This is a genomic window from Pseudomonas sp. IT-P100 (assembly GCF_949767185.1).
Lineage (GTDB): Bacteria > Pseudomonadota > Gammaproteobacteria > Pseudomonadales > Pseudomonadaceae > Aquipseudomonas > Aquipseudomonas fluorescens_B.
Genome location: NZ_CATKQK010000057.1, coordinates 169,372 through 226,108 on the forward strand (window position 1 = coordinate 169,372; position 56,737 = coordinate 226,108).

General features: G+C 60.1%; 50 protein-coding genes (2 of these 50 running past the window's edge). 28 read left to right on the plus strand and 22 right to left on the minus strand.

All coding sequences use genetic code 11. The features are described 5' to 3' along the window. The 5 genes from ACM6IQ_RS27615 to ACM6IQ_RS27635 form a co-directional block, all read left to right on the plus strand. Positions 1 to 823 carry the 3' portion of a hypothetical protein gene (locus tag ACM6IQ_RS27615; RefSeq protein WP_414880328.1) on the plus strand. Its footprint begins 407 nt before the window's first position, so the window shows 823 of its 1,230 coding nt (coding positions 408-1,230); its start codon lies beyond the left edge, outside the window; it ends in the stop codon at positions 821 to 823. 80 nt (positions 824 to 903) lie between these two features. Beyond that, entirely contained in the window at positions 904 to 1,932 is a 1,029-nt protein-coding gene (locus tag ACM6IQ_RS27620; protein ID WP_414880329.1) for a radical SAM protein, read from the plus strand. Further along, positions 1,929 to 2,783, plus strand: a complete 855-nt coding sequence (locus ACM6IQ_RS27625) for a histidinol-phosphatase (RefSeq protein ID WP_414880330.1) — start codon at positions 1,929 to 1,931, stop codon at positions 2,781 to 2,783. Before ACM6IQ_RS27620 ends, ACM6IQ_RS27625 begins: the two co-directional genes overlap by 4 nt. After that, positions 2,780 to 3,913: a hypothetical protein gene (locus ACM6IQ_RS27630; protein ID WP_414880331.1), complete on the plus strand. Its 1,134-nt coding sequence runs from the start codon at positions 2,780 to 2,782 to the stop codon at positions 3,911 to 3,913. Before ACM6IQ_RS27625 ends, ACM6IQ_RS27630 begins: the two co-directional genes overlap by 4 nt. Before the next feature lie 5 nt (positions 3,914 to 3,918). Next, positions 3,919 to 4,686, plus strand: coding sequence for a glycosyltransferase (locus ACM6IQ_RS27635; protein ID WP_414880332.1), 768 nt, complete (start codon positions 3,919 to 3,921; stop codon positions 4,684 to 4,686). A 6-nt stretch (positions 4,687 to 4,692) separates the two neighbouring features. Here ACM6IQ_RS27635 and ACM6IQ_RS27640 read toward each other — a convergent pair whose 3' ends face one another. Both ACM6IQ_RS27640 and ppk2 read right to left on the minus strand, forming a co-directional pair. Beyond that, the gene (locus ACM6IQ_RS27640; protein WP_414880333.1) at positions 4,693 to 6,159 is read right to left on the minus strand and encodes a glycosyltransferase family 9 protein; all 1,467 of its coding nucleotides are present in this window, start codon (positions 6,157 to 6,159) and stop codon (positions 4,693 to 4,695) included. 326 nt (positions 6,160 to 6,485) lie between these two features. Further along, positions 6,486 to 7,307, minus strand: a complete 822-nt coding sequence (gene ppk2, locus ACM6IQ_RS27645) for a polyphosphate kinase 2 (protein ID WP_017341624.1) — start codon at positions 7,305 to 7,307, stop codon at positions 6,486 to 6,488. Between the two features lie 111 nt (positions 7,308 to 7,418). Here ppk2 and ACM6IQ_RS27650 point away from each other — a divergent pair, with 111 nt between their 5' ends. The 5 genes from ACM6IQ_RS27650 to ACM6IQ_RS27670 all read left to right on the plus strand — a co-directional run bounded on the left by ACM6IQ_RS27650 (position 7,419) and on the right by ACM6IQ_RS27670 (position 14,519). After that, positions 7,419 to 8,321, plus strand: coding sequence for a LysR family transcriptional regulator (locus ACM6IQ_RS27650; protein ID WP_017341623.1), 903 nt, complete (start codon positions 7,419 to 7,421; stop codon positions 8,319 to 8,321). A gap of 131 nt (positions 8,322 to 8,452) precedes the next feature. Continuing rightward, complete coding sequence (locus ACM6IQ_RS27655; RefSeq protein ID WP_017341622.1) at positions 8,453 to 9,079, plus strand: glutathione S-transferase family protein; 627 nt, start codon at positions 8,453 to 8,455, stop codon at positions 9,077 to 9,079. Between the two features lie 60 nt (positions 9,080 to 9,139). Next, positions 9,140 to 11,170: a pyridoxamine 5'-phosphate oxidase family protein gene (locus ACM6IQ_RS27660; protein ID WP_414880334.1), complete on the plus strand. Its 2,031-nt coding sequence runs from the start codon at positions 9,140 to 9,142 to the stop codon at positions 11,168 to 11,170. 42 nt (positions 11,171 to 11,212) lie between these two features. After that, complete coding sequence (locus ACM6IQ_RS27665) at positions 11,213 to 12,409, plus strand: DUF3142 domain-containing protein (protein ID WP_414880335.1); 1,197 nt, start codon at positions 11,213 to 11,215, stop codon at positions 12,407 to 12,409. After that, entirely contained in the window at positions 12,396 to 14,519 is a 2,124-nt protein-coding gene (locus ACM6IQ_RS27670) for a hypothetical protein (RefSeq protein ID WP_414880336.1), read from the plus strand. The genes ACM6IQ_RS27665 and ACM6IQ_RS27670 overlap by 14 nt, the downstream gene beginning before the upstream one ends. On the opposite strand, the gene ACM6IQ_RS27675 is transcribed toward ACM6IQ_RS27670, so the two are convergent. After that, entirely contained in the window at positions 14,520 to 15,149 is a 630-nt protein-coding gene (locus ACM6IQ_RS27675) for a LysE family translocator (protein ID WP_031319186.1), read from the minus strand. A 143-nt stretch (positions 15,150 to 15,292) separates the two neighbouring features. On the opposite strand from ACM6IQ_RS27675, the gene ACM6IQ_RS27680 reads away from it, so the two are divergent. Then, complete coding sequence (locus tag ACM6IQ_RS27680; RefSeq protein WP_017341617.1) at positions 15,293 to 15,766, plus strand: Lrp/AsnC family transcriptional regulator; 474 nt, start codon at positions 15,293 to 15,295, stop codon at positions 15,764 to 15,766. Between the two features lie 88 nt (positions 15,767 to 15,854). Here the strand turns inward: ACM6IQ_RS27680 and lpdA are convergent, their stop codons facing one another. After that, positions 15,855 to 17,255: a dihydrolipoyl dehydrogenase gene (gene lpdA / locus ACM6IQ_RS27685; RefSeq protein ID WP_414880337.1), complete on the minus strand. Its 1,401-nt coding sequence runs from the start codon at positions 17,253 to 17,255 to the stop codon at positions 15,855 to 15,857. A 215-nt stretch (positions 17,256 to 17,470) separates the two neighbouring features. Between lpdA and hflK (ACM6IQ_RS27690) the strand changes: the two genes are divergently transcribed. The 5 genes from hflK (ACM6IQ_RS27690) to cfaB all read left to right on the plus strand — a co-directional run bounded on the left by hflK (ACM6IQ_RS27690) (position 17,471) and on the right by cfaB (position 24,809). Then, positions 17,471 to 19,429 (plus strand): protease modulator HflK, encoded by a 1,959-nt coding sequence (gene hflK / locus ACM6IQ_RS27690; protein ID WP_414880338.1) that lies wholly within the window; start codon positions 17,471 to 17,473, stop codon positions 19,427 to 19,429. Further along, entirely contained in the window at positions 19,426 to 20,466 is a 1,041-nt protein-coding gene (gene hflC, locus ACM6IQ_RS27695) for a protease modulator HflC (protein WP_017341614.1), read from the plus strand. Before hflK (ACM6IQ_RS27690) ends, hflC begins: the two co-directional genes overlap by 4 nt. Further along, positions 20,463 to 21,521, plus strand: coding sequence for a protease modulator HflK (hflK, locus tag ACM6IQ_RS27700; protein ID WP_414880339.1), 1,059 nt, complete (start codon positions 20,463 to 20,465; stop codon positions 21,519 to 21,521). Before hflC ends, hflK (ACM6IQ_RS27700) begins: the two co-directional genes overlap by 4 nt. After that, positions 21,518 to 23,428, plus strand: coding sequence for a cation-translocating P-type ATPase (locus tag ACM6IQ_RS27705; protein ID WP_414880340.1), 1,911 nt, complete (start codon positions 21,518 to 21,520; stop codon positions 23,426 to 23,428). The genes hflK (ACM6IQ_RS27700) and ACM6IQ_RS27705 overlap by 4 nt, the downstream gene beginning before the upstream one ends. Positions 23,429 to 23,621: 193 nt before the next feature. After that, positions 23,622 to 24,809 (plus strand): C17 cyclopropane fatty acid synthase CfaB, encoded by a 1,188-nt coding sequence (gene cfaB / locus ACM6IQ_RS27710; protein WP_414880341.1) that lies wholly within the window; start codon positions 23,622 to 23,624, stop codon positions 24,807 to 24,809. Here the strand turns inward: cfaB and cls are convergent. Then, the gene (cls, locus tag ACM6IQ_RS27715) at positions 24,806 to 26,245 is read right to left on the minus strand and encodes a cardiolipin synthase (RefSeq protein ID WP_017341610.1); all 1,440 of its coding nucleotides are present in this window, start codon (positions 26,243 to 26,245) and stop codon (positions 24,806 to 24,808) included. The two genes, cfaB and cls, sit on opposite strands and share 4 nt — an antisense overlap. A 131-nt stretch (positions 26,246 to 26,376) precedes the next feature. Here cls and ACM6IQ_RS27720 point away from each other — a divergent pair, with 131 nt between their 5' ends. Next, positions 26,377 to 26,898 carry a DUF3617 domain-containing protein gene (locus tag ACM6IQ_RS27720; protein ID WP_017341609.1) on the plus strand — a complete coding sequence of 174 codons (522 nt, stop codon included), beginning with the start codon at positions 26,377 to 26,379 and terminating at the stop codon, positions 26,896 to 26,898. Positions 26,899 to 26,962: 64 nt separating this feature from the next. Here ACM6IQ_RS27720 and ACM6IQ_RS27725 read toward each other — a convergent pair whose 3' ends face one another. Genes ACM6IQ_RS27725 through folE2 form a run of 7 tightly spaced genes read right to left on the minus strand, consistent with a single transcriptional unit; the run spans position 26,963 to position 33,083 of the window. Further along, the gene (locus ACM6IQ_RS27725; protein WP_414880342.1) at positions 26,963 to 27,853 is read right to left on the minus strand and encodes a His/Gly/Thr/Pro-type tRNA ligase C-terminal domain-containing protein; all 891 of its coding nucleotides are present in this window, start codon (positions 27,851 to 27,853) and stop codon (positions 26,963 to 26,965) included. A gap of 17 nt (positions 27,854 to 27,870) precedes the next feature. Then, positions 27,871 to 29,208: a dihydroorotase gene (locus ACM6IQ_RS27730; RefSeq protein ID WP_017341607.1), complete on the minus strand. Its 1,338-nt coding sequence runs from the start codon at positions 29,206 to 29,208 to the stop codon at positions 27,871 to 27,873. Between the two features lie 3 nt (positions 29,209 to 29,211). Beyond that, positions 29,212 to 29,772, minus strand: a complete 561-nt coding sequence (locus ACM6IQ_RS27735) for a DapH/DapD/GlmU-related protein (protein ID WP_017341606.1) — start codon at positions 29,770 to 29,772, stop codon at positions 29,212 to 29,214. Beyond that, positions 29,769 to 30,644, minus strand: coding sequence for a metal ABC transporter substrate-binding protein (locus ACM6IQ_RS27740; protein WP_414880343.1), 876 nt, complete (start codon positions 30,642 to 30,644; stop codon positions 29,769 to 29,771). The genes ACM6IQ_RS27735 and ACM6IQ_RS27740 overlap by 4 nt, the downstream gene beginning before the upstream one ends. A gap of 11 nt (positions 30,645 to 30,655) precedes the next feature. Continuing rightward, positions 30,656 to 31,522 carry a metal ABC transporter permease gene (locus ACM6IQ_RS27745; protein WP_017341604.1) on the minus strand — a complete coding sequence of 289 codons (867 nt, stop codon included), beginning with the start codon at positions 31,520 to 31,522 and terminating at the stop codon, positions 30,656 to 30,658. After that, complete coding sequence (locus ACM6IQ_RS27750) at positions 31,522 to 32,190, minus strand: metal ABC transporter ATP-binding protein (RefSeq protein ID WP_414880344.1); 669 nt, start codon at positions 32,188 to 32,190, stop codon at positions 31,522 to 31,524. The genes ACM6IQ_RS27745 and ACM6IQ_RS27750 overlap by 1 nt, the downstream gene beginning before the upstream one ends. Then, entirely contained in the window at positions 32,187 to 33,083 is an 897-nt protein-coding gene (folE2, locus tag ACM6IQ_RS27755) for a GTP cyclohydrolase FolE2 (RefSeq protein WP_414880372.1), read from the minus strand. The genes ACM6IQ_RS27750 and folE2 overlap by 4 nt, the downstream gene beginning before the upstream one ends. A gap of 86 nt (positions 33,084 to 33,169) precedes the next feature. On the opposite strand from folE2, the gene ACM6IQ_RS27760 reads away from it, so the two are divergent. Further along, positions 33,170 to 34,363: an N-acetylmuramoyl-L-alanine amidase gene (locus ACM6IQ_RS27760; RefSeq protein WP_414880345.1), complete on the plus strand. Its 1,194-nt coding sequence runs from the start codon at positions 33,170 to 33,172 to the stop codon at positions 34,361 to 34,363. Here ACM6IQ_RS27760 and ACM6IQ_RS27765 read toward each other — a convergent pair. Further along, positions 34,360 to 34,737, minus strand: a complete 378-nt coding sequence (locus ACM6IQ_RS27765) for a glutamine synthetase (protein WP_414880346.1) — start codon at positions 34,735 to 34,737, stop codon at positions 34,360 to 34,362. The genes ACM6IQ_RS27760 and ACM6IQ_RS27765 overlap by 4 nt on opposite strands. Positions 34,738 to 34,881: 144 nt before the next feature. Here ACM6IQ_RS27765 and zigA point away from each other — a divergent pair, with 144 nt between their 5' ends. Both zigA and ACM6IQ_RS27775 read left to right on the plus strand, forming a co-directional pair. Next, positions 34,882 to 36,090 carry a zinc metallochaperone GTPase ZigA gene (gene zigA, locus ACM6IQ_RS27770; protein WP_017341599.1) on the plus strand — a complete coding sequence of 403 codons (1,209 nt, stop codon included), beginning with the start codon at positions 34,882 to 34,884 and terminating at the stop codon, positions 36,088 to 36,090. Continuing rightward, on the plus strand, positions 36,090 to 36,740 hold the full coding sequence (locus ACM6IQ_RS27775) for a DUF1826 domain-containing protein (protein WP_017341598.1): 651 nt from the start codon (positions 36,090 to 36,092) through the stop codon (positions 36,738 to 36,740). Before zigA ends, ACM6IQ_RS27775 begins: the two co-directional genes overlap by 1 nt. A 4-nt stretch (positions 36,741 to 36,744) precedes the next feature. Here ACM6IQ_RS27775 and ACM6IQ_RS27780 read toward each other — a convergent pair whose 3' ends face one another. Further along, positions 36,745 to 37,101, minus strand: coding sequence for an NADH:ubiquinone oxidoreductase (locus tag ACM6IQ_RS27780; RefSeq protein WP_414880347.1), 357 nt, complete (start codon positions 37,099 to 37,101; stop codon positions 36,745 to 36,747). A gap of 27 nt (positions 37,102 to 37,128) precedes the next feature. On the opposite strand from ACM6IQ_RS27780, the gene ACM6IQ_RS27785 reads away from it, so the two are divergent. Further along, entirely contained in the window at positions 37,129 to 38,094 is a 966-nt protein-coding gene (locus tag ACM6IQ_RS27785) for a CobW family GTP-binding protein (RefSeq protein WP_414880348.1), read from the plus strand. Positions 38,095 to 38,127: 33 nt separating this feature from the next. Here ACM6IQ_RS27785 and ACM6IQ_RS27790 read toward each other — a convergent pair whose 3' ends face one another. Further along, positions 38,128 to 38,541 carry a DUF3301 domain-containing protein gene (locus tag ACM6IQ_RS27790; RefSeq protein ID WP_017341595.1) on the minus strand — a complete coding sequence of 138 codons (414 nt, stop codon included), beginning with the start codon at positions 38,539 to 38,541 and terminating at the stop codon, positions 38,128 to 38,130. A gap of 118 nt (positions 38,542 to 38,659) precedes the next feature. Here ACM6IQ_RS27790 and pdxY point away from each other — a divergent pair, with 118 nt between their 5' ends. Then, the gene (gene pdxY, locus ACM6IQ_RS27795) at positions 38,660 to 39,532 is read left to right on the plus strand and encodes a pyridoxal kinase PdxY (RefSeq protein ID WP_414880349.1); all 873 of its coding nucleotides are present in this window, start codon (positions 38,660 to 38,662) and stop codon (positions 39,530 to 39,532) included. Between the two features lie 148 nt (positions 39,533 to 39,680). On the opposite strand, the gene ACM6IQ_RS27800 is transcribed toward pdxY, so the two are convergent. Next, a complete protein-coding gene (locus ACM6IQ_RS27800) occupies positions 39,681 to 40,163 on the minus strand; it encodes an acyl-CoA thioesterase (protein WP_010465381.1) in 483 nt (160 codons plus the stop codon). Positions 40,164 to 40,448: 285 nt separating this feature from the next. On the opposite strand from ACM6IQ_RS27800, the gene ACM6IQ_RS27805 reads away from it, so the two are divergent. Beyond that, entirely contained in the window at positions 40,449 to 42,212 is a 1,764-nt protein-coding gene (locus tag ACM6IQ_RS27805; protein WP_414880350.1) for a cation:proton antiporter, read from the plus strand. A 21-nt stretch (positions 42,213 to 42,233) separates the two neighbouring features. Here ACM6IQ_RS27805 and ACM6IQ_RS27810 read toward each other — a convergent pair whose 3' ends face one another. The 3 genes from ACM6IQ_RS27810 to uvrD form a co-directional block, all read right to left on the minus strand. Beyond that, entirely contained in the window at positions 42,234 to 42,641 is a 408-nt protein-coding gene (locus ACM6IQ_RS27810) for an SMI1/KNR4 family protein (protein ID WP_017341592.1), read from the minus strand. Positions 42,642 to 42,776: 135 nt separating this feature from the next. Further along, a complete protein-coding gene (locus ACM6IQ_RS27815) occupies positions 42,777 to 43,649 on the minus strand; it encodes a Tim44 domain-containing protein (protein WP_017341591.1) in 873 nt (290 codons plus the stop codon). Positions 43,650 to 43,871: 222 nt separating this feature from the next. Continuing rightward, the gene (gene uvrD / locus ACM6IQ_RS27820) at positions 43,872 to 46,055 is read right to left on the minus strand and encodes a DNA helicase II (RefSeq protein ID WP_017341590.1); all 2,184 of its coding nucleotides are present in this window, start codon (positions 46,053 to 46,055) and stop codon (positions 43,872 to 43,874) included. Between the two features lie 258 nt (positions 46,056 to 46,313). Here uvrD and ACM6IQ_RS27825 point away from each other — a divergent pair, with 258 nt between their 5' ends. After that, positions 46,314 to 49,181 (plus strand): EAL domain-containing protein, encoded by a 2,868-nt coding sequence (locus tag ACM6IQ_RS27825; protein ID WP_031319185.1) that lies wholly within the window; start codon positions 46,314 to 46,316, stop codon positions 49,179 to 49,181. Positions 49,182 to 49,241: 60 nt separating this feature from the next. On the opposite strand, the gene ACM6IQ_RS27830 is transcribed toward ACM6IQ_RS27825, so the two are convergent. After that, positions 49,242 to 49,556, minus strand: coding sequence for a hypothetical protein (locus ACM6IQ_RS27830; protein ID WP_017341589.1), 315 nt, complete (start codon positions 49,554 to 49,556; stop codon positions 49,242 to 49,244). A gap of 355 nt (positions 49,557 to 49,911) precedes the next feature. On the opposite strand from ACM6IQ_RS27830, the gene hexR reads away from it, so the two are divergent. Both hexR and ACM6IQ_RS27840 read left to right on the plus strand, forming a co-directional pair. Further along, on the plus strand, positions 49,912 to 50,778 hold the full coding sequence (hexR, locus tag ACM6IQ_RS27835; RefSeq protein WP_008027445.1) for a transcriptional regulator HexR: 867 nt from the start codon (positions 49,912 to 49,914) through the stop codon (positions 50,776 to 50,778). Between the two features lie 258 nt (positions 50,779 to 51,036). Further along, positions 51,037 to 51,246, plus strand: a complete 210-nt coding sequence (locus ACM6IQ_RS27840) for a PA3496 family putative envelope integrity protein (RefSeq protein WP_017341588.1) — start codon at positions 51,037 to 51,039, stop codon at positions 51,244 to 51,246. Here ACM6IQ_RS27840 and ACM6IQ_RS27845 read toward each other — a convergent pair. Next, positions 51,188 to 52,150 carry a LysR family transcriptional regulator gene (locus ACM6IQ_RS27845; protein ID WP_017341587.1) on the minus strand — a complete coding sequence of 321 codons (963 nt, stop codon included), beginning with the start codon at positions 52,148 to 52,150 and terminating at the stop codon, positions 51,188 to 51,190. The genes ACM6IQ_RS27840 and ACM6IQ_RS27845 overlap by 59 nt on opposite strands. Positions 52,151 to 52,340: 190 nt before the next feature. On the opposite strand from ACM6IQ_RS27845, the gene ACM6IQ_RS27850 reads away from it, so the two are divergent. Both ACM6IQ_RS27850 and oadA read left to right on the plus strand, forming a co-directional pair. Next, on the plus strand, positions 52,341 to 53,756 hold the full coding sequence (locus ACM6IQ_RS27850; RefSeq protein WP_017341586.1) for an acetyl-CoA carboxylase biotin carboxylase subunit: 1,416 nt from the start codon (positions 52,341 to 52,343) through the stop codon (positions 53,754 to 53,756). Between the two features lie 11 nt (positions 53,757 to 53,767). Beyond that, positions 53,768 to 55,576: a sodium-extruding oxaloacetate decarboxylase subunit alpha gene (oadA, locus tag ACM6IQ_RS27855; RefSeq protein ID WP_017341585.1), complete on the plus strand. Its 1,809-nt coding sequence runs from the start codon at positions 53,768 to 53,770 to the stop codon at positions 55,574 to 55,576. Positions 55,577 to 55,653: 77 nt separating this feature from the next. Here oadA and ACM6IQ_RS27860 read toward each other — a convergent pair whose 3' ends face one another. Further along, a protein-coding gene (locus ACM6IQ_RS27860; RefSeq protein WP_414880373.1) for an autotransporter domain-containing protein crosses the window boundary here: on the minus strand, positions 55,654 to 56,737 show its 3' portion. It continues 965 nt past the right edge of the window; only the last 1,084 of its 2,049 coding nucleotides appear in the window; its start codon lies off the right edge, out of view; it ends in the stop codon at positions 55,654 to 55,656.

Consider the following 56,737-nt stretch of genomic DNA (forward strand, 5'->3'; position numbering starts at 1 on the left):
TTCGCGGCGATACCAGGGCTTCGATTCATTGCAGGCCAAGGCCACCATCACGCAACTGGACAATGACGGGCAACGCCTGCAGGGCGTCGCCGACGAAGTCAGAAAGGCCAGCGCCCACTGGGAGGCGGTGGCCGGAGAGGTGTATCGCAATTGGAAAACTACTCATGACCAGTTGCGAGCGACGGAGCGGGACATCATCGATGCCGAATGCTTCATCAACCAGTTGGACAATGCGCAAAGCTCATTCGATAAAAGGATGGCCCATGACGAATGTGAAAACCGCTTTGGTGTCGGCCAACGCAGTCCGGATAGGGTGTTGAAGGATCGGCAATTCCACCAGCGCAAACTGGAACGGGACGAGGAAAAACGCAAGCGCCGCCTGCGAGACACCATTCGCCTACTGGAAAACGAAATCCGCAACTTGGTGGTAGATGGCAATAATCTTTGCTACCTGAACGAAGCGGGTGGAAAACGGCGCTTCATCGGTCTGGAGGTGCTCAAGACACTTGTGCCTCACCTGGCCACGACTTATGGCGTGACCTTGGTCTTCGATCCGGGCATCCGCCGCCAGCTCGATATGAGCGACAACGCACTCCAAGCGATGTTTCCGCAGGCCCGGGTACTGGTTATGCCGCCCACCCTCACCGCCGACCATCCGGTGCTGGCCGCCGCGGAGTTCGATGTCGAGACCTATGTGATCAGCAACGACCACTACAGCGATTACCCGGATATGGCTGCGGTCCGAGAGGATCGGGTACTGCATACAGTGGTCCATCGCGACTCCGTGCAGATCCCGCAACTGCAGGTATTGCAGCCTTACTGATGCCCCACGCGACCGGTGACTACCGGTCATGTGCAACCCACGCCTGTGCGCTGGTGCAGGCTAGCAACGAGTCAAGAAAGATGGATCTGAAAGGCCACCTGCTGTACATCGATATCACCCAAATCTGCGGCATCGGTTGCGCGTTCTGCATGTACGCCGACAAGCACAAGACGGGGATGAGCATGGAGTTATCGAGCCTCGCCCGGGAGAACCTAGCGGCGTTGATCAATGCCCCCGACGTCAAGCGCATCTCCATCAGCGGAGAGGGCGAACCCCTCAACAACGCCAGAGTCTTCCACGAGGTTCTTGAGCTTTCCCAGGGCGGCAAGCGTTTCGAGTTCATCACAAGCGGCTTCTTTCCCCACGAGAAGATGGCGGAGTTCTATGACACCACCAATCGCATCGTGGTCAGCCGGGGCGACACCTGCAATATCAGACTGAGCTCGGACAGCCACCATATCGAGAAGGTGAAATGGCGGGCTCATGGCTTCAGCCTGGATTACCTGCGACGAAACAAACCGGCCGGGCTGAGCTTTTCGTTTCGCTCGATCGACACTGATCGGGAGTTCACCCGCGACTACCTCCGGGAGGAACTGGCGCGCTGGGGCCTCGACGCCGGGATCGTCGCGGGCAATGCCCTGGAAGATACGCTGGTGGTCGGCGAGGAACGGTTCGGTATCGACTACAAGAACCTCGTCCACCCGGCGGCCGACACGCCACCGGGTTACCTGGATCTGCATGGCTACATCGACGCGATCGAAGCCCGGGTCAACAAGCGCTTCACCCTCGGCAGCCTCAACCCGCCTCCCCACGCCAACGGCATGGACCTGACGGTGAAACCTAATGGTGACGTCTACCTGTACGGCATCGAGCACCAGCGCCTGGGCAATATCCACTTTGACCGGATTGGCTGGGAGCGACTGGCCAGCCATGTACGCGACACGCCCCTGGTCCGCGCCCTTTACAGCCAACCGCTGAGGGACCTGCTGGCGCGTCTCGACGATCTCGAACTGGTGCACAAGATCCTGCGCAAGGCGAATAACCCCTACTGGCTGGTCAAGGAACTGGCTAATCACGATGGTCTGCTAGAACGAATGGTGCCGGCATGATCGACTCCCACAGCCATACCTTTTATTCCAAGCATGCCGTCGGTACGGTGGATGAGTTGGTGCGGGCGTCAATCGCCGCCGGAGTGCAGATCCTCACCATCACCGACCACGCGCCGTTCCCGGTGGACAGCGACAATCGCCTGTTGGAGGCGGAACTGGAGCGCTATTTCGCCGATATTGAGCGGGCACGACAGGAGCACCAGGGGCAGATCAAGATCCTGCGCGGACTGGAGTTCGACTACATGCCGGGTGCGGATGCCTACAACCGCGAGATGCTGGCCCGGTACGAGCTGGATTTCGCCATCGGCTCGATCCACTACGTCGAGTTGCCGGGCGAGACTATGGCTAAGGTTTGGGAGTTGGCCCGGCTGTCCACCCCGGCCTTTCTCGACCGTTATTTCGCCCATCTGCAAGCCTTGCTGGAGTGCGGGCTGTTCGACGCCGTCGGGCACGCCGACACGCTACTGCGCGGGGTGGCGGAAGACGTAGTGCTGCGCCGGATGGAACCGCTGCTGCCGCTGTTCGCCCGCAATGATGTGGCCTACGAACTGAATGCCTCGGGCATTCGCAAGTCGAGCCTATTGCCCGGTTCGACTCTTGAAGTTCAGGGCGTCTGGAGCTATCCATCACGCACCCTGCTGCCCCAACTGATCGCCCACGGTGCGGCCTTCACCATAGGTTCCGACGCCCACGATCCGCTGGACGCGGGGGCAGGCATCCGCACTTTGGTCGATGAATTGCAACCGCTGGGCCTGGACCGGATCAGCTACTTCGAAGGGCGTCGACGCATCGACATGCCCCTAGACTTCTTCAGCCTGTCGTCTGGCACCGATACAAGGATTGTCCCGTGAACTCCCGATCGAATGACTGGAAACTACTCGCCAAGGCGCCTGTCGACGAACAGCTGGCGCGCTTTCGCGAGGCCGTGGCCCGGCCGCAGGCCGAGGACGTGAATGGAGGTCTGCGCGCGTTCGCTGGCGGCTTGCTTGCGCAAGACCTGATCGATATGGACAGCTATGTCGCGGTGCTCGGTGGTCATGCCCTGAACTGTCTGACGCCCGACGGCACCAACGGATTCCGCGACATGAGCAGTGGCGCAAGCGCCTCCGCGCTGACAGCCATCTACAGCCGTGCCAAGTATGGCAGCCAGAAGGACATCCGTTTTCTCGCCGGCCTGGTGATCAACTATCTGGAGCGGCAGCTGGATGACCCGGCATCGCACTGGGCACAGCTGTTCACCAGAGCGCGGGAGCTCAACGACAATGTGGTGCTGATGACCACCGGCTGGCGCAACGTGCCTTCGACGGCCAACGTGCTCTATGACATCGTGGTGGAAGAGATAAACGTCAAGCTCGCCCATATGGGCCTGCCCACACTGATCAATGTCAAGCTGCCGCGCATCGCCCCTCCTTGCGAGAACTACGCGAGCCTGAGTACTGAAGAGCGCGAGCGGGTCAATCTTGTCCAGGACCATGTGATACCCGCGGAGAACTTCTATCGCTGGAGCGGCGTGCACGTCATCTTCGGCGACGATGTGCTGGTGACGGGATCGACCGCCGACAAGGTGTTGCGTGAGTCCCTGCTAGCCGGTGCCCGCTCGTTCCAGGCGATCTACCCGGTTGCCATCGATCCGCGGGTCGCCCTGGCGGATGCCACCGTCGAGGAGCGCCTGAACATGGTGGAAATCAGCCATCAGCTGGACGACACATTAGCCGAACTGCTTGGGGCCGTGGATTACCAACCCATCCTGCGCACGTTGCGTCTACTGTTTTCGACGGACAACTACCAAGCCTTGCCGGCATTCTTTGCGCGGGTGCCGGCGGCCAATTGGTTGCGGCTGTACAAGGCGGCTCTGGGAAACGAGTTCCTGCGCCAGGCCGGATGCATACCCTCGCTGACGCTGCTGCGGCATTACCTGGAGGACCACGGGTTGCTTGTCAGTAGCGGCGTGAAGGCAGAGAGGGCCCCGTTGTGCGTGTGAACTACGTGAGCTACTGGGAAACGGCGGCGGGGCAGAACATGCCGCCGTGGATCGCCTTGGCCCTGGTCTCCATGCAGCGGGCGCTGGGGGACCATTTCACCCTGCTAACCCCGGACAGCCTGGAGCATTGCTTAGATGCTTCTATCCTCGGCAAGGTTTGGCGCTTCGAGCCGCTGACCTTCAACATGGACAAGGGAATAGAGGCAATCGTCGCCAGGAGCGACTTCATCCGCATGGCCTACGTGCATCGCCATGGCGGCGCATGGATCGACGCGGACAGCATCCTACTGCGCGACCCGACCTCGCTGCTGTTCCCGACGGGACTCGACGAGCGGCTGCACTGGCACAGCGAATGCCTATTCGCCTCACTGCCGGGAAATGTCCATCTCGCCGAGGCACTGGCGACGGGGCTGACCGCCGAGGCACATGCCTGGGGCAACCCCGGAGGGATCAAGGAGATTGTCGCTAGGTCGCCGCAGCAGCAGGTGCCAATTTCGCCCTCGGTATGCGACCCGGGTTATCGACCGCTGTACAACTTCGACAGTTGCGCGGTGATGAGGCGCACGGACATTGGCGTGAGCGATTTCCTGCTGCGCGACGTGAGCCTGCTCAAGCTGTACAACACCTGGTTCAAGCGGACAGCGACACGCTATGAGTCGGTGGCCGAGTTCCTCGACGAGGGAACTCTGCTGTCACGCATCTTCCTGCATATCGAACCCGACCGTAGCTACTGGCTGGGGGAGTGTGAGCGCTTGATCGACCGCTGCGGCTAAGGGTGTTCAGGCCAGTTCCACTGTATGCGCCGGCACGTGCACTCGGCAATGTTTAGCCCCGTTTAGCTCCAGGCGAGTCGCGATCACCTCGTGCACCATCGGGGTCTGCCGGTGTGGCGAGCCATGGGCGACGTACAGCCAGGCCGGCACGCGCCGGGTAAGGTGGTCGAATTCCAGCTCGATGCGCAGCAAGTCGAACACCTCCCTGGTACGTCCGCTCGGTGTCCACGCCAACGGCGCGCTGCGGTGATGAGGATGGATCAAACGCAGCGGTCTTGACAGTTGCAGGTTCAGCGTGCCCGGATGGCACTCGGCGACTTCAGGAAAGGACCGGCTGATCAAGGGCAACTGGCGGGCCAGGGTTCCAGTGGCCACGCCCAGGCCGGGCACGATATGCGCATCCACTGCGAGAGTCGCAGCGATCGACTCTTGCAGCAGTTCGGCGACGGGTTGTATCACGTCGACATCAGAGAATTCGTTCATGTTTTTCCTGCCGGTGTGCGGGTACTGACGTGGTCCCTGGCGACTAAACACAACCCGGGTATGGGGGGAAAGCGGCGGCAGCCAGGGATTGGAAGAGTTGCTGGCCGGATAGATCGCGACCAATGCCGCCTTCAGTCCGACGGCCATGTGCACGATGGCAGTATCGACACTGACAACCACTCTGGCCCGCTGGATGGCACCCGCGACCGCGCGGGGCGTATCCAGTTCGACCAGTGTCCGGACGTTGCTGCGGGCGATGGCGTGCTCGAGTTGCAGTGCCTCGGCACGGCTGGCGGGACTGCACAGAATGCCAATATGGTGCTGCGGCCAGGCATCCGCCAGGGCACGGACCAGCGAGAGCGCTCTGGGGAACCCAAGGCTTTTATCAGGTCGGCTGGCATAGGGGTTGACCAGGATGTGCGCGACGTTGTTGCCGTCCTGTCGTTCGGGAAGCGGGACGATATAGTCGCGGTTGATCCGGGTCGCACCGAGGTCGAGCAGGACCCGGGTGTAGCGCTCGACCACGTTGAGCTGCGCGGTTGCTTCACCAAGCTTGCCGCTGACGCAGTGCAAGGCATCATCCAGCGAGTAGACCCGGGCGGGCTTAAGTAAGCGGATGAACAGCATCTCGATGGGTTGGATACGGCCAACTAGGTGGACAAACACATCGACCGATCCCAATTCCCGTACCAGTGGGCCCAGCCCGGTCAGCGTGGGTGCGCAAGCGACAGGGATGACCCGGTCGACGCCGAAATCGAGCCGATGCAGGTCGACCAGCTCCGGTACGGTGAGCACGGTGACCCGGGCACCGAGCTTGTGCGCTTCGCGAAAGAAGAATGAAGAAACGATCGCGTCGCCCAGTTTGGCGTCCCAGCGGGGAAGCACGATATGCAGGGGTTGGGCAAGGTCCCGAGGCGCCAGCTGGCGGTCCACCAGGCAGCGCATCAACAGGTGCGCCATAGCCTTCCGATGGTTTTGCAAAATCGACATCAGCTCGCACTTTCGAGAATAGCTGGCGATGATATCTATGGCACGGGGCCATTACCAGTAATGGCCTAAGGAGGGTTAGTCCGTACGAGCTTGGAGACTGTCTACAAAACCAAGGACGATTCAAGTCTTGTGACAATCCTTATTGTTTGCATCGGAGCCGTTTTTTTGAGGATTTGGAGTTTTGTGACAAACTTTATTTTCAAAGAGCTAGCTCTGTAGTGCCCTACAGCCCGCGGAATACGAGTGATACTGTGACAACCTTTATTGTTTCGTCACAGGGGCGAGGTCGCTGTCATTGACAGGATCTTGCCCCTTTTACATTCAGCTCAGAATTTTTCCGCAATCAACCGCAGTGGGTAATCCGGTTCTCGATAGCCGCCCGGCTTCTGGCGTTTGGGCAACTTCACGGTTTCCCTCGGAACATCCTCATAGGGAATGCGACTGAGCAGGTCGGTGATGATGTTCAGGCGCGCCCGTCGCTTGTCGTTCGAGTTGGCCACCAACCACGGTGCATGGTCGGTGTCGGTCATCTTGAACATGTCGTCACGTGCGCGTGAATAGTCATACCAGCGGCTGTAGGACTTGAGGTCCATGCCGGTGAGCTTCCAGATTTTGCGTCCGTCCTTGATGCGAGCCTGAAGCCGTCGTGTCTGCTCCTCCGGACTCACTTCCAGCCAGTACTTGATCAGAATGACACCTGAATCGACGATCGCGCGCTCGACTAGAGGGATGGCCTTCAGGAAGCTATCCACTTGTTCCTGGGTGCAGAACCCCATCACCCGCTCCACGCCGGCGCGGTTGTACCAACTGCGATCAAAGATCACCACTTCGCCAGCCGCTGGCAGATGCGGCAGGTAGCGCTGCACATACATCTGACTTTTCTCGCGTTCGGTAGGTGCGGTTAGCGCTATCACCCGGAAGACACGCGGGCTCACCCGCTCGGTCAACGCCTTGATGGTGCCGCCCTTGCCAGCCCCGTCGCGACCCTCAAAAACGATGCACACCTTGATGCCTTTGTGTCGCACCCACTCCTGCAGCTTGACGGTTTCGACGTGCAGTTCGCGCAGTGCTTTCAGGTAGTCTTTGTTGTTCATTTTCGAGCTGTCAGCCATTGGCTGCTTTTGTGCCCGCTTCTTGTTCTTCGCCATGACCAAGCCCTCACTCTTTTCCCGGTGATGTCAGACTAGGTCGTTTTCGACGTCGCGCTCAAAATCGCAGCCTGACGGTTGCGATTTTTATCTGAATGGAGGACATGCCCAGTGGACCGATTCCAGGAAATGCAGGTTTTCGCCGCTGTAGCCCAAGACCAAGGTTTCTCGGCGGCGGCGCGGCGTTTGGGTATGTCGGCGGCCAGTGTCACCCGTGCAGTGGCCGCGCTGGAAAAACGCATTGGCACGTTGCTGCTGACGCGCACCACCCGCAGTGTGCATTTGAGCGAGGCAGGTCAGCGGTATCTGGAGGACTGTCGGAGAATTCTCGCTGAGGTGCAGGAAGCGGAGGACTCGGCGGCGGGCAGTCACGCAGAGCCTCGCGGGCAACTGACGATTACGGCGCCAGTATTGTTTGGCGATTTGTTTGTCACGCCGGTGATGGTGAGTTATCTGACACAGTTTCCTGAGGTCTGCATCAATGGGTTGCTGGTCGATCGAGTGGTGAGCATGGTCGAAGAGGGGATCGATGTGGCGGTGCGTATCGGTGAGCTGCCCGATAGTAATCAGCATGCGATTCGCGTCGGTGAAGTGCGCCGGGTGATTTGTGCTTCTCCGCAATTTCTTGAGGCGCATGGCAGGCCGACCCATCCTCAGGATCTGACCCGCGCAGCGGTTATTGCGACGTCCGCTATCGGTCAAATGAAAAGCTGGCCCTTTCTTGAAGCCGGAGCGCCACTGAATGTTCGACCGGAACCACGCCTGGTGGTGACGGCGAATCAGGCCGCCATTACGGCGGCGTGCCTGGGGTTGGGATTCACCCGCGTCCTGTCTTATCAGGTCGCCAGCAAAGTCGCGTCCGCAGAACTGGAAATCGTTTTGGCTGACTTCGAACTGCCGCCGCTGCCCATCCATGTCGTTTACCAGGGCGGGCGTAACGCCCCCGCGCGGATTCGCAGTTTTGTGGACTTCACCGTGAAGGCCTTGCGGGAACACCCGGACTTGCAGGGCTGATGGTTTATTTCACTGGGTGAAATAATGGATTGCACTTGCTGGCTATTCTGTTGTTTTGGTTGCGGGTGGAAGATAGTGGCCATCGGTGCTGATCTGTCCTGGACGGCACCATCACCCCAGTGGAGTCGACCATGCAAGCGATCAAACTCTATAACTTCCCGCGCTCCGGCCATGCTCACCGTGTGGAACTGATGCTGTCCCTGCTGCAACTGCCGACCGAGCTTATCCTGGTTGATCTGGCCAAAGGTGCGCACAAACAGCCGGATTACCTGGCGATTAATCCTTTCGGGCAGGTTCCGGCCATTGATGATCAAGGCGTGGTGCTGGCCGACTCCAACGCAATCCTGGTTTATCTGGCGCAAAAATATGGCAACGGTCGCTGGTTGCCGGCCGACCCGGTTGGCGCGGCGAAGGTGCAACGCTGGTTGTCTGTGGCGGCCGGCCCGATTGCCTTTGGTCCGGCCAGGGCAAGGCTGATCACTGTGTTTGGTGCGGCATATAACGCTGAAGAGGTGATTGCCTACTCTCACATCTGGCTCAAACAGATCGATCAGGAACTGGCGGCTTCGCCTTATCTGGTTGGCACCGAACCGACCATTGCCGACGTCGCGGCCTACAGCTACATCGCCCATGCGCCCGAAGGCAATGTGTCGCTCGAAAACTACGCCAATGTACGAGCCTGGCTCGCGCGTATCGAAGCCTTGCCTGGTTTTGTCGGTATGCCGCGCACCGTCGTCGGCCTGCAAAAAACTGCCTGATGCTGCGGCCCGACCTTGTCGGGCCGTCCACACTGCGCTCATGCGCGGGGAGAAGCCGTTATGGACCGTTCACCTTGGCACGCTGGCGAGAAACAGATGCAGGCACACGTCGGTGTTGCCGAGCGAATGGAGACGTTGGGGCGTAGGGTGGTTCGCACCGAGATGCCGGACCAGCACCGTACATTCTATGAGCAACTGCCGTTCATGCTGTACGGCGCGGTGGACGCCGACGGTAATCCTTGGGCCAGCATTCTCGAAGGGCCACCAGGTTTCGCCCACTCGCCCGAGCCGGGTGCGTTGCAATTCAACAGCCTGCCGGGGGCGGATGACCCTGCGCAATTGCGCGATGGCGCGGCGATCGGATTGCTGGGAATCGAATTGCATACGCGGCGGCGCAACCGCCTCAATGGTCGCGTCGGCGCAGTAACGGCGGAGGGTTTTGCTGTCACGGTCGAACAGTCCTTCGGCAACTGTCCGCAATACATTCAATTGCGCCAGTTTCGCTCGGTGCCGCTGGCGGATCCGGCGACGCGCATTGCGCAACACCTGAATGGCCTGGATGACGCGGCCAAAGCCATGATCGCCGACGCCGACACGTTGTTCGTCGCGAGTTATGTGGATATTGATGGCCAGCGCTCAGTGGACGTTTCCCACCGTGGCGGCCAATCCGGTTTCGTACGGGTGGAAGGTAATCGCCTCACCATCCCGGACTTCGCCGGCAACCTGTTCTTCAATACCTTGGGCAATCTGCTGATCAATCCCCGGGCAGGTTTGCTGTTTATCGATTTCAACTCGGGCGACTTGCTGCACCTCAGTGGTCGTACCGAAGTCATCCTTGAAGGCCCGCAGGTCGAAGCCTTTCAAGGCGCCGAGCGCCTGTGGACATTCGAGGTGGAGCAGGTGGTGCGCCGGCCGGCCGCGTTGGCTTTGCGTTGGCGCTTCGATGGCGTTTCACCCACCAGTCTGCTGACCGGCACCTGGGAACAGGCCAGCGCCCGTCTGCAAGCCCAGGCCCTGGGTGATCGTTGGCGGCCGCTGCGAGTGGCGCGGATCGAAGCGGAAAGCCACAACATCCGCTCAATCTATCTGGAGCCCGCCGATGACGCAGGGTTGCCGGTATTTCAGGCGGGGCAGCATTTGCCACTGCGGTTCAACATTGGCGATGAGGTGCATATTCGCACTTACAGCTTGTCGAGCGCGCCGTCCGATGACTTTTTCCGCATCAGCGTAAAACGTGAAGGGCTGGTGTCGTCGTACCTGCATGAGCAGGTTCGAGTCGGTGATCTGCTGGAAGCCCGTGCACCGCAGGGGCATTTCACCGTGGCAGCCCATGAACGTCGGCCGCTGGTGCTGTTGGCTGCCGGGGTAGGCATTACGCCGCTGCTGTCGATGGTGCGGGAGGTGGTGTATCAAGGCCTGCGCACCCGGCACATTCGTCCGACATGGTTTTTCCAGAGTTCGCGCACGTTGGCCGATCAACCGTTTCGACCCGAGCTCGATCGCCTGCTCGAGAGTGCGGATGGCGCGGTGCGGGTGCTGCGTCTGCTCAGTCAGCCGGAGGCCGATGCTCACGAGGGCGAAGACTTTGATTTGACCGGACGGATCGACACGGCTTTGCTCCAGTCCGTCCTTGAAGAGGAGGACTACGATCAGCTGGACTTTGTCCTCTGCGGCCCGGGCAGTTTTACCCAAGGGCTGTACGACAGCCTTCGGGGACTGGACATCCGTGACAGCAGGATTCACGCCGAAACCTTCGGCCCGTCGACCTTGCGTCGCCAGCCGGACCCCGACGCGGTGGTCATCGAGCAACCGCCCGGCGCAACCACCTCGGTGCCGGTGGTGTTCCAGCGCTCGGCCAAAGAAGCCCGCTGGCAACCCGATGGCGGCAGTTTGCTGGAGTTGGCGGAAAGCCGTGGCTTGCGTCCGGAATTCAGTTGCCGCGGCGGCTCCTGTGGGACCTGCAAGACCCGCCTGATCAGCGGCCAGGTGAATTATCCACAGCCGCCAGCGGAAGTGCCGGATGAAGGAAGCGTCCTGATTTGTTGTGCGATTCCGGCGCAGGGCTCGCAGCCTTTGGTGCTCGACCTGTAGCATCTCACGGACGCTGCCTTCAGCAGATACAAAGGATGCTTTATGGTTTTTCTCGCTCGCCTGTCGGGCTTGCTGGTGATGGTGGCGTTGCTTGCCGGTTGCGAACGACAGGACGCGCCGCCGCTTGATCAACAACTCTACGTTTGGCAACGGCAATGGACGCCCGGCCACGAAGCCGCACTCAAAGACAGTCGTGCGGACTTTTCCACGCTGCGAGTGTTGGCGTTGCAGGCCTTCCCCCGGGCGGGTTGGAGTCGGGCGCGAATCGATGCGGCGCTGCTCAAACAGGATGGCCGGCCGCTGATTGCGGTGATTCGCCTCGATGGCCAGCTCAAGTCGCTGGACCAGGACGAAGTGACCGCGCAGATCCGCCAGGTGCTTGATGATTGGCAAGCGCAAGGGCTGATCGTCACCGGTGTGGAAATCGACCACGATGCTGGCAACGCCCGGCTAACGGCGTATCGGGAATTTCTCACAGCGTTGCGCGGAAGTCTTCCGGCCTCCATGCCGCTTAGTATTACGGCATTACCCGCCTGGCTCGGCAGCCGCGAACTGCCGGCATTGTTATCCACAGTCGATAGCAGCGTGTTGCAGGTGCATGCGGTGAGCGATCCGCGCAGGGGCTTGTTTGACCCGGAACAGGCGCAAACATGGGCGAAGGCGTGGGGCCACATCACGTCGAAACCTTTTTACCTGGCGCTGCCGGCTTATGGCGTGGCGTTGTTACCGCAGACCGACGGCGCACCGCTGGTGGAGAGCGAAGTGCCGGTGGAACGTGGCGGCGAGCGTCGGGAATTGCTGGCCGATCCACAGCAACTGCGCACACTGGCCACTGAATTACGCAACGATCCGCCGGTGCATCTGGCCGGCCTGATCTGGTTTCGCTTGCCCCTGGCCCAGGATCGTCGGGCCTGGAGCCTGACCACCTTGGGCGCCGTGGCCCGCGGCGACATCCTCGACAGTCGCCTGATGCTGAAACTCGCGGCGCAGGATGGCCTCTATGACGTCAGCATCAGCAATCAAGGCAACCTCGACGGTGTCTGGCCCGAGCGTCTGACGCTCGCGGTGCGAGGTTGTGAGGGCGCCGACGCCCTGGCCGGTTATGCGTTGCAACAGAGCCCGGATCTGCTTACCTTCACCCGCCTGCGCGACGGGCGAATACCTGCCGGCGGGGAGCGCGCCATCGGTTGGGCGCGTTGCACCCACATTGATCAAGGAGGTTCAAATGTTCACCCGTAACTGGCCCCGCCATTTGCTCTGCCTGAGCCTCAGCTTGCCGCTGGGTTCGGCATTGGCCTGCGGGCCGGATTTCCCCATGCGTCTGCTCGACAACCGGGGCCAGTCGCTGGCGGAGTTGCCGGAAGGCAACTTCCGGTTCGAGATCAATCGTCTCGGGCATGCGATTGCGGGTCTGAAGAACGTCACCGAAGTCGTCTACAACAGCATGGACGCAACCGACTATGCCGAGCAGCGGGACAAGGCCGAGCAGGCTGGTTTGACCGTGGAACAGCAAGCGCAGGTCAAACAGTTGCGCAGTTTGACCGATGCTCATCAGGTAGAAGCACAGGGCGCGAGTCTGCCGACTGAACTCGTGCTCTATCTCGCGGGCGCCGTGGCGTTCAACGCGGGTGACCCTGGATTGGCCGCCGAGTACTTCCAGAAAGTGCTGGCGCTACCTGCGGATCAGCGCGCGTTACGCAGCACCTGGGCCGCGTATTCGCTGGGCCGCGCGCTGTTTGCCATGAGCGCCGAAGCGGACGCGAAGCCCGACCTGCTGACGCCATCGCGCAAAGCGTTCGAGCAGACTCGGCAACTGAGCATTGACGGTTTCAGCGACCCGTTGGAACTGGGCGTTGCCAGCCTCGGCGAAGAAGCACGCGTGGCGCGCACGGCGGGTGACTGGAACCGAGCCATTGAGCTCTATGCCACGCAAAACCTCCACGGTTCGGCGGTGGGTTACACCTCGCTGAAACTGTTGGTGGCGGATCTGGCGGCGATGCCTGACGAGCAACTGGCCGCATTGCTTAAAGGCAAACCGGTACAGCAACTGATCACGGCGTCTCTGATCAGCCGGTTGGGTTGGTCATTTGGTGATCAACCGCCGAACGAACAAAAACTGATCAAGCTGCTGCAAGCCAGCACCCGCGGCAGCCTGGATAACGCCGATCGACTGGCGGCGGTGAATTATCAACAGGGCGACTACGCCAGCGCCAAAGCTTTTCTGGAACACGCCGGCGACGGTGGCCTGGCGTGGTGGCTGCGGGCGAAACTGGCGATGCGCGAGGGCGATAAAACCGCCGCCGCCGCGGCATACGCCAAAGCGGCCCAGGCCTTTGCGCAGAATGAATCCTGGGGTGAGCGGCGAACGCCTGACTGGGACTTTGAAACGCTTCAGCCCAAGTGCCGGGTCGAAGGCGAAAGCGCAATCCTGGCGTTGCAACGCGGGGATTATCTGCAAGCGTTCGATCAGCTTTATCGCAGCAACGACATTTACTGGTTCGACGCCGCGACCGTCGCCGAGCGTGTGTTGACTGTCGATGAGCTCAAGCATTACGTCGACACTCAGGTGCCCGCACCACCGGCGCTGACTCAGCAGGATCGCGACAACTATGTGCCGTTGCCGGTGGCAGCGAAGTTGCGCAACTTGCTGGGGCGGCGATTGCTGCGTGAAGAGCGTTACGATGAAGCGCCGGCGTACTTCGGCGATGCTGAACTGCAAAACAAGGCAAAGGCTTATGGTCAATTGCGCCAGGAAGCCGAGTCCGCTTGGTGGCCAACCCGTCGTGCCGAGGCTTTGTTCAACGCTGCGAAGATCGCTCGCGAGTGGGGGATGGATATCCTGGGATACGAAATGGCGCCGGACTATGCCACGTTCGGTGGTAACTACAGCCTTGAAAGCACCGAACTCAAGGTCGGTCCCCTGGTGGCTGAAGAGGAGGTCAAGCGTCAGCACGCCAGCGCTGCTCAGCCCGATCAGCGTTACCACTACCGTTATGTCGCCAATGCTTTGGCCAGCCGCGCTGCCGATCACCTGCCTCATACCAGTCAGGCCTTTGCGGCGGTGTTGTGTGCGGCGACAGGGTGGAACACTGATCAGGAGCAGAAAAGTGCCTTCTATCAACGCTACGTCAAAGAAGGCCCCTACGTGGATTGGGCACTATTCTTCGGCGAGCGATGCCCTTATCCGGACTTCCAGAACGCAGACAAACGTTACGTCACCCAGGCGTTGAGTCCGATCCGGGCGACGCTACGGCCGTACAAAAAGTGGCTGGAAGTGGGCGGTGTATTGGTGTTTACCGCGCTCGCGCTGTTGCTGGTCAATCGTCACAAGCGTAAGGCGCGCCAGTAATCAGGCCTGTTGAACAAAAGTCAGTCGCACCGCAAAACCGATCAACAGGCTGCCAAACAGCCATTGCTGGAAGCGCTGGGCCGAAGGACTGCGTTGCAGCCAGCGGCCAAGCGCGGCGCCAGCCAAGGCGTAGGCGCTGTCGAACAACAAACCGACGCCGACCAGCACAACACCCAGGGTCGCGAATTGTGCGAGCACCGACCCTGCGTGCGGATTGATGAACTGCGGCAACAGCACCGAGCAGAACAACAGCGCCTTGGGGTTAAGCAGGTTAGTCAGTAGACCGCGCTGGATCGCTTCGCGCCAACGTGGTTTTCCACAGGCTGCACCCGCGTCGTCCAAGTTGGGCAGCATCGTGGTTCGCAAGCACTGAATGCCGATCCATAACAGGTACGCGGCCCCCGCCAGGCGCACGACGTCGAAGGTCCAGGGCGCAGCCTTGAACAGTGCCGCCAGCCCCAATGCCGCCAGTAACACGTGGCAACCCCGTGCGATGCCCAAGCCCACTGCTGTCGCCAGCGCCGCCCCTCTGCCTTGGCGTGCGCCAGTCTGCAGCAGCAGAATCATGTCCGGGCCCGGCAACAGGTAAACCACCGCCAGCGCCATGAAAAACAGCCAGAGTCCTGCCACGATGCACCCCATTCGTTGTTGATTCGGTAGGTCAGTCTAGGGCGGAAAGTCAGGGCAGGTGGTTGCGTAGTTTGCTTCTCAATCGTCTTGGGTTGGCATAACCTGCCATTGAATGATCACTCAGCCATCAGGATCTGCCAAAAATGAAACTGGACGCCTACGACCGCAAGATTCTCGCAGCCCTGCAACGTGATGGTCGGCTGAGCAACGTGCAACTGGCTGACGAGATCGGTCTGTCCGCGTCGCCTTGCTTGCGTCGGGTACGAATGCTTGAAGAGGCCGGGGTTATTCGCGGCTATCAGGCCAATCTGGATCGCGATGAAGTCGGGCTTGGGCTGACGGTGTTTGTCGGGGTCAAGGTTGAGCGTCACAACGACGAACAGGCCGAGTCTTTCCGTCTGGCCGTGACAGCGTTGCCCGAGGTGATTTCTGCGTTTCTGGTATCAGGGGAATCGGATTTTTTGCTGCAGGTGGTGGTGCCGGATCTGCGTGCGTACGACCGCTTTCTCACCGGACGATTGCTGAAATTGCCGGGCGTGAGCGATATCCGCAGCAACTTTGCGATTCACACGGTGAAAACACCGGGGGCGTTGCCGCTGGAGCATTTGCCAACTTGAAAGCAAAGATCGCAGCCTTCGGCAGCTCCTACTGTCGTACTCATATCCTGTAGGAGCTGCCGAAGGCTGCGATCTTTTTTGATATTTGCTACATCTGAGTCGCCATCCCCTCCACATTCATCGCCGCCTGACGCAACGCCTCGGAACGCGTCGGGTGTGGATGACACGTCAGTGCGATGTCTTCCGCCGAGGCGCTGAACTCCATGGCCACGCAGTATTCGCCAATCATTTCACTGACACTCGGGCCGACCAGGTGCACACCGAGAATTTCGTCGGTGCGCTCGTCGGCCAGCACTTTGGCGAAGCCTTCGGTCTCGTGGTTGATCTTCGCCCGGCTGTTGGCGGTGAACGGGAATTTACCGACCTTGTAGGCCCGGCCTTCAGCCTTGAGTTGCTCTTCGGTCTTGCCGACGCTGGCCAGCTCCGGTCGGGTGTAAATGACGTTGGGAATCAGGTTGTAATTGACCTCGCCGGCTTTGCCGACGATCTGCTCGACGCAGGCCATGGCTTCATCTTCAGCCTTGTGCGCAAGCATCGGCCCGGAGGTGACATCGCCAATTACCCACACGCCGGCCGCTTCAGTCCGGTGGCCCTTGTTGGCAAGCATGCCGCGCTTATCCGTAGTGAGTCCGACGTTCTCCAGCCCCAAGCCCTGGGTGTAAGGCCGACGCCCGATGGCCACCAGCACGTAATCGGCTTCAAGCCCTTCGGCAGTGCCACCGGCCGCCGGTTCAACGCTGAGTTGCACGCCATTTGCCGAGGTAGTGGCGCTGGTGACTTTCGAACTCAACTTGAAGTTGATGCCTTGCTTGCTCAACGAACGCTGCAGCGTTTTACCCGCTTCACCGTCCACGCCGGGGCAGATCCGGTCGAGAAATTCGACCACCGTCACTTGTGCGCCCAAGCGCCGCCACACCGAACCCAACTCCAGGCCGATGACCCCGGCGCCAATCACCACCAGATGTTTTGGCACTTCGGATAAAGACAGCGCACCTGTGGAATCAAGGATGCGTTGGTTGTCGATCTCTACGCCGGGCAGGGGAGTGGGCTCGGACCCGGTGGCAATGATGATGTCCTTGGCGCTCAACTCGGTCTTGTCACCCTGGCTATCCATTACCGTGACTTTCCCCGGGCCGTCGATATGCCCCCATCCCTTGATCCAGTCGACCTTGTTTTTACGAAACAGGAACTCGATGCCCTTGGTCAGCCCGGTCACGCTTTCATCCTTCTGCTTCATCATTTGCGCAAGGTTGAGCGTGGGTTTGACCTCGATCCCCAGGTTGGCGAATTCCGCACCCATGGCTGCGTCGTACAGTTCGGAAGCATGCAACAGCGCCTTGGACGGCATGCATCCGACGTTCAGGCAGGTGCCGCCGAGGGTCGCGCGGCCTTCGACGCAAGCGGCTTTCAGGCCCAGCTGGCCGGCGCGGATTGCTGCGTTGTAACCGCCGGGGCCTCCGCCCAGAATCACGATGTCATAGCTGCTCATGGATTTGCTCCTGGATTAAATGGGAATCGGGCTGGATAAACGTAGTCCGCAGATAAAATTACGAGCGTAATATGTGCGCTCATCGGTGTTTCGGTCAAGGCTTCAGCCAAGCGACAGGTTGAGCATCTTCAGATAGAGCGATTAGTACAAAAATTTCACGACTTTCGTTATATCGTAACGAATTGCGACTTGGGCAAAGAAAACACTGGGGTGGTATGCAAGTCGATCTCGATATTGAGGGAACAGCGGTAGCCGGGCTGCCGCGCTTTCAGCAGGCAGTCTTTCAAGGGCGACGATTGCGGCAGTTGGCAATCGGTCTCGGCGCACTCGCGGCGACAGGGCTGGTGCTGGCGGTTTTTGCCGGGCTGTTTGCGCCACAGTCGCTTTGGGCAGCGTTGCTGGTCAATCAGAGCGCCGGTCTGCTGGTGCTGATTGCCGGGTTGCAATCGGCGTGGTGGGTGACGCAATGGCGCGCACGGGCGATGAATCCCCCAGCGCTGCCGGTGGAGATCGAAGTCGTTGACGCTCCGGTGGGCTGGTATGAACAGCTGCTGGAGCGTATCAGCCAACGATGGACACGGATGCTGGCGCAGATCGGCGCCCCGACGCTGTGGCTCGGCGGCTGGGCGTTGTTGGCGCTGTTCAGCATCAACCAGGTCTGGAATCTTGCGCTACCCTCTGCCGCGCCAGGCTTTTCGGCCAACGTCGGTGCTGCGCTGTCATTGCTGCTGGCCTTCGGTTTGCTGGTACTGGAGCGGCAGTTTGCCCAGGAAAACGTGGCCCAGTGGCCTGAAGCAGGGCAGTTGGCCCAGCTGACTCGCGTGGCAATCATCAGTCTGGTGTTGAGCGCGTTGTGCCTGTTGTTCAGCAGCGAGGTGTCGGTCTGGCCGGTGCGGCTGGCGGTGCTGGTCGGGCTACTGCCGGGGCTTGTCGCGGTGGAACTGTTGCTGCGAGCCGCGTTGTCATTGTTCAGTCCCCGGCGCGAACAACTGGAACCTGCCTTGCTCGCCCGAAGCTTCGTCGCCGACATGCTGCGCTGGCCACCACAACCGCTGTTGGCGTTGCAGCATGAATTGCATAACCGCTTCGGCATCGATCTGCGGCAAATCTGGGCGTTCACCTACATGCGTCGCGCGTTTGTGCCGGTGCTGGCGGTGGTCACCCTTGTCGGTTGGTCGCTGACCGGCATTCACGAAATACCCCTGCAAGGACGGGGCATCTATGAGCGCTTCGGCAAACCGGTGGAGGTGTTCGGTCCCGGCTTGCACGCGGGCCTGCCGTGGCCGCTGGGCCGAGTGCTGAGTGTCGAGAATGGCGTGGTCCATGAGTTGGCCACGAGTGTCGGCGAAGCGGCGGCCCCCATTGCGCCGGCACCCGCTGAAGGTCCGGCGCCCGCAGTTGCCAATCGCTTGTGGGACGCCAGCCATGTGAATGACAAATCCCAGGTCATCGCCAGCAGCCGTGCCGACAAGCAGAGCTTCCAGATCGTCAACATGGACGTGCGGTTCGTTTACCGCATCGGCCTGTCGGATCAAGCCGCGTTGGCCGCAACCTACAACAATGCCGATGTCCCGGCGCTGATCCGCAGCACTGCCAGCCGGATTCTGGTTCATGATTTCGCCTCGCGAACCCTCGACGGTTTGCTCGGTGAGGACCGGGTAGGGCTTGCCGAAGAGATAGGCCGCGCCGTACAGGCGGACTTGCAAACACTTGGCAGTGGCGTGGAGATTCTCGCGACCGTGGTCGAAGCGATTCATCCACCGGCCGGCGCCGCCAACGCTTATCACGGCGTGCAAGCGGCACAGATTGGCGCACAGACGCTGATCTCACGCGAACGCGGTGCAGCGGCAGAGGCGACCAATCAGGCGCAATTACAGGCCAGCATCGCTCGTGATCAGGCGACGGCCAACGCTCGTGAAATCAATGCAGCTGCGCAAGCAGCCGATCTGAAATTCAGCGCCGAGCGAAAAGCCTATGCCAGCGCTGGCCAGGCTTTCGTGCTGGAGCAGTATTTCAGCCAGCTTTCCCAAGGACTGGCCAATACCCGGTTGCTGGTTCTCGACCATCGCTTGGGCGGCAGCAACAACGCGCCGACCATCGACCTCCGAACGTTCACGCTGCCGGCTGATCCCGCGCCGTCGCGTCCAACTGCTCAGCCAGGAGCTGCCAAATGAGCCAGTCGCACACTCACGATCATGCTGACCACGCCGGGCACGATCACGGCCACGGCGGGCATCACCACGGGCATCACCATCATCACCACGGAGACCCACAAGAAGCCGGTCCCTTCCCGTGGCGGCGCATGGGTTGGGCTGCGTTGCTGGTAGCGTTTGCCATCGCGGCGGCGAGCCTGGTGCAAGTACGTTCCGGCGAAGCCACGGTCATCACGCGCTTTGGCAATCCGTCGCGGGTGTTGCTGGAGCCGGGGCTGGGCTGGCGTTGGCCCGCACCTTTTGAAGCGGCGATTCCTGTTGATTTGCGTCTGCGTACCACGTCGAGTGGTTTGCAGGATGTGGGCACGCGCGACGGTTTGCGCATCATCGTTCAGGCTTACGTGGCGTGGCAGGTGCAAGGTGATCCGGACAATGTGCAGCGCTTCATGCGCGCCGTGCAGAATCAGCCGGACGAAGCGGCGCGGCAGATTCGCACCTTTGTCGGCTCGGCGCTGGAAACCACGGCCAGCAGTTTCGATCTGGCCAATCTGGTGAACACCGATGCCAACCAGGTGCACATTGCTGACTTTGAAGCGCAACTGCGCCAGCAAATCGATCAGCAATTGCTGACTACGTATGGCGTTCGCGTGCTGCAAGTTGGCATCGAGCGTTTGACCTTGCCGTCGGTAACCCTGACTGCCACCGTCGATCGCATGCGTGCCGAGCGTGAAACAATTGCCACCGAACGCACGGCGATCGGCAAACGCGAAGCGGCGCAAATCCGCTCCGCCGCCGAGCGGGATGCGCGAATCGTTCAGGCCGATGCCACCGTTAAATCTGCCGACATTGAAGCCCAGTCCCGCGTCGAAGCCGCGCAGATTTACGGACGTGCCTACGCCGGATCGCCGCAGCTGTATAACTTGCTGCGCTCTCTCGACACCTTGGGCACCATCGTTACGCCGGGAACCAAACTGATTCTGCGCACCGATGCTGCGCCGTTTCGAGTGCTGGTTGACGGTCCGCCGACACTCGATATCAAGTCCGGGTCGCAGCCATGAGTTTGGTTCCACGTGGAACAAATGAGTTGAGCAGCCCCTGGATTCAGGCCGGGCGATTGGCGTTTCTCGCGCTGTATGCGGTGACGGTGCTGGCCGCGTTGGCGTGGGCATTTTCCAATGTTCGGCAAATCGATCCGCAGAATCGTGCGGTGGTGTTGCACTTTGGCGCGCTGGATCGCATTCAGAATGCCGGCCTGCTGTTGGCGTGGCCGCGACCGTTCGAGCAGGTCATCCTGTTACCGGCGGCCGATCGGGTGATCGAGCGTCGGGTCGACAATCTGTTGCGCAGCGATGCCGCGTTGCAGGCCGACCGAGTCGCCACATTCGCCACGCCGCTCAGTGATGCCCTCGCCGGGTCCGGTTATTTGCTGACCGGTGACGCCGGCGTGGTGCAACTGGATGTGCGGGTTTTTTACAAAGTCACCGAACCCTATGCGTACGTGCTTCAAGGTGAACATGTGCTGCCGGCACTGGATCGCCTTGTGACTCGCAGCGCCGTGGCGCTGACGGCTGCCCGTGACCTGGACACCATTCTGGTGGCGCGACCGGAGCTGATCGGCGCGGGTAGCCAGGCGGCCGAAAGACGGGAACGCCTGCGCGGCGATCTGGTGCAAGGCATCAATCAGCGACTGGCGGATCTCACGGCCACCGGCCAGGGACTGGGTATCGAAGTGGCGCGCGTCGATGTGCAATCGAGTCTGCCGGGGCCGGCGGTCAACGCCTTCAACGCAGTGCTGACCGCGAGTCAGCAAGCCGATAAAGCCGTGGCAAACGCACGCACCGAGGCCGAGAAACTCACCCAAACCGCCAACGAACAAGCCGACCGTACGTTGCAGGTTGCCCACGCTCAAGCGAGTGAACGGCTGGCCAAAGCGTCCGCCGACACGGCTACCGTGTTGAGTCTGGCCAAGGCGCAACAACAGGGCACCGACCCGCAAATGCTGCTGCGCCTCTACCGCGAGCGCATGCCGAAAATTCTCGGTCAGGCCGGCTCGGTGACCACGGTCAATCCGAAAGACGATTCCCGCCTGATCATTCAGGGAGCTACACAATGAGCGCACAAACCGCCGCCGCACCGAGCCTGTTGTCCTCGGCCGAACAACGCAGCGCCGCTCGCCAGTTGACCCTGGCCATGCTCGCATTGGGTTTGTTGGCGCTGGGTTTGATCTGGCGCTGGTGGTCGCCGGAGCAAACCGGTGTCAGTCAATTGCTGTTGGGGTTTGCCTCATTGCTGGTGGCGGTGCCGGTGATGCGCTCGGCCTGGTACAGCTTGCGTTATCCGAGCTTGCACGGGATCACCGATCAACTGATCGCGTTGGCCATGCTCGGTGCCTGGGCGACCGGCGATCTGCTGACCGCTGCGTTGCTGCCGATCATCATGATCTTCGGCCACGTGCTGGAAGAGCGCAGCGTAATCGGTTCTCAGGAAGCGATTCACGCGCTGGGCAAATTGACGCGCAGCCATGCGCGCAAGGTTCAGGCAGACGGCTCCATCGTCGAAGTCGACAACGGCACACTCAAGACCGGTGACCGGGTGGAAGTTCGCGCCGGCGACCGAGTCCCGGCCGATGGCCGCGTGCTCGGCGGTCAGGCAAGTCTCGACACGGCGTCGATCACCGGTGAGTCGGTGCCGGTTGAGGCGGGTGTCGGCATGTCCGTGTTCGGCGGGGCGATCAACCTCGACGGCCTGCTGCGTATCGAAGTGACGCGCACGGGCAGCGAATCGACACTCGGCAAAGTCATTGCGCTGATGCAAAGTGCCGAACGATCCAAACCGCCGATCACCCGATTGCTCGAACGCTACGCTGGCAGCTACATGGTGTTGGTGTTGCTGCTGGCCGCCGTCACCTGGTTCATCACCAACGATGCGCAGGCAATGCTTGCGGTGTTGGTGGCGGCCTGTCCATGTGCGTTGGTGTTGTCGGCACCGGCCACGGCGATTGCCGGGGTGGCGGTTGCCGCTCGCCATGGGATTCTGATTCGCAGTTCGGCGTTTCTCGAAGAGCTGGCAGACCTGACATCGCTGGTGGTGGACAAGACCGGGACGCTGACCTTCGGCACCTTGCGCCTGCAATCCATCGACAGTCCGCTGGAAGATCGCAGCCACGTATTGAAACTTGCCGCCAGCCTCGGCTCTGCCAGCAGTCACCCGGTCAGTCGCGCACTCGCCGGGTTGGTCACTCAGGAACATTTTCTGCTGCTCTCGAACATTCACGAACGGCAAGGGTTGGGCGTGGTGGCGATGACGGAGCGGGGCGAAGCGGCGCTTGGCCGTCCAGAGTTGTTTGCTCAATTAGGCATTCCCGTTTCAGCAGTCCCCGAACACGATGGCCCGATTGCCGGGCTGGCCCTCGATGGTGAATTTCTCGCCTGGCTCTTGCTGGCGGACAGCGTCAAACCTGAAGCGCGGTTTGCCTTGAACGAGTTGCGTGAACTCGGACTGGGCCGGCAGCTATTGCTCACGGGTGATCGCCAAAGTGTCGCAGATAGCTTGGCTGGGGACGTCGGGATCGTCGATGTCGAGGCCCAGGCGTTGCCCGAGGACAAACTCAATCGCGTGCTCAAGGAGATCGACAGCGGCTTCCGGCCGATGGTCGTCGGTGACGGCATCAATGATTCGCTGGCACTCAAGGCGGGCGTGGTCGGCGTTGCCATGGGGGCTGGCGGGGCCGACATTGCCTTGGCGTCCGCTGACATCGTGCTGATCGGCAGTGACCTGCGACGGCTTGGCACCTGCGTGCGTTTGAGTCGCCAGTGCCGGAACACGTTGCAGGTCAACGTGATCATCGGTCTGGGCTGGACGCTGGCAATAGTGGCCTTCGCCGCATTCGGCTGGCTTGGCGCGGCAGGGGCGATGATCGCGGCGTTGCTGCATAACCTGAGTACCTTGCTGGTGCTGGGTAACGCCGGACGGTTGCTGCGCTTTCAGGAGCCATTGCTCAAGCTGAAGGACGAAATTTGAGGGGTTTCAACTTTTCAGAACTGGTCGCCTGATTTGTAGTCATCTAAGGTAAGGGCAATCACTTCTGTGAGTTTTGCGACGTGTTGGTTTGAACGGTGCGGGTCATAGAAAAGGGCTATGAAATCGATAGCCTGCTATTTTTCAAGGATGGTCTAACCTCACAGCAGACGTCTGAAACAAGGGGGGATATTCCATGCTCGCGCAACTTCCACCGGCCTTACAGAATCTGCAGCTACCGTTACGCCTGCGACTCTGGGACGGCCATGAATTCAATCTGGGGCCGACGCCCAGCGTCACGATTGTGGTCAAGGACCCACAAATGGTTACCCAGTTCACTCATCCAAGCCTGGACGCGCTCGGAGCGGCGTTTGTCGAGGGTAAACTCGAGCTTGAAGGTTCCATCAGCGACGTGATCCGCGTCTGCGATGAATGGAGCCAGGCATTGATGAGCGAGGACGACGACAGCCAGCCTGTGCGCACCGTCCACGACAAGGAAACCGACGCCAAGGCGATTTCCTATCACTACGACCTTTCCAATGCGTTTTATCAGCTGTGGCTCGACAGTGACATGGCGTATTCCTGCGCCTATTTCGAGACCGGCAGTGAAACCCTGGAACAGGCCCAGCAAGCCAAATTCCGCCATCTGTGTCGCAAGTTGCGCCTGCAACCCGGCGAATATCTGCTGGATGTCGGTTGCGGTTGGGGCGGGCTGGCGCGTTATGCGGCGCGGGAGTTTGGCGCGAAGGTGTTCGGGATCACGCTCAGCAAAGAGCAACTGGCGCTGGCCCGTGAGCGAGTGACCGCTGAAGGCCTGGACGATCAGATTGAACTGCAACTGCTCGACTACCGCGATTTGCCTCAGGACGGGCGCTTCGACAAGGTGGTCAGTGTCGGCATGTTCGAACACGTCGGCCATGCGAATCTGGCCGAGTACTGCAAGACGTTGTTCGGCGCGGTGAAAGAGGGCGGTCTGGTGATGAACCACGGCATCACCGCCAAGCACACCGATGGCCGTCCGGTGGGGCGCGGTGCCGGGGATTTCATCGAGAAGTACGTGTTCCCCAACGGCGAGCTGCCGCACCTGTCGATGATTTCTGCCGAGATCAGCGAAGCGGGGCTGGAGATCGTTGATGTCGAGAGTCTGCGCCTGCACTACGCACGCACCCTGGACCACTGGAGTGAGCGTCTGGAAGACAATCTGGAAGCCGCTGGCAAGCTCGTCCCTGAGCAGGCGTTGCGCATCTGGCGGCTGTACCTGGCGGGATGCGCTTATGCATTCGCCAAGGGCTGGATCAACCTGCACCAGATCCTCGCGGTGAAAGCACACCCCGATGGCAGCCATGAACTGCCATGGACCCGCGACGACATCTACACCCCTTAAAGTATCGGGGAAATGAGCCGGGCGATCCGCATGCCGACCTGTTGCAGGCGGTGGGTCTCCCGGCTTTCTTCTTTGGCGACTTCATGGGCCTGCGCGAAATCGTCGTTGAGCATCTGTTCCACTTCGCCGGCAAACACGCTGTCGACCGTCAGCAACATCACTTCGAAATTCAGGCGGAACGAACGGTTGTCCAGATTGGCGCTGCCGATGGCGCTGATTTCGCTGTCGATCAATACCACTTTCTGATGCAGGAAACCGGGTTCGTAGCGGAACACCCGCACGCCGGCGCGTACCGCTTCGAAGGCGTACAGGCTGGAGGCGGCGTAGACGATCCGGTGGTCGGGCCGCGACGGCAGCAGAATGCGCACATCGACACCCCGCAGCACCGCCAGTCGCAACGCCGCGAACACCGCTTCGTCGGGGATGAAATAAGGGCTGGTGATCCACACTCGTTCTGTCGCCGCATGGATGGCTTCGACGAAGAATAGCGAACAGGTTTCGTAGGAATCTGCCGGGCCGCTGGCGAGCAATTGGCAGAGCACGCCGTCGTCCGGATAAACGTCCGGCAGTATCAGCGGCGGTAACGACCGCGCCGCCCAGAACCAGTCTTCGGCGAAAGACTCCTGCATGCAGGCCACCACCGGCCCGCGCACGCGGACGTGGGTGTCGCGCCAGGGTGCCAGAGGTGGTTTTTCGCCCATGTACTCATCGCCGACGTTGTGTCCGCCGACGAAGCCGAGCACACCGTCGACCACGACGATCTTGCGGTGGTTACGAAAGTTGACCTGGAAGCGATTGAGCCAGCCGCTACGCGTCGCGAACGCTTTGACCTCGACACCCGCATCGCGCAACGGCTGCACGTAACTGTGGGGCAGGGAGTGGCTGCCGATGCGGTCGTACAGCAGATAAACGGCAACGCCTTCCGCCGCTTTTTTCAACAGCAGGGTTTGCAGGCGCTGGCCGAGGCGGTCGTCGTGGAGGATGAAAAACTGGATCAGCACGGCTTCCCTGGCATGGCTGATGGCTTCGAAGATCGCCTCGAAAGTGGCCGGACCATTGATCAGCAGGCGGACCTCATTATTCGCCAGGCACGGCATGCGCCCCAGCTTCGGCATTGCCCTTAATGAAGCGTAAGCGTTGGAGGCGCGTGCCGTCAGGGCTTCTTCTACCCACGGTCGCCAGTTCAACTCAGAGATGGCCTTGCGCATTTCCTCGTTGGCCTGTCGCCGCGCCTTGATGTAACCATCGAAGGTGCTGCGGCCGAAGACCAGGTACGGGATAAGCGTGAGGTAGGGAATGAACAGCAACGACAGGGCCCAGGCGATCGAGCCCTGGGCGGTTCGAACGGTCAATACGGCATGGATGGCGGCAATCAGCCCTAACGAGTGCAACAGGGCGATCAGATAACCGAAAACATGCGGTCCAAAATAATCCATGGGGCAGCCTTGCTCCTGAAGATTCAATGCTTAACAGACCATGTTCCGTGCAGAATGTCGCTATTTAATTGGCCCATGAACCGAAGCCTGTGGCTGACGTCTAACGGCCACTACTGATCAGGAGTTACACGATGAACGTTCGTCTGCTGGGTTTGGCCGTCGCTTTTGGTTTGGCTCTTCCTGTGGCTGCTCAGGCGCAGATGCTTCAGCCGGGCTTGTGGGAATTGACCTCGAGTAACATGAAGGTCGATGACCAGAACCTGCCGGACCTGCAATTGATCCTTGGCCAGATACAGAGCCAGATCACCCCTGAACAGCGGGCGCAGCTGGAGAAACAGGGCATCACGATGGGCGGCAAGGGGATTCGCGCTTGCCTGACGCCGGAGCAAGTGAAGAGCGACAACATCCCGCTGACGGACCCGCAATCGGGCTGCAAACAGGAAATCACCGAGCGCACCGGCAACCAGTGGAAATTCCGCTTCAGCTGCCCGAAAGCGCAAGGGGCGGGTGTGGCGACTTTCTTGAGCGATCGTGAGTTCACCACCAAGGTGAATGGCACTTTCAACGCTACCGGCATTCAGCAAAAGGGTAGCCTTGATACTCGCGCGGTCTGGTTGGGGCAGGATTGCGGGACTGTTAAGCCGAGAGCTTAAACACGTCGCTCCCACAGGAATGATGCACCCACTGTGGGAGCGAGCCTGCTCGCGAGGCGTCTATTCAGACACCCGCAATCCCTGTTGATCGCAGCCAACTGCACACCGCATCAACCGCCATCCTGCCAAAATCCTCCCCGGTGCGACTGCGCACACTGACAAACCCGCCTTCTTTTTCTTTCTCCCCGATCACGACCAGATACGGCACTTGCTGACTATGCTCGCGAATCTTGTGGCGGACTTTCTCGTTGCGCAAATCGGCACGAGCCCGCACGCCACTCCGGCGCAACGCTTCAGTCACCGATTGTGCGTATTCCGCCTGACGATCATCCATGCTGATGATCATCACGTGCGGCGGTGCCCGCCAGTTGTCCAGTTCCTCCTGGCAGGACCAACAGGTGCCATAGACCCGCTGTGGTGATGTACCGCTGATGTGATCAAGGGCGAAGGCCTGCAACACTCGGGTTGCGGGAACATGCGGACCCGTCGACACACACTCGAAGTCTCCCAGAAGGTAGGACGATAACTGTTTGGTACGCGTCGCGCGGCGACGGATCGAATGATTGGTAGCCGCCAGTGTCTTCATGCGCGCTTCGATGCTGGCAAGGTCGACCAGGTTCAAATGCTGCTCTAACTCGAACTCATGAAAGAAGCCGTCACCCAACGCCGCTCCCGTCTGCAAATGCGCTTTTGGATAAAGCTGTTTCACGGCCATCCCCAACACCAAGGCGCAGGACCGGCGAAGGATCTCCAGCCCGTCTGGCTCTTGCGGCGTGACGATGTTGACCCGGGCATCCGCTCCGATCATGAATTCACAATCGACCAGAACACCGTCAACCCGCCCGGCGACAGCTGCCTTGGCCAGCCCGGGACCGATGCTCGCGGCGAATTCGTACACCGACAACGGTTGGTCGTATTCACGCAATGAACCATCGCTCAGGGTGATTTGAATCATGTCGGTGCTCTCGAGTGCTAGCGCATAAACCGTAGTGGTAAACCCTGACAGTTGTCATTAAGACATTTGTCTCGCCATGCGATTTGTCCGGACACCAGCGTGGTGCTGACGCTGTGGCGAAAGCGTCGTCGGGCAAAGGGCGTCCAGCCGCATTGAGACAGAATTGGCTGCTGGGAGACGGCAATGCCGTCAGGCTCGGGTTTGATCAGCACCAGGTCTGCCCAATAACCTTCGCGCAAATAGCCTCGGTCGGGAATAGCAAACAGATCAGCAACACGGTGACTGGTCTTGGCCACGAGCACAGTGATCGGCAACACCTTGTCCGCCACCAACTCCAGCAACGCGGGGAGGGCGTGCTGCACCAGCGGTAGACCGGAGGGCGACTGACCGTAGGCGCGTTGCTTTTCGGCCCAGGTGTGCGGCGCATGATCGCTGCCGATGACGTCCAGTCGATGGCTCAGCAAGGCGTTGCGCAAGGCATCGCGGTCAGCCTGAGTCTTGATCGCCGGGTTGCATTTGATCTGGTTGCCAAGGTCTGCGTAATCGCGATCATCGAAGAGCAAGTGGTGCAGGCAGACTTCGGCGCTGATGTGTTTCTGCGACAGCGGTTTGTCTTCGAACAACGCCAGTTCGCGTGCAGTGGTCAGGTGCAGAACGTGAAGTCGCGTGCCGTGGCGCCTGGCCAGATCCACCGCCATTGAGGACGAGCGAAAGCAGGCCTCGGCGTTGCGGATTACCGGGTGCGCGGCGGCGGGAATGTGTTCGCCAAACAGCGTTCGCAGATTTGCAGCGTTGGCGTCGATGCTGGGCGTGTGTTCGCAATGGGCCAACAGAATCGTCGGCACCTCGGCGAACAGCCGCTCGAGAACCCTCGGATCGTCCACCAGCATGTTGCCGGTGGACGCACCCATGAACACTTTTACCCCGGCCACTTCGCAAGGATTGAGTGCGGCGACGGTGTCGAGGTTGTCGTTGCTCACGCCGAAGTGAAAGCCGTAGTTGGCCACCGAATTGATAGCTGCTCGACGCTTCTTGTCGGCAAGTGCTCCCAGACTCAATGTCGGTGGATTGGTGTTGGGCATGTCCATGAAACTGGTGATACCCCCGGCCACCGCAGCTCGGGATTCGGTGTAGAAACTGCCTTTGTCAGGCGATCCTGGATCGCGGAAGTGCACCTGGTCATCGATCATTCCGGGCAACAGCCACTGGCCGTCAGCGTCGATTTCCACAGTCGCATTTTCACCGTCGATGCTAGCGGCGATCTTGACGATGCGGCCATGGCTGACCAGCAGATCACCGTCAGATTCACGACCTTCATTCACCAGTCGGGCATTGCGAATCAGCACGCTGCTCATAGGTCAGAACTCGTTTTGCAGGGCTTTGTAGCCACGCACCAGATCGACATTGGTGCGCGCCACATCCTCGGAAAACTCCGAGGCGCTGACGCTGACAGGCGGGAACTGCGACAGGTCGGTGTTGGGGCCGATGCGAGTAGTGGAGGGCACATAGAAATCCGTGGGCAAGTCGCGGCCGTCGACCACCGAGTTGTGCCGCACCACGCAGCCATCACCCACCGCGCAGTTGAACAGCACGCTGTTGAAGCCGATAAACACCCGGTCGCCCACCGTGCACGGACCATGAACGATCGAACGGTGAGCAATCGAACTGAACTCGCCGATGGTGACCGCTGCTCCGGACTTGGAGTGAATCACCACGCCATCCTGGATGTTCGAATTGGCGCCAATGGTGATCGGCTCCATCGTGCCCGAATCGTCAACTTCATCGGCGCGGATCACGGCGTAGGGGCCGACGAAAACGTTCTCGCCGATCACCACTTTGCCGCAGATGATCGCGGTTTTATCCACGTACGCAGATTCGGCAATCAGCGGTAAATCGCCTGAAGGGTTCTTGCGGATCATGGTTTGCTCAACGCCTCGTACAGGGTGTTGAGGTTGTACTCGAACAGCCCGGCGAAAGTACTGGCGGGACCGCTTGCGGAGAGCGCATCGGAGTACAAGGTGCCGCCAATGTGCGCACCGCTTTCATCGGCGATCTGCTTGAGCAGCCGTGCGTCCTTGATGTTTTCCATGAACACCGCTTTGACGTTGGCCTGACGAATCTGGGTGATCAACGCAGCGACTTCGGCGGCCGACGGCTCGCGCTCGGTGGACAGGCCTTGTGGCGCCATGAAGTCGATGCCATAGGCCTGACCGAGATAACCGAAAGCATCATGGGATGTCACGATCTTGCGGTTGCCCGGTGGCAGCGAACCGAGCTTGGCTTTGGCTTCGGCGAGTAGCGCGTAGATCTGTTTCAGGTAGGCCTGGCTGTTGCGTTTATAGTCGGCTTTGTTCGCTGGGTCGGCGGCGATCAACGCCTTGGTAATGTTGCTGATATACAGCTCGGTGTTCGCCAGATTGTGCCAGGCGTGAGGGTCGGGAACGGTTTCGCCGTCTTCATCCAGCGAGCGTGGAATGACACCGTGGCTCGCGCTGATGACGGAAGCTTTGGTCTCGGTGCTGCTGACCAGGCGGTCCAGCCATGGCTCGAAACCCAGGCCGTTTTTGATGATCAGGCTGGCTTTCAGTAGCGCCTTGGCGTCGTCCGGTGTCGGCTCGTACGTGTGGGCATCGGTATCGGGGCCAACCATGTTGGTGATCTGGATATGCTCGCCGCCGACTTGATGAGTCATGTCGGCGAGGATGCTGAAGCTGGTGACCACCTGCAGTTTTTCCGCAGCGGACAGTGACATCGACAGCATCAAGCTGAACAGCATGAGTAAAGCGCGCATCGGGCAACACCTCATTGGGATGTGAGCAAAGGCGGGCGGCGCAGCAAACCGTGCACCGGTCCGAACACCACGGACAGCAGATACAGACCGCCAGCCACCAGGACGATGGCCGGGCCGCTGGGCAGTGAGTAGTAGAACGACAGCAACAATCCGAGCCAGACCGAGAGGCAGCCGAGCAGGGCGGAGATGCCCATCAACATGGGCAAGCGACGGCTCCAGAAGCGTGAAGCGGCGGCGGGCAGCATCATCAGGCCGACGACCATCAGCGCGCCGATGGCCTGAAAACCAATCACCAGGTTCAGCACCACCAGCGTCAGAAACACGCCATGGGCCAACGGACCGAGCCGGCTGACGGTTTGCAGGAAGAGTGGGTCGAGGGTGTCCAGCAACAACGGTTTGTAGATAAGCACCATGGCGATCAGGCTGAATCCTGAGACCCATAACATGCCGGTCAACGTGGGCCCGTCGACCGCCAGCGCCGAGCCAAACAACAGGTGCAGCAGGTCCAGACGTTTGCCCGCGATGCCGAGGATCAGCACACCGCTGGCGAGGGAAATCGGGTAGATCGCCGCGAGGCTCGCGTCTTCTCGCAGCCCGGTGCGGCGAGTGATCCACGCGGCGAGACCGGCCATGCTCAGGCCGGCGCCGAGACCGCCGAGTGTCAGCGCTGGCAGACTCAGGCCGGCAAACCAGAAGCCAAGCGCAGCGCCGGGCAGGATGCCGTGGGCGACGGCATCGCCGATCAGGCTCATGCGCCGCAGGATCAGAAATACCCCGAGCGGTGCCGTGCTGCATGCCAGCACCAATCCACCGAGCAGCGCCCGGCGCATGAACACGAACTCGTGGAAGGGTTGCCAAAGTTGAGTGGCAGCGAGCATCAGGCCACCTGCGTTTGGGGTTGTTGGCGGATCAGGTCGACGCTTGGGCCGAGGACGCAACCGCTACTTTTGATCAGCAGCGTTTGAGGAATGTGTTGGCGAACAGCGGCCAGGTCGTGACACACGACCACCAGGGTTCGGCCTTCAGCGTGCCAGGCGTGGAGGTGTTTCCACAGCAGTGACTGACCGAGTTCATCGAGGGCGGCGTGGGGTTCGTCGAGTAACAGCAAGGGGGCTTCTGCGAGGCTTAAACGAGCGAGCAGGGCACGCTGCAATTCGCCGCCGGAGAGGGCCATCAACGGGCGCTGTTCCAGACCGGTCAGGCACCATTTTTCCAGCGCGGCCTTGAGACGTTGGCTCCGGACTTCGGGTGTTTGTCTGCTGCCCCAGAAACCGGCGGCCACCAACTCTTGCAAGCTGATCGGAAATTGCCGGTCGAGGTGTTGTTGCTGAGGGAGGAATGAGAGTGAGCCTTTGCGTGGAACATCAAGGGTCACTTTGCCTGTCAGTGGTTTTTGCAGGCCGGCGATGACTTTCAGCAAACTGCTTTTTCCCGAACCGTTGGCACCGATGACCGCTGTCAGGCTGCCCTTGGCCAATTCGAAATCCAGCGTAGGTGTGAGCGGTTGTCCGGGTGCTCCCCAGCTCAAAGCCTCGCAGCGAATCATGCGGCCTCCCAGTTCCATCGACTTTCGGCGACGGCGTCGTGGGCGTGAAGGCTTTCTGCGTGGACGACTTTCAGGTGGAAGGCGTTGATGCCGGGAGAGCGTTTCAACGCCAGATTCAAGCGTCGAACAGCATCTTCGCAGAACATCAGGTTCTGCCCATTGGCCAGGGCGAAGGCTTGTTCGTCGGCGCGCTTCACGGCGGTTTGCACGGCGGTGCCGAGGGCGGCTTCGGCATCGTTGATCAATGCGATCAGTGGCAGGTCATCCAGATAGTCGTCAAGACGAAGCTTTAGCTGCGCGTTGCTGCGTTGGCTATGAGGCGTCGCAACGATGCCTTTTGTGGAGCCAAGCCAGGCTAAAACATCGGCGTGTTGCAGTGACTTGTTGGCGAAGTCATCGATGAATTGCTGTTGAATCAACTGCCGTGACAGCGCGGCTGAACAGGGACAGGTTGAGGAATAAGGGATGTCGATTTTTAGTTCCACGTGGAACATCGCGTTTTTCAAACGCGCTTCGATGCTAACCGGATAGTTCTTCCACCCGGACAACGGACTGATAAGCGCCGGCCGTTTGAGCAGTAAATCAGCGTGAATGTTCAGGTAAGCGCTATTGGATAGACCTTCGTGCGAGTCTAAAAATCGCTGCAAGACACACCGCAACAGGGCTGGCGTCAGGCTTTCCTGCTCGAGCATTTCCAGCGCCAGGTACAGTCGCGACATATGAATGCCCCGGGCTTCTCCATCGTCGAGGCTGACGCCCGCGTCGGCCTTTGCACTCAATCGTTGGCCATCGAACAAAACGGGAAGAGCAATGCCGCACATGCCCACCCATTCAAGTGGCAGGGCTTGGCGTGAGGCCTGCGCGGCGATATCCGGCAGAGTCAACGCATTCATGAGCAGGTCCATCGTGGAAGTCGGATCGACATGTTATGTTATTACATTAAAATCGACTATGCCTTTTTTCACGAGCGGCTTTCACCATGCACAGACGTCAATTGCTCAACCTGATCCTGGCCAGCGCGGCCTTATTGCCCTTCAGTGTTGGCGCCACGCAAATTCGCAACGCGCGGCTTTGGCGTTCGGATGACAAATTGCGCCTGGTGTTCGATCTGAGCGGGCCGGTTCGCTACAAGACCTTTTCCCTGAGTGCACCCGAGCGGTTGATCATCGATCTGAGCGGGGCCAACCTCAGTGGTGACTTCAGTCAATTGGCCCTCGGCAATACGGTCATTCGTTCGATCCGCTCCGGGCATTTTGGTCAGGGCGATACGCGGATCGTCCTCGATCTCAATGCTCCGGTGCAGCTCAACAGCTTCCTGTTGCCGCCGCAGGATGGACAAGGCCATCGACTGGTGCTCGATCTGAAGTCAGCCGCGCCGCTACACATCGCAGCTGCGCCCGAGGTAGCCGTCGACAAAGCTCACCCCAAGCGGGACATCATCGTGGTGGTCGACCCCGGCCATGGCGGCAAAGACCCCGGCGCCGTCGGTGCCAAGGGTGAGCGCGAGAAAGACGTGGTGCTGGCCATCGCACAACTGTTGGCCAAACGGCTGAAGCGCGAGAAAGGCTTCGACGTAAAGCTGGTGCGCAATGACGACGTCTTCGTCCCGCTGCGCAAGCGCGTGGAGATTGCCCGCAAGCACAACGCCGACATGTTCATCTCGGTGCATGCCGATGCAGCACCGCGTCTTACTGCTTCTGGCGCCTCGGTGTATTGCTTGTCCGAGGGTGGAGCGACGTCGGCCACGGCGCGCTTCATGGCGCAGCGAGAGAACGGCGCGGACCTGTTGGGTGCCACCCGTCTGCTCAATCTCAAGGACAAGGACCCGATGCTTGCCGGGGTGATTCTCGACATGTCGATGAACGCCACCCTCGCCGCGAGTTTGCAGTTGGGCAACACCGTGCTCGGCAGTCTGGCGGGCATTACCACGCTGCATCAAAAGCGTGTGGAGCAGGCGGGATTTGCTGTGCTGAAGTCACCGGACGTGCCGTCGATCCTGGTGGAAACAGGCTTCATTTCCAACGCTCGCGACAGTCAGCGGCTGGTCACGGCGCGGCATCAGCAGGCCGTGGCTGACGGCTTGTTCGAAGGATTACAGCGTTACTTTCAGAAGAATCCGCCGGTCAACAGCTACGTCGCCTGGCAACAGGCACAGCAAAAAGCGCAGGCCTAGCAGCCAGTAATCCGGCTGCAGGTGAACCTGGCGCTGCTGCCGCCGGAGCTGGAAAACCGATTGATGGTGGTCCAGCCGACCCGACGGTTATAGCCCACCCAGGCTTCGCCGTCGGAAGCGATCCCGGTGAAGAATGTCAGTTGCCCGTAGCGACTGTTGGTTTGCGCCCAATAGCGCTTGCTGGCCCGTTCGAACCCGCGCAAGTAGATCGTGCTGCCGACAGTGTTGACGCTGTAAGCGTTACCGTCGGCATCCACGCAGGCCAGCAGGTTGGCGCTGCGAGTACATGTTGCAAGACTCGGGACTTGCGCCCAGGTGTCTACGGCGAGCAGCAGCGAAAAGCTCATCAGCGTTAATTTCAGGGCAATGCGCATGGGATTTCTCACAGGACGAACGGGCTCCAGCATCCTGTCCTTTGTCACGGTCGGCAAGAGGGGAGTGGTATAATTGCATTGTTATACTGTAACATTTAGTTGAGCCCGACGCTGCGACCGGGCATCTAATGTGAGGACTACCTGATGCCCAATCGTCTCCCCGTGACTGTCCTGTCGGGCTTTCTCGGCGCCGGAAAAAGCACGCTGCTCAACTATGTGCTGCGTAACCGCGAAGGCCTGCGAGTCGCGGTGATCGTCAACGATATGAGCGAGATCAACATTGATGGCAGCGAAGTTCAGCGTGACGTCACCCTGAACCGCGCCGAAGAAAAACTCGTGGAAATGAGCAACGGCTGCATCTGCTGCACCTTGCGTGAAGACCTGCTTGAAGAGGTCGGCAAACTCGCCAGGGATGGCCGCTTCGATTACTTGCTGATCGAATCCACCGGCATCTCCGAGCCGCTGCCCGTGGCGGAAACCTTCACTTTCCGTGATGAAGAAGGGCAAAGCCTGGCCGACATCGCACGGCTCGACACCATGGTCACCGTGGTCGACGGCATGAACTTCCTGCTCGACTATCAGGCCGCCGAAAGCCTCGCTTCTCGTGGCGAAACCCTCGGCGAGGAAGACGAACGCTCGATCACTGATCTGTTGATCGAGCAGATCGAATTCGCCGACGTGATCCTGATCAGCAAGATCGACCTGATCAGCAGTCGCGAGCGTCAGGAGCTGATCGCGATCCTCGAACGATTGAATGCGCAAGCCGAGATCATCCCGATGGTCATGGGTGAGATCCCCCTGCAGAAAATCCTCAATACCGGTCGTTTCGACTTCGAAAAAGCGGCGCAGGCACCGGGCTGGTTGCAGGAGCTGCGCGGCGAGCACGTGCCGGAAACCGAGGAGTACGGCATCGCTTCCACGGCCTATCGAGCACGCAGACCCTTTCACCCGCAACGCTTTTTCAGCTTCATCGACCGGCCATGGGTGAACGGAAAACTGCTGCGCTCCAAAGGGTTTTTCTGGCTGGCGAGCAAGCCGATGGACGCGGGCAGCTGGTCCCAGGCGGGCGGTTTGATGCGCCATGGTTTTGCCGGACGCTGGTGGCGTTTCGTGCCGAAAGACCAATGGCCGCAGGACGAAGAAAGCACCGCTGCAATCATGGACAACTGGACCGCCGCCACCGGTGATTGCCGCCAGGAACTGGTGTTCATCGGCCAGAACATCGATTTCACTCGACTCACCGCAGAGCTGGACGATTGCCTGCTGACCGATGAAGAAATGGTCTCCGGCGTCGAGGGTTGGCGATTGCTGCCTGATCCGTTCGGACCCTGGCATGAAGAGGAAGCGGCGTGATGTTGGCGCCGACCTTGAAGCCTCGGCCGGCCATGTCTCAGGTTCAGGGCGAGACGCCGCAAGCGCTCGCCGGGATTCTCGATGATGGCGTAAACCTCGCCGTATGGCAGCGCCAACTCCCGGTACACATCGCCGATTTTGGCAGCCTGCTGCTGTCCTTGAACGAGCCATTGGCCGAGTCGTTGTCGCTGGAAATCGCCAACGAAGACACTGAACCCAACCTCCGCGGATTGGCCTCGGGCTTGCGCGATCTCGAGGGCTATGAAGGCTTTATCGCCGACGTTTCCTGGCTGGTCAGTGCATTCGCCTGTCTGTTGGGGGCCCAGCGTATCGGCGTACGTCTGCGGGTTCTGGACAAAGCCATGTGCCCGCGCTTTCACGTCGATCATGTGCCGGTGCGCTTGATTACCACGTATGCGGGTGTTGGCAGTCAGTGGCTGAAAGAAGGGGGGATGGATCGTCGCCAGTTGAGCCAACCCGAAGCGGAACCTACGGACAACTCGCTGATCCAGCAAATCGGCAGCGGCGCCGTCGCCTTGCTCAAGGGCGAGAAATGGCACGGCAACGAAGGCTTTGGCCTGATTCACCGCTCGCCGCAGCTCGCGCCGGGCGAGCGTCGTTTGATCCTGACCCTCGATTGGCTGGGTTAGCGGCTCATGGCTTGAGCCAGTTGCCCTGGCTCTGGCCTTCGCAAAACGGCTTCAGGTACGCCGCGTCGGTGGCCACGCCGTAATAGTGAATATCCTGCCGGTAAGGCATATTGGCGACTTGAGCGTTGCTGCACACGCCGAATGCGCCGCCGGGGCATTGGTCGACGTATTGAACCTCGACTTTCTGGCCAGGAAGGTTCGGCTGACAGAAGCCATCGGCGAAGAGTTTTTCCGGGATGTTTCGGTTCTGCTGACAGACTTTCACGTCCAGTCGCTCAGCCGTGCTATGTACCACACAAGCCTGGGCCAGTGCTTCGCCGGAAACCAGGGCCAAGAGCAACGTCCAGCCGATCAACCGCATCGTTTACCTCCTCAGAAAACACCGACCATGTTGCAGAACATTCCCACCCACGTCATTGCCGGCCCATTGGGCGCAGGCAAGACCAGTTTGATCAAGCACCTGCTGGCCCAGCGGCCGGCGAACGAGCGTTGGGCGGTGCTAATCAACGAGTTCGGCCAGATTGGCATCGATGCTGCGTTGCTGACCCGGGACGCCGATGGTATCGCACTGGGTGAGGTGGCCGGGGGCTGTTTGTGTTGCGTCAATGGTGCGCCGTTTCAGATCGGCCTCGGGCGTTTACTGCGCAAGGCGCGGCCGGATCGGTTGTTTATCGAGCCGTCAGGGCTCGGCCATCCTGCGCAGTTGCTCAGGCAGTTGAATGAGGCGCCTTGGGTCGGCGTGCTGGCGGTTCAGCCCTGCGTGATGGTGCTGGATGCCCAAGCGCTCGCCGCTGGCCAACCGCTTCCTGTGACGCAGCAGGAGGCGTTGAGTAGCGCAGGGTTGTTGCTGTTGAACAAGTCTGAACATCTCGGGGAGGCTGATAGGCAGCAGGTTGTCGCGCACTTGCCATCACGTCCCTTGTACTGGACGCAGCAGGCCATCCTTCCTTTGAAAGCGTTACCCGGCCTTGAGGCGCAGGCTGTGGCGGGTGTGGATAACTTCATCGCACCCAATGGAGTCGCGCAGTTGCCGGCCGTCTGGACAGATCCCGCGTTACCGATTTGCCTGAGTCAGGAACAGGACGGCGGCTGGAGCATCGGCTGGCGCTGGCATCCGAGCCAGAGGTTCGATTCAGCGCGAATTGGCCGGTGGCTGGAAAGCCTTGGTTGGCGGCGAGCGAAGCTGGTTATCCACAGCGCCGACGGGTGGGTTTCGGCGAATGCACTGGATAACTCGGCGTTGGAGTGGCAGCCCAGCGAATGGCGCCGCGATTCACGGATTGAGCTGATATTCAGCGAGCCGCAGAATGTTGAGTGGCTGCAAAGAGATTTGGCAGGCTGTCGTTCGAATTAAAGATCAAAAGATCGCAGGCTGCGATCTTTTGATTTATGGACGCCATTTGGTGTGTTCTTGCCGCCACTGACTAAGCTCAATCACTTCTGCCCGCGGCTTCACCACGTCGACCACCGGAGGCGTGTCGTCGAAGGGCATCGGGTAGGGGGCCAGTTCGATCTGCGCGCTGTGGGCGCCGAACTGGGTGATAGTGCCGTTATGGCGGGTTTCGCCGGTCACCGTGAATTCGAAGTTATACACACGGGCCAGACGGCGTCGGCCATTGGCATCCTTGATGAATGCAATTTTTTTCAGCGCCACGTTGCCATCCAGCAACTCGATCCCGAGATTGCTGCAATGCTGCTTGACCCGCTCCAGCGCGCGCTCGCGCAAGCCATGGTTGTGCCATAGCCACGCGCCAGCGGTGGCGAGCAGCATCAGCACGAAGATATTTCCGAGGGTCAGCATCAACAGGGTGCTCCAACAAGATAGTGCCAGCTTAACTGCGTCGCCGGTCTGTCGTACAGGCTGCGTTTAGTCGCATACTGCGCGGCTCGAATTTCAATCGTTTTACGGAACTCACCGCATGAAACGTACGCCCCATCTGCTCGCCATCCAGTCCCACGTGGTGTTCGGCCACGCTGGCAACAGCGCCGCGGTTTTCCCGATGCAGCGGGTCGGGGTGAATGTCTGGCCACTCAACACCGTGCAGTTCTCCAACCACACTCAGTACGGGCAGTGGGCGGGCGAGGTGCTGTCGCCACACCAGATTCCCGAATTGGTCGAAGGCATTGCGGCGATCGGAGAGTTGGGCAATTGCGATGCCGTATTGTCCGGTTACCTCGGCAGTGCGGCCCAGGGCCGGGCGATTCTGACGGGCGTGGCGCGGATCAAATCGATGAATCCAAAGGCGCTGTATCTGTGTGACCCGGTAATGGGCCATCCGGAGAAAGGCTGCAGCGTGCCGGCAGAAGTCAGCGATTTCCTGCTGGAAGAAGCCGCTGCCGTGGCGGACTTCATGTGCCCGAACCAGCTGGAGCTGGACAGCTTCTCAGGGCGCAAGCCGCAGTCGCTGTTCGATTGCCTGGCCATGGCGCACGCGTTGCTGGCGCGCGGCCCGAAAGCGGTGCTGGTCAAGCATCTGGCCTATCCCGGCAAACCGGAGGATGCGTTTGAAATGTTGCTGGTGACGAGCGAAGGAAGCTGGCACCTGCGACGTCCGATGCTGGCGTTTCCGCGTCAGCCGGTGGGCGTTGGCGACCTGACTTCCGGGCTGTTTCTGGCGCGTGTGCTGCTGGGCGATAGCCTGGTGGCGGCGTTCGAGTTTGCGGCATCGGCGGTGCATGAGGTGCTGCTGGAAACCCAGGCGTGCGCCAGCTATGAACTGGAGTTGGTGCGGGCTCAGGACCGGATTGCGCATCCGCGGGTACGGTTTGAAGCGACGGCGATCAGTCTCTGAGTTCGACGTTGAACCCATTCGCAAGCAAGCCCGCCCCCACATCGGATCTTTGTCGGACACAAACTTTGTGTTCAATGAAGAATGAGTGCGTGGAGCGGGCTTGCTCGCGAAAGCTGTCTGAAGAACACCCTGAAACTGTCTGGCCAGCTCAGGCGTCGCCCTTGATCTCCTGGTAGCGCTTTTCCAGTTCCTGACGAATCTGACGACGCTGCTGGGCCTGCATGAAACGGCGTTTGTCCTCGCTGTTCTGCGGTTGCAACGGCGGGACGGCAGCCGGTTTGCGATCGTCGTCCACCGCCACCATGGTGAAGAAACAGCTGTTGGTGTGACGCACCGAGCGTTCGCGGATGTTTTCGGTCACCACCTTGATGCCCACCTCCATGGAGGTGTTGCCGGTGTAATTGACCGAAGCCAGAAAGGTCACCAGTTCGCCGACATGAATCGGCTCGCGAAAAATCACCTGATCCACCGACAGGGTCACCACGTAGCGGCCGGCATAACGGCTGGCGCAGGCGTAGGCGACTTCGTCGAGGTACTTGAGCAACGTGCCGCCGTGGACATTGCCAGAGAAGTTGGCCATGTCGGGGGTCATCAATACCGTCATCGACAGCTGGGCGTTTCCGGGTTCCATAGCGTTCTCACGGTTCAAGGCAGGTTTCGGAGGAGTGCACCTCTGTGGGTGCCTGGTCGGTTTTTTCAAACCACAGTTATCGGGACGCCGGGCGGGTGGTCGTCGTCACGCCGGATCGATCTGTTTCCATATATTGCACCGCCTTTCTGCCGGAAGTCGCGGTGTTACCCTTCAAAAAGCCCACCCCAAGGGCAATTCCTACGCGGAAAGCGGATTTTTACTCTGCTCGATCAGACCTTTCCCGCGTCTGGCGCGTGAGCAATGTCACTCAAGGAGCCCCACACCATGCATGCCATCAGTTTTATTCAGGATCTGGCAGTGATCATGTTGGTCGCGGGTGTGGTGACCGTGCTGTTCCATCGCTTCAAGCAACCGGTGGTGCTTGGCTATATCGTCGCCGGCTTCATCATCGGCCCGCACACGCCACCGTTCGGTTTGATCCACGACGAAGAAACGATCAAGACCCTCGCCGAACTCGGGGTGATCTTCCTGATGTTCTGCCTGGGCCTGGAGTTCAGCCTGCGCAAACTATTCAAGGTCGGCGCCACGGCGTTTATCGCGGCGTTCCTGGAAATCGTGCTGATGATCTGGATCGGCTACGAAATCGGTCGCTGGTTCGACTGGAACACCATGGACTCGCTGTTCCTCGGCGCGATCCTGGCGATCTCCTCGACCACCATCATCGTCAAGGCACTCAATGACCTGAAGATGAAGAACGAGCGCTTCGCGCAGTTGATCTTCGGTGTGTTGATCGTCGAGGACATTCTTGGCATCGGCATCATTGCCTTGCTGTCGAGCATCGCGGTCAGCGGCACGGTCAGTTCCGGTGAAGTGTTTTCCACGGTCGGCAAGCTGTCGTTGTTCATGATCGTCGCGCTGGTCATCGGGATTTTGCTGGTGCCGCGGCTGCTGGCCTACGTGGCCAAATTCGAAAGCAACGAGATGCTGTTGATCACCGTGCTGGGCCTGTGTTTCGGCTTCTGTCTGCTGGTGGTCAAGCTCGAATACAGCATGGTGCTCGGCGCGTTCCTGATCGGCGCGATCATGGCTGAATCCCGGCAGTTGCTGAAGATTGAACGCTTGATCGAGCCGGTTCGTGACCTGTTCAGTGCGATCTTCTTTGTGGCCATCGGGCTGATGCTCGATCCGATGATATTGCTGCAGTACGCGTGGCCGATTGCGGTAATAACCGTGGCCGTCGTACTCGGCAAGATGTTGTCCTGCGGTCTCGGCGCCTTTATCGCCGGCAATGACGGACGCACCTCACTGCGCGTGGGAATGGGGCTTTCACAGATTGGCGAATTTTCTTTCATCATTGCGGCGTTGGGCATGACCCTGCAGGTCACCAGCAACTTCCTCTATCCGGTCGCCGTGGCGGTGTCGGTGATTACGACGCTGCTGACGCCTTATCTGATCCGTGCCGCTGATCCGCTGTCGATCAAACTGGCTGGCGTGATGCCGCAGCGGCTGGGTCGCGTGCTGGGGATGTACGGCGAATGGCTGCGCAGCATCCAGCCACAGGGCGAGGGCGCGCTACTGGCGTCGATGATTAGGCGGATTCTGTTACAGGTGGGCGTCAATCTGGCGCTGGTGATTGCGATCTTCTTCTCGGGTGCTTATTTCGCCGAGCGAATGTCGGCTTACCTGCAAGACTGGATCAGCGACCCCAGCTGGCAGAAAGCATTGATCTGGGGCGGGGCGTTGCTGTTGTCGCTGCCGTTCCTGATCGCCGCCTATCGCAAGCTCAAGGCGCTGTCGATGCTGTTGGCGGAGATGGGCGTGAAACCGGAGATGGCCGGCCGCCACACGCAGCGAGTGCGTCGGGTGATCGCCGAAGTGATCCCGATCCTCTCGCTGCTGGTGATCTTCCTGCTGTTGGCAGCCTTGTCGGCCAGTATTCTGCCGACCAACAAGTTGCTGGTACTGATTGTCGTGGTCGCGGCCGCCGTGGCAGCGCTGCTCTGGCGCTGGTTCATCCGCGTGCACACGCGGATGCAGGTGGCCTTGCTGGAAACCCTGGACAACCACAAGGAATCGTCCGGGCATTGACCACGCGGTGCGTCAGACGGCTCAGCTTTCCAGCCAGACGTCCCGCGCCCAGTGCCACACCGATTCCCAGGTCTCTTCGGCGATCAGTTCTTCCTCGGCCAGCCACAACACTACGGTGCCGTCTTCTTCGACCAGGTAGTAGTTGTCGCCGTCCTGGCAGATCGGAATCATGCTGCGATCAACGCCGGCATCCCAGGCGTTGGCGGCAACGTCCGGCAGGTAGGTGTGGGATTGCGGGTCGGTGACGGTCACCGGCTCCAGGCTGCCGTAGACCACGTCGCTGACGGTCAGCAAAAATTCTCTGAAGACAAACGGGATGTCGATGAACAGTTGTTCTTCGATTTCGACCAGCAGATCTTCGTCGGGCAACTCCAAGGGGACCGGTACCGGTTCGTTGGCTTCACGCAGTTGTTCGATGATTTCTTCCACGTCCGGGATCCTCTTGCTTGATGGCGCGGTTCAGTTGGGGCGGTTTATACAGTAGCTCGCTATAGATGCAACCGCGAAATAGAAAACCCCGGCCGAGGCCGGGGTTTTGTTGCGACACATTTAACGCGGGTCGGTTCAACCGTTCTGGCGGATACCGGCGACCAGCCAAGGCTGGTTTTCGCCCTGCGGACGTTCCATGTTCCAGCTTTCGCTGAACACTTCGCCCTGGTCGAAACGCGAGGTCTTCGACACACCGCTGAAGGTCAGGGTGGCGATGGTCTTGTCGGCACGATCGTCGACGCCGTCCAGTTGTACATTGAGGTTATCAATGTAGGTGGACTGGAAACCTTCACCCAGGTCGGCACGTTCGCGCTTGAGGAACTCGAGCAGTTGCGGGGTCACGAACTCGGCGATCTTGTCCATTTCATTGGCGTCCCAGTGTTGCTGCAGGGACTGGAAGTGGTTGCGGGCCGCTTCAATGAAGTTCTTTTCATTGAACCAGGCTGGCGCATTGATGACCGGACGAGCGGCAACCGGAGCGGCCGAACCACCGAAGATCGAACCCATGCCAGCAGGCTTCTGCTCGAACACTTCACGTTGCATCGGCGCGCCGGCTGGCGCCAGGTGCTCCTGCTGCTTGCGACGACGAGCGGCGATGAAACGGAAGACCAGGAAGGCGATGACCGCCATGATCAGGATGTCGAAGATCTGCATGCCCTGGAAGCCGCCGCCCATGAACATGGAGGCCAGCAGGCCACCGGCAGCGATGCCGGCCAGAGGGCCGAGCCAGCGCGAAGCACCGCCGGCCTTGGCGGCAGCGCCAGCGGCACCCGCCGCGCCCGCAGTGGCTGCAGCGCCACCTGCAGCTGAAGAAGGAGCCATTTGGCTGGTCTGGTGAGTCGGCGCAGCGCCGGAGCTCTTGCCGCCACCAAAGCGCTTGGCGTTGGCGTCGAGGCTCATCGTCAGGCCGATGCACAACGCCATGGCGATGCTAAGAAAACGTTTCATAAAGGGAATTCCCATTTGTGGAAGGCACGCGCGCCATGTTGCACAGCTGAAGTGTTACTGGCTAGCGGCAGAGTGTTTCGGGCTTTTGCCTGACAGGTTGCGTTCAGCTTCAGTCAGCGCAATAAGGCCAGTTAACTTTGGTCTGTAGGATTCGGGATTTAGTTCGGTAGCAATGGCCTCTGTAGGCGCGAGCTCGCGCCTACAGAAAGCCGTACAGGAGCGTCAGATCGCTTCCAGCTTGGCGTAACCGAGCATCAGCCACTTGCTGCCTTCGCTGAAGTTCACCTGCACCCGCGCCTGAGCCCCGGCGCCTTCGAAGTTCAGGATCACGCCATCGCCAAACACCGAATGCCGGACAGCCTGGCCGAGACTGAACCCGGTGTCGGGAATCTCGCTGCCGCCAAACAGGCTGCTGGAACTCTGCTGCTGACCACCGCCAAACGGACGGCTGACACTGTTGGAAAGCCGTACTTCCTGGATCAGGCCTTTCGGCACTTCACGTACGAAACGCGACACCTTGTTGTAGGTCTCACTACCATACAGGCGTCGGGTTTCCGCGTAGGTCATCACCAGGTTCTGCATGGCGCGGGTGATACCGACATAAGCCAGGCGCCGTTCCTCTTCAAGACGGCCAGGCTCTTCCAGGCTCATCTTGTGCGGGAATAGACCCTCTTCCATGCCCACCAGGAACACGTAGGGAAATTCCAGGCCTTTGGCGCTGTGCAGGGTCATCAACTGAATGCTGTCTTCGTGCTCGTCGGCCTGAGTATCGCCAGCTTCCAGCGACGCGTGACCGAGGAATGCCGCCAGTGGCGTCAGGTCTTCATCCTCTTCCGAGTTTTCGAAGTTGCGCGCAGCGCTGACCAATTCCTCAAGGTTTTCTACCCGGGCTTGTCCTTTCTCGCCTTTTTCCGCTTCGTGATAGGCAATCAGTCCGGACTGCTCGATGACGGTCTGGGTCATCAGGTGCAGTGGCATTTCCGTGCACTTGGCGGCGAGGTTCTCGATCAGCTCGATAAACGCGCCAAGTGCACCGGCGGCACGGCCGGTCAGTCCTTTATTCGCGACCAGCAGGCGCATCGCTTCCCACATCGACACATCGCTGTGGCGCGCATGGTCCCGAATCGCTTCAACGGTTTTCTCACCAATGCCACGGGCCGGAACGTTGATCACCCGCTCAAGCGCTGCATCGTTGCCACGGCCTTCCAGCAAACGCAGGTAAGCCATGGCGTTTTTGATTTCTGCCCGCTCGAAGAAGCGCTGACCGCCATAGATGCGGTACGGAATGCGCTCGCGCAGCAAGGCTTCTTCCAAAACGCGCGATTGGGCGTTGGAGCGGTACAAAATCGCGATATCGCTGCGAGCCAGGCCGGTTTTCAGCGCGCTTTCGATGGTTTCCACCACGTAGCGTGCCTCGTCGTGTTCGTTGAACGCGGCGTACAGGTTGATGGCTTCGCCTTCGCCGCCATCGGTCCACAGCTCTTTGCCCATGCGCCCGGTGTTGTTGGCGATCAGGGCGTTGGCGGCTTTGAGGATGCCGGCAGTGGAGCGGTAGTTCTGCTCCAGGCGGATGGTCTCGGCGTCCGGGAAGTCGTCGGAGTACTGGTAGATGTTCTCGATTTTCGCGCCGCGCCAGCCGTAGATCGACTGATCGTCGTCGCCGACCACCATCAGGCTGTCGCCGCCCTTGGCCAGTAGACGCAACCAGGCGTACTGCACGGCGTTGGTGTCCTGGAACTCGTCCACCAGAATGTGCCGGAAGCGCTTCTGATAGTGCGCCAGCAGGCCAGGGTGATCGCGCCACAGATCAAGGGCACGCAGCAGCAGTTCGGAGAAGTCGATGACACCGGCGCGCAGGCACGCGGCTTCATAGGCTTCATAAATGCTGCGCATGGTCGCCAGGAACAGATCGCCGCTGGCTTGAATGTGTTGCGGGCGCAGGCCTTCGTCTTTCTGCCCGTTGATGAACCACTGGGCCTGACGGGCTGGCCAGCGTTGCTCGTCCAGGCCCAGCTCGCGGATCACCCGCTTGACCAGTCGTTGCTGGTCGTCGCTGTCGAGAATCTGGAAGGTCTGGCTCAGGCCGGCCTCCTGCCAGTGCGCCCGCAGCAAGCGGTGCGCCAGGCCGTGGAAGGTGCCAACCCACATGCCGGCCGGGTTGATACCCATCAGTTGCTCGATGCGATGACGCATCTCGGCAGCGGCCTTGTTGGTAAAGGTCACCGACAGGATTGAGTGGGGCGAGGCGTTCTCGACCTGGATCAACCAGGCGATACGGTGCACCAGCACTCGGGTTTTACCGGAACCAGCACCGGCCAGGACCAACTGACGACCCACGGAGGCAGCTACGGCCTGGCGTTGGGCATCGTTGAGGGAGTTCAGCAGAAGGGAGAGATCATCGCGCATCGGGGCATTCTAGGGGGCCAGGTCACACCGGGCAAACCCCGCTTTGCTTTAGCCGATGAAAGATACGCGCAAGACGACCGGTCGGTCACTGGCTGCAAGCGCTGGCGGGGCTCGCTTCCAGCGTTTTCAGGGGGCAAAAGGGGTCCGGGCTTTCGTAAAAATTATGATCTGGAGCAGTTTGGTAAGGGCATTGGCTTGTGTATGCTCCGTTCACGTTTCGGGCTCATGCTCATCATTATAAGAACAAGAACATTGCCTATGACCCTCAGCTCCGACCTGTCGGGCCCTTCCGTGGAGCCCCGGGTTATCCGCAAACAGTACGCCATGGAAATGGCGGTCGAGCGCACGCGCCTGCTTTACCAGGGCTCGCTGCTGCCGACGCTGTTCATGCTGATCAATGGCCTGGTGTGCGCGGGATTACTCTGGAGTCCGCGGCGCTACTTTCTGGTCAGCATCTGGCTGATATGGTTGTTGTCGCTGGTAGCATTGCGGGTGATCCAGGTCGCGGCCTTCGATTCCGCCATCCCCAATCGCCAGGCGCATCCGGTCTGGCGACGCATGTTTTTGCTGGGTTCGGCCATGACCGGCCTGACCCTGGCCGGCGCCGGCATTGCGCTGGTGCCGGCCGACAATTTCATCCAGCAAGCCTGGGTGTTCGGCCTGATCGGCGCGGCAGCCCTCTCGGCCAGCGTGGCCTACGCGGTCAGTCTGCCGGCGTTTCTATCCTTTACCTTGCCCTGCCTGTTGCCCGCCATCGCCTATCTGTTCTGGGGCGGCGACACGCAAGAGCAGGGCTGGGGCTGGTTCGGGCTGATTTTGCTGGGGGCGTTGAGCGTGGTCGCCTGGCAGGTCAATCGGCTGATTGACCGCGGGTTGTTGCGCCGCTTCCAGAATCAGGCACTGATCGAACACTTGCAGCAGGCTCAGAGCCGTAGCGACCAGCTGAACCACGATCTGGCTAAAGAAATCGATCAGCGCCGTCGTGCCGAAGACGAGTTGCGAGAAATTCAGATCGGGCTGGAAAGCCGCGTCGCCCAGCGCAGCCTGGAGCTGGATGCGGCCAATCAGGCCTTGAGCAAAAGCGAGGCGCGCCTGGCACTGGCGTTGAAGGCCAGTGAGCTGGGGCTATGGGACTGGAACCTGCAGACCGACGAAGTCCATCACACCCATATTCAGGAATTGTTCGGGCTGGAGCCGGAATTCGTGACGGCCATGCTGCGGCACCTCAAGCCGCGCCTGCATCCCGAGGATTTACCGTCGCTGAAGCGCGCGCTGGTCGAGCATCTGAAGGGGCGTAGCGAGGACTATCAGATTGAGTACCGCGTGCGCCATGGCGATGGTCATTGGGTCTGGATCGAAGACCGCGGTCGAGCGGTTGAGCGCAGCGAAAGCGGCCGGGTGCTCCGCATGGTCGGCACCCGGCGCGACATCAGTGCCAGCAAGAGCCAGGAAGCGCAACAGCAATTGGCGGCGACGGTGTTCGAGGCGGCCAGTGAAGGCATCATGATTTTCGATCCGAATTACGCACTCATCGCGGTCAATCAAGCGTTCAGCCGCTTAACGGGTTATGACATCGACGACATGCTCGGGCGCAATGTGGTGGAGTTGCCGTGCAGTCGCGACGCCCGCCGCCACTATGGGGCGATTCATCAGGCCCTGGAGCAGCACGGCAGTTGGCAGGGCGAACTGGTGGAAACCCGCAAGAACGGCGAGCTGTATCCGCAATGGCTGCAATTGAACGCAGTGCGCGATATGCGGGGAAATGTCAGCCATATCGTCGGTTTCTTCGCCGATCTATCGGCGCGGCGCGAATCCGAGGAGCGCATGCGCTACCTGACCCACTACGACGAACTGACCGGCCTGGCCAATCGTTCGTTGTTCCGCGAACGGTTGCGTGAAGCCCATCAGCGCGTGCGCCAGGGCGGGCGCAGTCTGGCGTTGTTGCACATCAACCTGGACCGTTTCAAGTTACTCAACGACAGCCTGGGTCATGAAATTGCCGACCAGTTGTTGCAGAAGATGGCTCGACGGCTGGTCAATGCTTTGCCGGAAGCAGACACCATTGCGCGATTGTCCGGCGATGAGTTCGCGGTGTTGTTCGATGCTTACGGCAGCCTCTCAAGCCTGGCGCGAGTGGCGACGCGACTGTCGTCCAAATTGCGTGTGCCGGTGACCGTTGAAGGGCATGAGTTGGTCGTCAGTGCCTCCATGGGCATCAGCATGTTGCCGGACAACGCCCGGGAAATCTCTGCGCTGGTGAGCCAGTCGAACATGGCCATGCAACATGCCAAACACCTGGGCGGCAACAATTTCCAGTTCTACACCGATAGCCTGCAAGCCAGCACGCTCGAGCGCTTGCAGCTGGAAAACCAGTTGCGTAAAGCCATCGAAGAGAAACAGCTGAAGGTGTTTTATCAACCCAAGCTTTGCCTCGCCACGGGCCGGCTGAATGCGGCCGAGGCCTTGGTGCGCTGGGATCATCCGACCATGGGCAGCGTGCCGCCAGGAGATTTTATCGGCCTGGCCGAGGAGACCGGGCTGATCGGCCCGATCGGCGAGTTTGTGTTGCGCCAGGCATGCTGGCAGGCCTGCGAATGGCAGCGTCAGGGGCTGGAGCCGATTCGAGTGTCGGTCAATTTGTCGGTGCATCAGTTGCGGCAGGGCAAGCTGGTCAGCCTGGTGCGTCAGGTCTTGGAGGAAACCGGCCTGGCGCCGCACTACCTCGAACTGGAACTCACGGAAAGCCAGTTGCTGGACAGCGTCGAACATATCATCGCTACCTTCCAGCAGTTGCGTGATCTTGGGGTGAAACTGGCCATCGACGATTTTGGCACCGGGTATTCGTCCCTGAGCTACCTCAAGCGTATTCCGGTGGATTACGTGAAGATCGATCAGGCGTTTATCCGCGGTCTGGGGGAGGGCAGTGTGGATGCCGCGATCACCCGGGCGATCATTGCGATGGCTCACGGGCTGTCGTTGAAGGTGGTCGCCGAAGGTGTGGAGCGGCCGGAGCAGCTTGAATTCTTGAAGGCTGAGCGTTGTGATGAAGTGCAGGGGTATCTGATCAGTCGCCCGATAGAAGCGGGTGGGTTGGCGGACCTGCTGCGCGCGCAATCCGTCGACTGAAAATACGCCGCTCAATCCAACCTTCCCGCCACGCAAAGTGACGGGAAGGTATTTATAGACTTAGTTTGTAATCAGAACGTCGTCGATGTGGTGAATTTTTTCACCTTTATAGAAGATGCTCACACCTGAAACATTGGAATTGCCCAGCGATTTATATTCGACAACTTTGTCTGTTTCAACTTGCAGCGACACTTCGCTGGAGTTTTCAAGAAGCAACTCCAATCGCAAGTCAAAGGATTTATCCTGCATCGCAGTCATCACCAGTTTAGGGGTAATGCCCGTGTGTGCAACGGTTACGGTACCGAAGGCGCGGAAAGAAGCTGCGCCAGGCATGCGGTCGATTTGTGCGGTCCAGTTTTTGGTTTTAATGGTCATGGTGTGTAACTCCTGTAATTAAGTTTGATTGCGTCCTGCACGATCAAAGTAACTAGGTGGAGTTGTTTTTGGAAGAAGGTTCTTAGTTGTATTTGTAAGTTTGAGTGTTTAATAAGTTTGTTGTTTGGATAACTAAGTTCCGAAGGTTTCGAGGAGGCCGATCAGGGGGGCTTGTCAGCCTCAAGGGTGTACTGCGGTTTGCGCTGGGGCGCTGAAAATGGGTGCTACATGAAGCGCGAACGCCTGAAAACGAGGGATTCGGTTACGCATTGAGCAGGCAAAAAGCCAATTCATGTAGTATAACTACAAGCTTGCTACATCCCCGGCGCCTGCCAATAACAAAGAGTCCAGCCCCTTGAATCTGCTGCAACACATCGCCCAGTCACGCCACCTGTTACGCAAGTCGGAGCTGAAGGTCGCCGACCACGTGCTGCTTGATCCAGCGGCGGTGATGCACAGCTCCATGGCCGACCTGGCCCATAGCGTGGGCATCAGCGAACCGACCATCGTGCGGTTCTGCCGCGCCATCGGTTGTTCCGGGTTTCAGGATCTGAAATTGAAATTGGCACAGAGCCTCGCGGCGGGTGCGAGCTTTGGCCAGTTTGCGATCCATGAAGACGATTCGGTCGCCGACTACAGCCTGAAAATCTTCGACACCACCCTGCACACCCTGATGGAGGTTCGCGAGAAGCTCGATCCGGTGGAATTGCAGCGGGCGGTGTCGCTGATGTCCCAGGCTCAGCGTGTCGAGTTTTATGGCTTTGGCGCCTCGGGTGCCGTGGCGGCGGATGCCCAGCACAAATTCTTCCGCTTGCTGCTGACGGCCGCGGCGTATTCCGATCCCCACATGCAGGCGATGTCGGCGGTAACGCTGAAGCCAACCGACGTGGCGATCTGCATTTCGCAGTCCGGGCGTTCCAAGGACTTGTTGATCACGGCCAACCTGGTGCGCGAAAGCGGTGCGTCGCTGATCACCTTGTGCCCGAGCCAGACGCCGTTGGCTGAGCTGTCGACTGTCAACCTCGCGATCGATGTGCACGAAGACACTGAAATCTATACGCCCCTGACCTCGCGCATCGCCCACCTGGTGGTGATCGACGTGTTGGCGATGGGCGTGGCCATGGCCCGCGGGCCGAGCCTGGTCAACCACCTCAAGAGCGTCAAGCGCAGCCTGCGCAGCTTGCGGCTGTCACCCAAGTCGGTGAAAGCGCTCGACGATTGATTCAAGATGACACGGACCCTGTGGCGAGGGTGCTTGCTCCCGCTCGGCTGCGCAGCAGTCGTAAATGAGCCAGTGCGACGGGTCGAACGTTGCTGTGAATGATTTTGGGGCCGCTTCGCAGCCCAGCGGGAGCAAGCTCCCTCACCACAGCGTTCGCCGCCAGTCTGTGAGCTTCATCATTTTGTAACCCGCTCGCCGCCAAACCGTCATCCCTCGCGCCCATCCTGTAACTCCCGTACTCGCCTTGGGAGACTCGAAATGGCCCAGCCCTACGAAGAACGCAACAGCGCCGTCAAAACCCGTCGTCAGCAAGAAGACCAGCGCCGCATGGAATTTCGCCGCGCCATCGAAGATCGCTGCGAACGCCGCCAGCTGCTGGCCGAGATCGGAGATTTTCCCGACCTGGAACTCAATTACTGGCAGGCAGCGCCCGCAACTTCCCGTCGAAACGCTCAACCAGGGCGCTGATCTGCACCCGCTCGCTGCGGATAAACGCAAGGAATGCGTGGGCCACCGGCGACAGCCGCTTGGCCTTGGCCTGCACCAGGCACCAGCTGCGAAACAGCGGCAGTTCTTCGACCGGTAGCTCGATCAACCCACCGGTCGCCAATTCAAGGTTCAGGGCGTGGCGCGTCAACAGCGCAACGCCCAGACCCGCCAACACACATTCACGCTGCGCTTCGGCCGATGCGACCTCCTGGGTCTGGTTGAAGTGCACACGTTTTTCCTTGAAATACTCTTCGCACGCCAGTCGGGTTCCCGAACCGGGTTCGCGCAGCAACAGCGTGTAGGGTTCGAGATCCTGCAAGCGCAGCGGCCCCATGTGGCACAGCGGATGGTCCGGTGGCGCGACGGCCACGATCGGGTTGTTGAGGAATGGCAGAAACTCCAGCCCCATGTCCTGCGGGACCATGGACATGATGACCAGGTCGTCACGGTTGTCGGAAAGGCGCCGAATCACCTGCCCACGGTTAACCACGGTCAGTTGCAGGTTTACCTCGGGATGCTGGCGTTTGAACGCGGCAAACAGGTGCGGCACGAAATACTTGGCGCTGGATTCCACCGCCAGTTTCAACTGGCCCTGCAATGATCCCTGCATGTCCGAGAGCTGCATGTCGAGGTTTTCCAGGCGCCCGAAAATGTCCCGGCTGGCACGTTGAAGGGCTTCGGCGGCCTCCGTCATGTAGAGTTTTTTGCCGACGTAATCGAACAGTGGCTGACCAATCAGCTCCTCAAGTTGACGAATCTGCAGGCTCACGGCAGGTTGCGTGAGCGACATTTCGTCCGCTGCGCGGCTGTAGGATCGCAAATCACAGACTTCATTGAAAATCTGCAATTGACGCAATGTCATACGCATCAATGACTTACGCATTTTCTACACGCTCTCGCCCCAGGCTGATGGGTCAACTATAAGTCTTTGCTTATGCCTAACCCAATAATTAATCATTTTTGTTAATCCCTTGCGAGGGCTAGTGTGGGGCTGCGACTAAATCGAAACATTTAGTCACGCGTCGACCTGGTCTAGCAGGTCGTGGGTATCACCGGCTCAAGGGAAACTCCAAGTGATAACAAAGATCCTGATCGCCAACCGTGGTGAGATTGCCGTACGAATCGTGCGCGCCTGCGCCGAGATGGGCATTCGCTCGGTCGCGGTCTATTCCGACGCCGACCGCCATGCCTTGCACGTGAAGCGTGCGGATGAAGCCCACAGCATCGGTGCCGACCCGCTGGCCGGTTACCTGAACCCGCGCAAGCTGGTGAACCTGGCCGTGGAAACCGGTTGCGATGCGTTGCACCCTGGCTACGGTTTTCTCTCGGAGAACGCCGAGCTGGCGGACATTTGTGCAGAACGCGGTATCAAATTCATTGGTCCATCGGCTGAAGTGATTCGCCGCATGGGCGACAAGACCGAAGCGCGCCGCAGCATGATCAAGGCCGGCGTGCCAGTCACTCCGGGCACCGAAGGCAACGTCGCGGACATCGCCGAAGCCCTGACCGAAGGCGACCGCATCGGTTACCCCGTGATGCTAAAGGCCACTTCCGGTGGTGGCGGCCGCGGCATCCGTCGCTGCAACAGCCGCGAAGAACTCGAACAGGCTTTCCCCCGCGTGATCTCCGAAGCCACCAAGGCGTTCGGTTCGGCGGAAGTGTTCCTGGAAAAATGCATCGTCAATCCGAAACACATCGAAGCGCAGATCCTCGGCGACAGCTTTGGCAACGTGGTGCACCTGTTCGAGCGTGACTGCTCGATCCAGCGCCGTAACCAGAAGCTCATCGAAATCGCCCCGAGCCCGCAACTGACCCCGGAACAGCGCGCCTACATCGGCGACCTGTCGGTGCGTGCGGCCAAGGCAGTGGGTTACGAGAACGCCGGCACCGTGGAGTTCCTGCTCGCCGAGGGCGAGGTGTACTTCATGGAGATGAACACCCGGGTGCAGGTGGAACACACTATCACCGAAGAAATCACCGGCATCGACATCGTGCGTGAGCAGATCCGCATCGCGTCCAACCTGCCGCTTTCGGTGAAACAGGAAGACATTCAGCACCGCGGTTTCGCGCTGCAATTCCGGATCAACGCCGAAGACCCGAAAAACAACTTCCTGCCGAGCTTCGGCAAGATCACCCGTTACTACGCGCCCGGCGGCCCCGGTGTGCGCACTGACACGGCGATCTACACCGGCTACACCATCCCGCCGTTCTACGACTCCATGTGCCTGAAGCTGGTGGTGTGGGCGTTGACCTGGGAAGAAGCGATGGACCGTGGCTTGCGCGCCCTCGACGACATGCGTCTGCAAGGGGTCAAGACCACTGCCGCGTACTACCAGGAAATCCTGCGCAACCCGGAATTCCGCAGCGGCCAGTTCAATACCAGCTTCGTTGAAAGCCACCCTGAACTGACCAACTACTCGATCAAGCGCAAACCCGAAGAGCTGGCCCTGGCCATCGCCGCCGCCATCGCCGCCCACGCAGGCCTGTGAGGAATATTCCAATGACCAAGAAAATCCACGTTACCGACACAATCCTGCGCGACGCCCACCAATCGCTGCTCGCCACCCGCATGCGCACCGAAGACATGCTGCCGATCTGCGACAAGCTCGACAAAGTCGGCTACTGGTCGCTGGAATGCTGGGGCGGCGCAACCTTCGACGCCTGCGTACGCTTTCTGAAAGAAGACCCGTGGGAGCGTCTGCGCCAACTGCGCGCGGCGTTGCCTAATACGCGTCTGCAAATGCTCCTGCGTGGCCAGAACCTGCTGGGCTATCGCCACTACAGTGACGATGTGGTCAAGGCGTTCGTGGCCAAGGCTGCGGTCAATGGTATCGACGTGTTCCGTATTTTCGATGCGATGAACGACGTGCGTAACCTGCGCGTGGCCATCGAAGCGGTGAAGGCCGCCGGTAAACACGCCCAGGGCACCATCGCCTACACCACCAGCCCGGTACACACCATCGACGCGTTCGTGGCCCAGGCCAAGCAAATGGAAGCGATGGGTTGCGACTCGGTCGCGATCAAGGACATGGCTGGCTTGCTGACTCCGTATGCCACGGGCGAACTGGTCAAGGCATTGAAGTCCGAGCAGTCGCTGCCGGTCTTCATCCATTCCCACGACACTGCGGGTCTGGCCACGATGTGCCAACTCAAGGCGATCGAAAACGGCGCTGATCACATCGACACCGCGATCTCCAGCTTCGCTTCTGGCACCAGCCACCCTGGCACTGAGTCGATGGTTGCCGCCTTGAAAGGCACCGAGTTCGACACCGGCCTGAATCTGGAACTGCTGCAAGAGATCGGTCTGTACTTCTACGCCGTGCGCAAGAAGTACCACCAGTTCGAAAGTGAATTCACCGCCGTCGACACCCGCGTGCAAGTCAACCAGGTGCCGGGCGGGATGATTTCCAACCTGGCCAATCAGCTGAAAGAGCAGGGCGCGCTGAACCGCATGGGCGAAGTGCTCGCTGAAATCCCGCGCGTTCGTGAAGACCTCGGCTTCCCGCCGCTGGTGACCCCGACCTCGCAGATCGTCGGCACCCAGGCGTTCTTCAACGTGCTGGCCGGTGAGCGCTACAAGACCATCACCAACGAAGTGAAGCTCTACCTGCAAGGCGGCTATGGGAAGGCGCCGGGCATCGTGAATGAAAAACTGCGTCGCCAGGCCATCGGTAGCGAAGAAGTGATCGACGTTCGTCCTGCCGACCTGCTCAAGCCGGAAATGGCCAAGCTGCGTGCCGAAATCGGCGCCGTGGCCAAGTCTGAAGAAGACGTGCTGACCTACGCCATGTTCCCGGACATCGGTCGAAAATTCCTCGAAGAACGCGCTGCAGGCACGCTCACCCCGGAAGTGCTGTTGCCGATTCCCGAAGCGGGCGGCGTGGCCTCGGCCGGCGGCGAAGGCGTACCGACCGAGTTCGTCATCGACGTCCACGGCGAAACCTACCGCGTCGACATCACCGGTGTCGGCGTCAAGGCTGAAGGCAAGCGTCACTTCTACCTGTCCATCGACGGCATGCCGGAAGAAGTGGTCTTCGAGCCGCTCAACGAATTCGTTAGCGGCGGCAGCAGCAAGCGCAAGCAAGCCACTGCACCGGGCCACGTCAGCACCACCATGCCAGGCAACATCGTCGACGTGCTGGTCAAGGAAGGTGACACCGTCAAAGCCGGACAGGCTGTGTTGATCACCGAAGCCATGAAGATGGAAACCGAAGTCCAGGCGGCCATCGCCGGCAAGATCACCGCCATCCACGTAGCCAAGGGCGACCGGGTGAACCCGGGCGAAATCCTGATCGAGATCGAAGGCTGAGTTAACAGCCTCGATATACCGCTTTAAACCTCGGGGGGGCATGTGCTCCCCTTTTTTTCGCCCGGTGTTTGTGAGGGTTAGAAAGTCATTTGCCATTGGCCGTTGATACCGTGGTTTCGGGTGTCGTTACCCATTTCACCCGTAACGCCCACGCCAAGTGTATTGCGTGCAGAAAGCCTGAGGTCTATGCCCGCGTCGACCATCAGTTTGTTCCGATCCAGCGGCGCACTGTATACGCTGTAGTCGTTGCCCCCGCTGACAAGGCGTTGCCGGGTTTCGGTGTAGACCTTGCCATACGTGTGTTTCCAGCCAGCGCTCAAGCGCGGCGTCAGTTGCATACCGTTATGCAACGTATTGAGCTTGGCCAGACGCAGGCCGAATGTGCTGTTGACGTTTTCCTCGGATTGATCGTGGACTTTCAGGGAAGCATCGCCGCCTTTTTCCGCAAAACTGTCGCGCTGGTAACGTTGGTATCCAAGAGTGGCGAACGGTTCGATGCTGACGTTGGCGCGGCCAAAGTTGTAACCCACCTCCGCGAAGGCTTGTTGGGTGTTGGCATCGTAACGACCTTTGGGGCGATCCTTGAAGCCATAAAACTCCACCCTGCGCGCACTGCTTCCGTCGTGGCTGTTATGTGTCGCTCCCAAACGCAGGGACATCGGTCCGTTCTGGCGCAGGGCGTAAGCCCCTAGGTGCCAGCTGTCCAGATCGCCGTCGAGTTCGTTGCTCTTCTGGCGGGTACGGGATTGCCCCCCCATTACGCCCAAACGCCACTGCTCATTGATTTGCCAGTCGGTGCCCAATACCAATCCTTGGGTGGAATGCTGCAACGGGTCATAGTCGCGATCCAGTTTTCCGCTGTGTCCCAACGCCTGTAGCCAGACTCGGCCATTGGTTTCGGTGCCAGCGGCGAGGCGAGGTGCCCTGTTCTGATTGTGAGAAAATCTGGCGTTGTCCAGCTGACGCATAGCCGAGAGCAGAGTGGCCGTTATCGGACCGTCACTGTTCAAGGTCGCCTTGGCGAGGTTGGCGTTGCTGTCGCCGGCCAGAATTTCGAGGGCGTAGGCGGCGGTGGCCCTATCGGAGCCGAGCAGGGCGGTGATGGCGGAATTTGTCGTGCTGGATGGTTGCTCTCTGGTTGGGCTGGCAGCCGGTTCTTCT

Excerpts from the sequence above, each read along its gene's own strand:
- ACM6IQ_RS27620 (WP_414880329.1), top strand. The coding sequence starts at position 904 with ATGGATCTGAAAGGCCACCTGCTGTACATCGATATCACCCAAATCTGC.
- ACM6IQ_RS27625 (WP_414880330.1), top strand. The coding sequence starts at position 1,929 with ATGATCGACTCCCACAGCCATACCTTTTATTCCAAGCATGCCGTCGGT.
- ACM6IQ_RS27640 (WP_414880333.1), bottom strand. The coding sequence starts at position 6,159 with ATGTCGATTTTGCAAAACCATCGGAAGGCTATGGCGCACCTGTTGATG.
- ppk2 (WP_017341624.1), bottom strand. The coding sequence starts at position 7,307 with ATGGCGAAGAACAAGAAGCGGGCACAAAAGCAGCCAATGGCTGACAGC.
- ACM6IQ_RS27655 (WP_017341622.1), top strand. The coding sequence starts at position 8,453 with ATGCAAGCGATCAAACTCTATAACTTCCCGCGCTCCGGCCATGCTCAC.
- ACM6IQ_RS27660 (WP_414880334.1), top strand. The coding sequence starts at position 9,140 with ATGGACCGTTCACCTTGGCACGCTGGCGAGAAACAGATGCAGGCACAC.
- ACM6IQ_RS27665 (WP_414880335.1), top strand. The coding sequence starts at position 11,213 with ATGGTTTTTCTCGCTCGCCTGTCGGGCTTGCTGGTGATGGTGGCGTTG.
- ACM6IQ_RS27670 (WP_414880336.1), top strand. The coding sequence starts at position 12,396 with ATGTTCACCCGTAACTGGCCCCGCCATTTGCTCTGCCTGAGCCTCAGC.
- ACM6IQ_RS27680 (WP_017341617.1), top strand. The coding sequence starts at position 15,293 with ATGAAACTGGACGCCTACGACCGCAAGATTCTCGCAGCCCTGCAACGT.
- lpdA (WP_414880337.1), bottom strand. The coding sequence starts at position 17,255 with ATGAGCAGCTATGACATCGTGATTCTGGGCGGAGGCCCCGGCGGTTAC.
- hflK (WP_414880338.1), top strand. The coding sequence starts at position 17,471 with ATGCAAGTCGATCTCGATATTGAGGGAACAGCGGTAGCCGGGCTGCCG.
- hflC (WP_017341614.1), top strand. The coding sequence starts at position 19,426 with ATGAGCCAGTCGCACACTCACGATCATGCTGACCACGCCGGGCACGAT.
- hflK (WP_414880339.1), top strand. The coding sequence starts at position 20,463 with ATGAGTTTGGTTCCACGTGGAACAAATGAGTTGAGCAGCCCCTGGATT.
- ACM6IQ_RS27705 (WP_414880340.1), top strand. The coding sequence starts at position 21,518 with ATGAGCGCACAAACCGCCGCCGCACCGAGCCTGTTGTCCTCGGCCGAA.
- cfaB (WP_414880341.1), top strand. The coding sequence starts at position 23,622 with ATGCTCGCGCAACTTCCACCGGCCTTACAGAATCTGCAGCTACCGTTA.
- cls (WP_017341610.1), bottom strand. The coding sequence starts at position 26,245 with ATGGATTATTTTGGACCGCATGTTTTCGGTTATCTGATCGCCCTGTTG.
- ACM6IQ_RS27720 (WP_017341609.1), top strand. The coding sequence starts at position 26,377 with ATGAACGTTCGTCTGCTGGGTTTGGCCGTCGCTTTTGGTTTGGCTCTT.
- ACM6IQ_RS27725 (WP_414880342.1), bottom strand. The coding sequence starts at position 27,853 with ATGATTCAAATCACCCTGAGCGATGGTTCATTGCGTGAATACGACCAA.
- ACM6IQ_RS27730 (WP_017341607.1), bottom strand. The coding sequence starts at position 29,208 with ATGAGCAGCGTGCTGATTCGCAATGCCCGACTGGTGAATGAAGGTCGT.
- ACM6IQ_RS27735 (WP_017341606.1), bottom strand. The coding sequence starts at position 29,772 with ATGATCCGCAAGAACCCTTCAGGCGATTTACCGCTGATTGCCGAATCT.
- ACM6IQ_RS27740 (WP_414880343.1), bottom strand. The coding sequence starts at position 30,644 with ATGCGCGCTTTACTCATGCTGTTCAGCTTGATGCTGTCGATGTCACTG.
- ACM6IQ_RS27745 (WP_017341604.1), bottom strand. The coding sequence starts at position 31,522 with ATGCTCGCTGCCACTCAACTTTGGCAACCCTTCCACGAGTTCGTGTTC.
- ACM6IQ_RS27750 (WP_414880344.1), bottom strand. The coding sequence starts at position 32,190 with ATGATTCGCTGCGAGGCTTTGAGCTGGGGAGCACCCGGACAACCGCTC.
- folE2 (WP_414880372.1), bottom strand. The coding sequence starts at position 33,083 with ATGAATGCGTTGACTCTGCCGGATATCGCCGCGCAGGCCTCACGCCAA.
- ACM6IQ_RS27760 (WP_414880345.1), top strand. The coding sequence starts at position 33,170 with ATGCACAGACGTCAATTGCTCAACCTGATCCTGGCCAGCGCGGCCTTA.
- ACM6IQ_RS27765 (WP_414880346.1), bottom strand. The coding sequence starts at position 34,737 with ATGCGCATTGCCCTGAAATTAACGCTGATGAGCTTTTCGCTGCTGCTC.
- zigA (WP_017341599.1), top strand. The coding sequence starts at position 34,882 with ATGCCCAATCGTCTCCCCGTGACTGTCCTGTCGGGCTTTCTCGGCGCC.
- ACM6IQ_RS27775 (WP_017341598.1), top strand. The coding sequence starts at position 36,090 with ATGTTGGCGCCGACCTTGAAGCCTCGGCCGGCCATGTCTCAGGTTCAG.
- ACM6IQ_RS27780 (WP_414880347.1), bottom strand. The coding sequence starts at position 37,101 with ATGCGGTTGATCGGCTGGACGTTGCTCTTGGCCCTGGTTTCCGGCGAA.
- ACM6IQ_RS27785 (WP_414880348.1), top strand. The coding sequence starts at position 37,129 with ATGTTGCAGAACATTCCCACCCACGTCATTGCCGGCCCATTGGGCGCA.
- ACM6IQ_RS27790 (WP_017341595.1), bottom strand. The coding sequence starts at position 38,541 with ATGCTGACCCTCGGAAATATCTTCGTGCTGATGCTGCTCGCCACCGCT.
- pdxY (WP_414880349.1), top strand. The coding sequence starts at position 38,660 with ATGAAACGTACGCCCCATCTGCTCGCCATCCAGTCCCACGTGGTGTTC.
- ACM6IQ_RS27800 (WP_010465381.1), bottom strand. The coding sequence starts at position 40,163 with ATGGAACCCGGAAACGCCCAGCTGTCGATGACGGTATTGATGACCCCC.
- ACM6IQ_RS27805 (WP_414880350.1), top strand. The coding sequence starts at position 40,449 with ATGCATGCCATCAGTTTTATTCAGGATCTGGCAGTGATCATGTTGGTC.
- ACM6IQ_RS27815 (WP_017341591.1), bottom strand. The coding sequence starts at position 43,649 with ATGAAACGTTTTCTTAGCATCGCCATGGCGTTGTGCATCGGCCTGACG.
- uvrD (WP_017341590.1), bottom strand. The coding sequence starts at position 46,055 with ATGCGCGATGATCTCTCCCTTCTGCTGAACTCCCTCAACGATGCCCAA.
- ACM6IQ_RS27825 (WP_031319185.1), top strand. The coding sequence starts at position 46,314 with ATGACCCTCAGCTCCGACCTGTCGGGCCCTTCCGTGGAGCCCCGGGTT.
- ACM6IQ_RS27830 (WP_017341589.1), bottom strand. The coding sequence starts at position 49,556 with ATGACCATTAAAACCAAAAACTGGACCGCACAAATCGACCGCATGCCT.
- ACM6IQ_RS27840 (WP_017341588.1), top strand. The coding sequence starts at position 51,037 with ATGGCCCAGCCCTACGAAGAACGCAACAGCGCCGTCAAAACCCGTCGT.
- ACM6IQ_RS27845 (WP_017341587.1), bottom strand. The coding sequence starts at position 52,150 with ATGCGTAAGTCATTGATGCGTATGACATTGCGTCAATTGCAGATTTTC.
- oadA (WP_017341585.1), top strand. The coding sequence starts at position 53,768 with ATGACCAAGAAAATCCACGTTACCGACACAATCCTGCGCGACGCCCAC.